We start from the raw sequence: 57,671 nt of genomic DNA on the forward strand, positions 1-57,671 counted from the left end.
GAGCGGAATCTTTCTGGCCGGCATCTTCTCGATCACCTTGATGATGTGATAGCCGTATTTCGATGTCACCACATCGCTGATCTGTCCGGGCAGCAATGCAAACGCCACCGCCTCGAACTCCGGCTCCATCTTGCCGCGCGGGAAGGTATACTCGCCGCCGTTATCCTTTGAACCACGGTCTTCCGAAAACTCCTTCGCCAGTTTGGCGAAATCTTCACCCGCCTTGGCTTTCATCAGCACCTGATCTGCTTTCGCCCGTTTCTCTTTCTTTTGATCCTCGGGTAAATCCGTGCGCGTTGTCGAATCCAGCGTCACCAGGAGAACATGTGCGGCCTTTACCATCTCCGGCTGGTCAAACGCCTTCTCGTTCTCGGAGTAGAACTTCTTGATCGCATCTTCGCTGATCACCACCGTATTGGCCAATTCACGTTCCACCACTTTGCGGACGATCATCTCTTCTTCCGCCCGTTGGAGGAACGTCTCATACTTCATCCCCACCGCCTCCAGGCGGCGCTTAAACGCTTCCTCATTTGGGGCGCGCTTCTTCGCCTCTTCCACCACTTTCTCAGCCGCTTTTTTCGCCTCGCTCTTCTCGTCTGCGGTCGCTCGGTTAACAATCAGGCGTGACAGCACGATACGATCCACCAAGTTCGTGCGGAGACGGACGCGGTCAGCTTCCGAGAGTGTCTGCCCTTGTGCCGCCATGGTCGCGCGCAACCCCAAGATCGCGTCATCCAGCTCACTTTGCTTGAGCTCCACGCCCTTGCCTTTGACGAGCACCTTGTCCGCGAATAACGGCTCAGCCGCTTGCGCGTTTTGCATCAAGCTCGCTGCTCCAATGATCGCTACCAACCATTTACCAAAAGACTTCATATTTCTATCCTTACAGATTCACGACCTTCACATTGGTGATGTCCGTATCCTTCTCCAGTTCTGCCAGGAGTTCCTTCGGCGGCAAACTGTCGAGGCTCAACACCGTTAACGCCTGACCACCTGCGGTATCGCGGCTCAGGCTCATGTTCGCGATGTTCACCTTATGCTTGCCCAGCAGCGTACCTACATGGCCCACGATGCCCGGACGATCGTTGTTGTTCAGCAACATCAACACCCCGTTCGGCACGATCTCCACCGGCTGGCTGAAGAGGCGCACGATACGCGGATTGTTCGGCGAACCGAAGAACGTGCCGCCGGCCGACACCACCTTGTTCTCGCCTTGGAACGCCTGCACGTGCAACCACTCGTTGAACGTCACCGGCTCCGTCGAGCGTTTCTCTTCCACCGTCAATCCCAACGTAGATGCGACGCTCCGCACGTTGATATTGTTCAAATCCTTCACCGACGCCTTGCTCAAGAAACCTTGGATAACAGCGCGCGTCACTGGATCGATGTTCGGCAACTCTTGCGCCTTGCCGCCATATGTGATGTGGATGCGATCCACTTGGCTCGGTGCGAGCTGCGTGATCAACTTGCCGAGCTTCTCGCCGAGAGTCAGATACGGCTTCACCTGCTCGTACGTCTTCGCATCGAGGTAAGGCATGTTCACTGCATTACGGACTTCGCCCGTGAGCAAGTAACCCGCGATGACCTCCGCCACTTCGATACCGCACTTCTCCTGTGCCTCATTCGTGCTCGCGCCAAGATGAGGCGTGAGGATGAGCGAAGGATGTTTGCGGAATGGATGATCTGCCGCCAACGGCTCTTCTGCGAAGACGTCCAGACCTGCGCCTGCGATTTTGCCCGATTCTAAAGCCGCCAGCAGATCCGCCTCCACGATGATCTCACCACGTGCGCAATTCACGATCCGAACATTCGGCTTCATCTTCGCGAACGCCGAGGCGTTCAACATGCCTTTCGTCTGTTCCGTCACAGGCATATGCACCGTGATGAAATCAGCCGCACCATAGATCTCGTCCAAATCACCGCTGAGCGTCACGCCCATCGCTTTTGCCCGCGCTTCCGTCAGGAACGGATCATAAGCCAGCACCTTCATGCCGAAGGCCAGCGCCCGCTTCGCCACTTCACTGCCGATACGGCCCATGCCCAGCACGCCGAGAGTCTTGTTCAGCAGTTCCACCCCTTGGAACGCCTTGCGATCCCACTTGCCCGCCACCATTGTGCCGTGCGCTTGGGGAACTTTGCGCGCAAGGTTCAGGATCATCGAGAAGGTCAACTCCGCCGTGGTCACAGTATTACCGCCCGGCGTGTTCATCACGATCACACCCTTCGTCGTGGCATACTCCACGTCCACGTTATCCACACCCACACCAGCGCGACCGACCACCTTCAACTTCTTCGCCGCATCCAGCACGTTCTTGGAAATCTTCGTCTCCGACCTCACCACGATCGCATCCACATCGGCCACCACCGGCAGCAACTCCGCTTCCGGCAGACGCTTGTCCAAGACTACGACATTGAACTCCGGGCGCTGCTTAAAGAGCGCGATACCCTTCGGCGAAATCGGATCACAAATCAAAATCTTCATAAAACAGAAAGCGGACTGTAGGCAGCACCACGGGTCAGGTCAAATCACAACCTGCACCGATTTTTCATCTACTTTTCACCCTCCCGCTTTCGATGTTTGGTGTCGGATGCTTTCCCATCTTTAACTTTTGCCTTCCTTGCTTCTGATTTATTTTTCATACCTCATCCTAAACCGGTCACTAGGACAATGGCTGTCCTACCCTCTCTTTTTATCAAGCGCACAAAACAAACCTAACCGACTATCCATTAACACGTTACGAAAAATTATTTTTGCGGCCGAAAATTTCAAAAAAAAAGACAAACGCCTTTTCGATGCTTGCTGAAGCAAAAAGCCCCAGAGAGATCTCCGGGGCTTTTGAATTTTATCCCTTCAGAACTTAACCACCAACGTGGGCGAGTTCCTCGTTATTGATGCCGTTGAGGATCTTGAACTCCTCGGCGTGGAAGGCTGGTTCCGCACGGAACGCCAGCTTGCCGAAGTAGCGCTTCTCCATCTCGATGAGGAGCTTCTCATCTTCCGTGCGCAGACGTTGCAGCACGGACGGATGCACCACGATCTTGAGCTGGAAGTCCGATTCATCGCGACCGCGCTTCTTCAGGATTTCGCCCAGCTTGCGCTGGATCTCGACGCTCATCGTCTCAGAGCTCTTCACCTTGCCCTTGCCCTTGCAGTACGGGCAATCGTCGTACACGGCAGAGCGCACGCTCTCGCTGTGGCGTTGGCGCGTCATCTCCATCAGACCGAGCTGGGAGATGGGCAGGATGTGCGTCTTGGCCTTGTCGCGGCGCAAACCATCGCGCATGCGGTTGTAAACCATCTGCTGATCACGGCGGCCCTTCATATCGATGAAGTCCAGCACGATCAAACCGCCCATATTGCGCAGACGCAACTGGCGGCAGATCTCTTCCGCCGCTTCCAGGTTCACTTTGAGGATGGTCGTCTCCTGGTCCTTGCTGCCCTTATGGCTGCCGGTGTTCACGTCGATAGCTACCAAGGCCTCAGTTTCATCGATCACGATGTAACCGCCGCTCTTCAAATGGACCTGACGTGAGAACGCGTTCTCCAACTGGCGGGCGATGCCGAACCGGTCGAAGATGGATTGCGATTCGCTGTAGAGCTTCACCTTGCCCATCGAGCGCTTGGAGATACGGCCGATCAGCTCGCGCATGCGGTCGTATTCCTTAGGGCTATCGATGACGATGCGCTCCACATCTTCCGTGAGGAAGTCGCGGACGGTGCGTTCGACGAGGTCGGGTTCTTGGAATACACAAGTGGCCATGGGCTGCTTGTTGATGCGTTCCTGTATCTCTTTCCATTCGTCCAGTAACATGGCGAGATCGCGCACGAAGTAACGCTTCTGCTGGCCTTCACCCACCGTACGGATGATCACACCCATGCCCTCCGGGATGGAAAGCTCGCGCAGAATCTTTTTCAAACGCTGGCGCTCTTCCGGGTCTTCAATCTTGCGGGAGATACCGCTCTGATCGGAGTTCGGCAACAGCACGAGGTAACGTCCCGGCAAAGCCAAGTGCGTGGTCACACGCGGGCCCTTGGTGCCGATCGGCCCCTTGGTCACTTGGATGATGATCTCGCTGCCCACAGGATAGAGGCGCGGGATGTCCTTCTGCGTGATACGCGGCTTCTCGCGGCGTTTGTTACCGCGATCCACCAGCTCTACGCCGGAGTCGAGGTTGCTCGGGACGATGTCCCAGTAATGCAAGAAGGCATTCTTCTCGAAACCGATGTCCACGAACGCGGCTTTCAGGCCGTCTTCGAGGTTCTTGATCTTGCCCTTGAAGATACTGCCCACGAGGCGCTCTTCCGAGGTACGCTCAATGGTGAACTCTTCCAGCTTGCCCTCTTCGAGCACGGCCACGCGAGTCTCGAGAGACTCGGCGTTGATCACCACTTCCTTGTGGATGCGTTTCTCTGGCGGCTTGATGAGGCGCTGCACCTTGCGGATGACCTTCTCGGCCGTCTGCTTGATGGACTCGAGCAAGTTACGCGGTTTCGCGTCCGGCACAGGCACGGGCACGAAGGATTTTTCCTCTTCAGGAGGCAGGACGGTGGCTGGCGCGTCAGCATCGGAGACTTCGCCTTCGACCGGTCCCCCGGGAGGCAGTCCAGCTGCGATGTTCTCTGAGCGTTCGATCTCACCTTCACTGCGATGCCGTTGGAATACCGGCTCATCTGAGATGGTTTCCCCCACGACCGCGGCACGGGCGTCCTGAGCCTGTTTGTCAGGCTTGGGCGCCTGTGGACCACCCGGTGGGCGGAAGCGCATGCCGGGCCGGCGGCGTCGTGAAAAATTACGGTCACTCATATCAATACGATTTGCGGTGTATATAGATGTTCTGCAACAGGCCTGCTGCGATCAGCGAACATAACACTGAAGACCCGCCGTAACTTAACAGCGGCAGTGGTATGCCCGTGACAGGCATGATGCGGATGTTCATGCCGATATTGATGAACACATGGCTGAACAGCAGGGCTACCACCCCGCTGGCCATGATTTTACCCAGGCGATCGCGTGCCTGGCTGGCAATCCTTATGCCAGTAAACAACATCACAGTGTACAGGGCCAGGACCGTCGCGCTGCCCACGAATCCGCTCTCCTCGGCAATGACAGAGAATATGAAGTCGTTATGGGCGACGGCGCGCGGCAGGTAACCCAGGGCATTCTGCGTGCCTTCACGCCAGCCCTTGCCAGTCAACCCGCCTGATCCGACCGAGATCAGTGCCTGTCTGATGTTGTACGATTTTGTATCCTGGACAGCCTTGGCCGCCGCACGTTCCCTTTCGGTCGCACCGGGCGGGGCAAAATCCAGGCCAAAGTAAACGAGGAGCCTTTGTTTCTGGTAATCCTCGAGCTTGATGAACTGCAAATTCTTGGGGGCGAAAAGCACATCAACCATCACCAACGCTACGACGATCGTCACCCCGCCTATCAACCGTCGCAGAAACTGCACCGGAACGCCCGCCACAAACATCATGACGAAGCCCACCGGAATGAATACGAGCGCCGATCCCAGGTCTGGCTCCTTCAAAATCAACACAAACGGCAAAATCATCAATCCAAGCGATTTCAAAAATATCTTGGGCTGGCGCAATTCATCCACTGGCCGGCTGAGGAAATGCGCCATGAACAGGATGAACGCCATTTTGGCGAATTCCGATGGCTGTATCTGGAAGAATGGGAATTTGATCCATCGCTTGGCACCCCAGCCGTTGTCCACTCCCACGCCCGGGATATAAAGCGCCAGCAGAAACAGGATGGATGCCCAATAAGCGATCAATGACCAACGCGTGAGAATCGGATAATCCACCAGACACACCACGGTTGCACAGAATGTGCCTGCGGCATACCAGATCATCTGCCGGAAATAGGGCTGATCCCAGAGGGCGAGCTGGGCGGCACCTTCACGATTCATCGTGGCACTGAAGATGAACAGCACTCCGAACACCATCAGGCCAAAGAGGCTCGCCACCATCAGCCAGTCCAGCCGTGGTTCGCGCGTGTTCAATGATGCTTTTCCAATCATCCGTTATTTGGCGTCCAGTTTGCACCGGTCACCCGGTTGCTCTGTTCCAGCTTTTGCAGTGCTTCGTAAACCCATTTGGTCATCGGCGCACAGGTTCTGCCGCCAGAAGCGCCGCTTTCCACCATCGCCACAACGGCATAACGCGGGGCGTCAAAGGGGGCGTAAGAGACAAACCAAGTCGTGCGCATGGTTTTTGCATCGGCAGTGCCCGTCTTGCCGCACACTTGCCAGCCGCTGATCGCGGCACCCTTGCCCGTCCCTTCGGGATCGGCGACATCGTCGCGCATCGCTTCTTGCACCAGTTTCAGATGGGCAGGGTTGAACTTGATCTCATTGCGCACATGGCCTTTGGGAAATATTTCCGCCACTTTGCGAAACCCGTTTACCTCTGACTCCAGACGGTCGACCAGGCGCGGCCAAAACACCTTGCCGCCATTGGCCACGGCGGCGGTCATCACGGCCATTTGCACGGGCGTCACCGCTATGTCACCCTGCCCGATGCTCAAATTCGCCGTGTCACCGGCAGTCCACTGCCCGCCCATGTTCTTTCGGCGCGTCCCGACCTCAGGAAAATATCCGCCCACATCCTGCCGCGTGGGCAGTTCAGTCTTCTCACCCAGGCAGAATTGATGGCCCATCCGTAAAATATTATCCAGTCCCGCATCCAGTCCGTGATCAATGAAATAGCAGTTGCAAGATTTGATGAAGGCCCGGCGGAAATCGAAACTGCCTGCTCCAGCGGTGCAATTCTTCTTTTCCTTTCCAACAAAGTACAAGCCCCGGCTCTCAAACTGCGCATGGGGGTTCAATTTCCCCGCCTCCAAGGCGGCGAGCGCGACTACGATCTTGAACGCTGAACCGGGCTGGTAGATCGCAAAGGAGGCGCGATTAAGCATCGGCTTGAGCTCGGGATCATTTATTTTTGCATATTCTGCATGGGTGATGCTGGGCACGAAAGAATTTGGATCAAATGTCGGCGCCGAGGCCATCGCCAGGATATCGCCATTTCTCACATCCATGGCGACCAAGGCAGCACGGGCACCGAAACCCTGTGCTTTGAGCGCATCTTCCGCCGCCTTTTGCACCTGTGTATCAATCGTCAGAATCACATCATCCCCTGGTATCGGCGGTTGCCACAAGTTCTCTGCCTGCCGATACTGCAGGTTGTTTACGAGCAGTGATTTCACGCCCGCCATACCGCGCAATTCCTCATCAAACGCTCCTTCGATACCTACCATCCCTTTGAAATCCGGCAGACGGTAGTCAAATTTGACATCCTCGATCTCTCCGGGCGCCTTCTCGGTTTTGCCCATGTAACCCAGCAGATGCGCCGCGCGGCTTTCATGCGGATAATAGCGCAAAGATTGCACCTGCAAGTCGACGCCCGGCAAAGTCGAAAGGCTCTCCGCAAACCGCGCGACTTGCTCCGGAGTCAGATTCTCCACCACCGGCAACGGCATGAATATCTTCGTCTCATAATGCCTCCGAAACTCTTTTTCAGTCAGGGTCAATGGCACGCCCAACACCTGCGATATCCGGCTCACCAGATTGTTGACCACGGCGAATCTCGCTTCGCGGCCCATGGCATCGATCTGCGTTTGAGTCAGGCGCAACCGTTTTTTCTTACCCTCAGGCAACACCCTGTTCTCCTGCTCGATCCGGGCAAGCTCATTACTCCGCACGAGCCTGTACTGGCTGCGAAAGTACGGGCTTAACTCTTCCAGATACAGATTCACGTTGTACGAAGGACGGCTCTCGGCGAGTATTTCCCCATTGCGATCCAGTATCCGTCCGCGCACCGCTGGCACACGCACTGTGCGATACGATTGCGTCACCAGACTCTGCTCATACTTCTTATAGTTGACCACTTGCAGGAACCACAGCCCGGTCGCGAGCGTAAGCATGCCCGCCAGCACGCCTATGGCTAGCCAGCGCAACTTCGCGTCACCCCGTTTCAATTGGTCCACGATCAGCATCTTTAGTGGCGTCCTCTCTTCATCTCGCGATTATGATTGAACGTCGTCTCCGGCAACGGCTGGTAGCTCAACCAATGATCCACCAGGTCGAACACGCGAAAGATCAGCGGCGTCGCCAAGCCGCATCCCACACTCATCACCAACCATTGCCAGAGTGAACCCCACCCGAGCAACGGCTGCTTGCCGAGCGTTATCGAGAGCAATACCACCAGCAGCGGCACTGCCGCTCCGGCCACCATTCCGATGATGATTTGCGCCGACAACTGCTCCCGTAGAACCAGTTCCCGGAAATGCATCAGCACCATGCCTGCGATCATCAACGGACCGATGGTGATGCCCAGCGGATTGAGCGACAGTGAATCCAGCCAAAGCCCGCCAAACACCGCGATCAAACTCGTCAGCAGCGGATTCCCCGTCAGGGCTGCATACACGATCAACGCCGGCAACAGATCGATCTGCGCCCCCAGCCACACCCGGATGAAATCCACCGTGGATTGCGCGAAGACGATCCCGAAGGTCGCCGCCATGATGACTGTGAGTGTGAGCGCGTTCATGGCATTTGCTGAGGGGGCAGGAGCACCCACACTTCCTCCAGTTGGTTCACGTTCACTGCCAGCTTCACCCGTGCATCCACATACAACCCATGTTCGACCGTCTGGGTATCGACGATACTGCCGATCAATATGCCGGGAGGAAAAATACCGCCGTGACCGCTCGTATACACCGCCTGTCCCGGTTCCAGCTTGCTGTTACGCGTCAGATAAGTCATTTCCACCAGATTCGGGTCCAGCACCGCCGCAGAACTTGACGGGCCCACCACACCCTTCTCACGCGACTTGTCCACCACCGCTGCCACTTTACAATCCTGGCTGCCGATAAGGACTACGAGCGCCCGGTGTTGCCCCACCGTGTGGACCCTACCTACCAATCCCTGTGAGGTCATCACGGGCAAGTTCGCCCTCACACCTTCTGCGCTGCCGATATCGATCTGGATCGTTCGCCACCAATTTGACGGATCGCGTCCGATCACCTTGGCCATTCTCGGCTTCCAGATTGTCTGCGGCTTCATCTGGATCATCTGGCGCAAACGGTCGTTCTCCATCTTGATGGAGTCCGCCTGCATCTTCACGATGCGCAACTCCTCGTTCTCCCGCCGTATCTGTTCCATCTGGTTGATGAGAACTCCCTTGGGTAACGTCATGTCCGCAACTTTGCCCGTAGCGGTTTGTGTGGATTGCCCAATGCTGAAGAGCGGGAGGAACAGCGCCGAGACGGCCAGCTTCACCCGCGCGGCTGTCTGGTCCGGCAGGCTGAGCAGCAGCAGCACTAAAAGCAGTACTGCTGACATGGCCACATAGTGCGCCCGTTTAAACATCTGTTCTACCCGTCACAAAAACTGTTCGGGGCAAACGCAGAACTGAGTGGGATTTGTCTCCTTAACTATCGTGGTATCAACTGCGGCTTGAGGCCACGCGCTTGAGGAACGAGAGTTCCTGCAAGACACGGCCAGTGCCTTCTGCGACAGCCGTTAGCGGGCTTTCGCCGATATGCACCGGCAGGCCGGTTTCCTGCGCCACCATGCGGTCAATGCCGCGCAGCAACGCCCCACCACCAGCCATCACGATACCCCGGTCCACCAGGTCGGCGGACAATTCTGGCGGGCAGCGTTCCAGCGTGATGCGGATTGATTCCAAAATACTGTTGAGAGGTTCCTTCAGTGCCTCGCGTATCTCCTCGGAGCGGATGGTCAGCGTTTTGGGCAGACCTGCGGCCAGATCACGGCCTTTGACTTCCAGCGTCAATTCCTGCTCCAGAGGAAAGGCCGATCCGATCCGGATCTTGATCTCCTCCGCGGTGCGTTCACCGATCATCAAGTTATAGGCACGCTTCATGTGGGCGATGATGGTCTCGTCAAACTCATCTCCCCCTACGCGCAAGCTGCGGCTGAACACGATACCTGCCAGCGAGATGATCGCTATCTCGCAAGTACCGCCGCCGATATCCACAATCATGTTGCCCGCCGGTTCGTGAACCGGCAGACCTACGCCAATGGCCGAAGCCATCGGTTGTTCGATCAGATAGACCTCTCGCGCTCCGGCATGCGTGGCGGAATCTTTCACCGCCCGCTTTTCCACTTCAGTAATACCTGAAGGCACCGCCACCACCACCCGGGGGGCGATCAATTTCCTATGGTGAACCTTTTGGATGAAGTGCCGCAACATCGCCTCCGTGATCTCGAAATCCGCGATCACGCCGTCCTTCATTGGACGAATGGCGACAATATTACCCGGGGTGCGCCCAAGCATCCGCTTGGCTTCCTCACCCACGGCGAGCACATTGGTGGTCCCCGCCTCAATGGCGACGACCGAAGGCTCACGCAAGACTATGCCTTGGTCGCGAACATAAACGAGTGAGTTCGCTGTCCCAAGGTCAATGCCGATGTCGTTGGAGAACAGGCCTTTAATCTGCGCAAACATGAACTATGCCTAATTGGAATTTATCGTAAGTCGGCTAATTCCTTGGGGTCAAGCTATTTAAGGCAAACCGTGTATTATTTTGCCCAACCGTCACCAATAACACTAACAATTCAGCATCCAATATATCGGGCAGATCCTCCTAATCGCGTTACACCAAGTGCTCGAATCATATTTAACCCAACTCACACCTTTTACGAACTGCTGGTAATCAGCGATGAACAGCGAAGATTTCCTCCCTAACGCCGACGATAGCGGATAAGGCTATGCATAGGATGGATGAAACGGAACTGGTCACGACGGTATTCCAAGGACGGATAAACAGGATTGTAGCTGGTGAGACGCACCATCTCGTTATTCGGGCCGTAGGTGTGGTAGAGCTTGAAGAGGACATCGCCAGACTCTTCCAGACGCGCGACGACGACATCACCGTTACGCGGTTGTTCATTCGGGAGGAAGATGACGCGGTCACCAGACTTGAACTCAGGCGTCATGGAGTCGCCCTCCAAGATGAGCGCGTATGCGTTGGGGTCTTGGCAATCGCTGTTCAGGTATTCATCGATCTGGGCGGACAAATCGGCAAAATCACCCCCCTGCCCCGCTGAGGCCCAACTGACTACGGGAACGCTATGGCTTTTACCTTCGGCCTGCCATTGCGCAGCCAAGGCGCGAGGTGCCGTGGAGTCATCACCATAAAACCATGGGATAGGACGATTGTAGGTTTCGGAAATCTTCTGGATCTTGGCGGGATGCGGCAAGGTCTGGGCCATCTCCCATGACTGCACGGAACGCAATGCAACATCCATGGCATCAGCAGCTTGACGTTGAGACCAACCTTTAGCGATGCGGCAATCCAAGAGGCGTTTTGCCAGCATCTGCTTCTTTTCTGCATTTTTCATTTGACGAAATCCCTTGATTACGACACTTTATATGCAGCAAGGAGGCCGATATGGCAACAGAAAAAGAAGTAAAAGCAGTATCAGATGATTTTACCAACTCAAAATGGATAATTGCAGGTTATTTGTGCCATCGTCACGAAGAGTGTTCATATCTACATATCAAGATACGTTGATTTTTAATTTGATGAAGAATCATTTCGTGTTTAGATTCAGCAGACAAATGGGTGCCAGATAAGTGGTTCCCTTTTACATAAACGTGGCTACGTCATCTAAATATACGGTTGGTTCGGGCGAGGTGCTGGAGAAGCTTCTGCGGGAGCGCATTGTCATCATCGATGGTGCGATGGGTACAACCATCCGCACGTACGGGATGAAGGAAGCGGATATCCGTGGGCAACGCTTTGCCGACTCGAAGAAGGATCTGCTGAATAACGGCGATCTCTTTTCGCTGACGCAGCCGAAGATGATCTGTGATATTCACCGCCGCTTCCTCGAGGCGGGTGCGAATATCATTGAGACGAATACCTTCTCTGCGACGAGCATCGGGCAGAGTGAATTCTTCGTGGATGATCCGCGTGAGCATGGTGGGCGGAAAGATCCGGAGTTTTACCAGAAAATCATCGACGATAAGTTCCTCAATGAACTGGCTTGGGAGATAAACGAGCAATCCGCCCGGCAATGTCGCGAGTGGGCAGATCGGATTGCGAACAAGGATGGCAAGCCGCGTTTTGTTGCTGGTGCAGTAGGACCGCTGACCGTCTCGCTCTCGAACTCACCGGATGCGGATGATGCAGGTTTCCGCGTGGTGACTTTTGACCAGGTGAAGGCGGCGTATCGCAACCAGATCCGGGCGCTCATTGCGGGTGGTTCGGATATCTTGATGGTGGAGACGATTTTTGATTCGTTGAATGCGAAAGCGGCGCTGGTCGCCATTCAGGAAATCTTTGACGAGGACAAGGTCAAGTTGCCCGTCATCATCTCTGCAGCCGTCGGGCGGGGCGGCGAAACAATGATCTCGGCGCAGACGGTGGAGGCGTACTGGAATGCGATGAAGCATATTCAGCCACTGGCGATCGGACTGAACTGCTCGCTCGGGCCGGACTTGATGAGGCCGTTCCTAGAGGAACTCGCCACGAAGTCCGATGCCTTCATCTCATGCTATCCGAATGCCGGCCTGCCAAATCCGCTCTCCCCTACTGGCTTTGACCTGAAGCCGGAGGACATGGGGAACTATCTCACGGATTTCGCGCAGGGTGGTTTGATCAACATCGCGGGCGGGTGCTGTGGTAATACGCCGGAGCATATCGCGGCGATCGCGAAGGCGCTGGAAGGGAAGCATCCACGAGAAGTGGCGGCGAAGACCGGGCGTAAAATTTTCAACGCACCCGCTTCCCCTGCTCCTTCAACGCAAGTGAATGAACCGACCAAGCCTTTACGCTTAAGCGGATCGCAGCCTTTTACGCAACAGATCGGCACGTATCTCATGATTGGCGAGCGGACGAATGTGGCGGGGTCGCCGAAGTTCGCGAAGTTAATCAAGGAAGGGAAATACGAGGAGGCAGTCAGTATCGCACGTCAGCAGGTGGAAAATGGCGCGAACGTCATCGATATCTGCATGGATGAGGGCATGATCGATGGTGTAGCCGCGATGACGCGATTCCTGCAATTGCTCGCTTCGGAGCCGGAAGTAGCGAAGGTGCCGTTCATGGTGGATTCCTCGAAGTGGGAAGTCATCGAAGCTGGCCTGAAATGCCTACAAGGCAAAGGCATCGTGAACTCCATCTCGCTGAAGGAAGGTGAGGAGAAGTTCCGCGAGAACGGGCACAAGATTTTGAAGTATGGCGCGGCGGTGGTCGTGATGGCTTTTGATGAAAACGGCCAGGCGGCGACATATAACGACAAGATCCGCATCTGCGAGCGGGCTTATAAGATATTGGTGAACGAGGTGGGCTTCCCGCCGGAAGACATTATTTTTGACCCGAACATCCTCACTGTCGCGACTGGTATCGAGGAGCATAACAACTACGGCGTGGACTTCATCGAGGCGACGCGTTGGATCAAGAACAACTTGCCGCACGCGAAGGTCAGCGGTGGTGTGTCCAACATCTCTTTCAGCTTCCGCGGTAACAATGCGGTGCGTGAGGCAATGCACAGCGCATTCCTCTATCACGCGATTGCGGCGGGCATGGACATGGGCATCGTGAATGCCGGCATGCTCGAAGTTTACGAAGAGATCGAACCGGAATTGAAAGAGCTCGTGGAGGATGTGTTGCTGAATCGTCGTCCAGATGCGACGGAGCGGCTCGTGACTCACGGTGAGAAGCTCAAGGCCGCGAGTAGCGGTGTCACTGCCAGTGCCGAGAAGAAGGAAGAAGAGTGGCGCAAGGGCACAGTGGAAGAGCGCCTCTCGCATGCCTTGGTAAAAGGCATCGATACTTACATCGATACAGACACGGAAGAAGCACGGGCGAAGCTGGGCAAGCCGCTCTCGGTGATCGAAGGGCCACTCATGGATGGCATGAGCGTGGTGGGTGACCTCTTCGGTGCGGGCAAGATGTTTCTGCCGCAAGTAGTGAAGTCCGCACGCGTGATGAAGAAAGCGGTGGCTTATCTCACGCCGTTCATGGAGGCAGAAAAAGCGGCGATGGCGGCGGCTGGTCAAACAGTCAAGGCACAAGGCAAAATCGTGCTCGCTACAGTGAAAGGCGATGTGCATGACATCGGCAAGAACATCGTGGGCGTGGTGCTGGCGTGCAATAATTTCGAAGTAATCGACATGGGCGTGATGGTGCCGTGCGAGAAGATTCTCGAACGGGCCAAACAGGAGAACGCAGACATCATAGGCCTCAGCGGATTGATCACACCATCGCTCGATGAGATGACGCATGTGGCGCGTGAGATGGAGCGTCTCGGACTCAAGACTCCCCTGCTCATCGGTGGTGCGACTACGAGTCGTGCCCATACAGCGGTGAAGATCGCTCCGCACTACAGCCAGCCGGTGGTGCATGTGCTGGATGCGAGTCGCGCGGTGCCGGTGACCACCACCCTGCTCAATCCAAATGACAAGAAGGGCTTCGTGCAGAAGCTTAACGACGATTACGAGAAGCTGCGCCAACAACATGCTGGACCACAGCAGAAGCTGATCAGCATCGAGCAAGCGCGAACGAACGCACCGAAGCTGAGCTACGAGGGATTGACGAAGCCGGAGTTCACGGGCGCACGAGTCATCGAGGACATGGACTTGGCGACGTTGCGCGGGTTCATCGATTGGTCGCCGTTCTTCCATACGTGGGAATTGCGCGGGCGTTATCCCTCCATCCTCACACACGAGAAGTATGGCGTGGAGGCGACGAAGCTGTTCAATGACGCGAACAAGTTGATGGATGAGATCATCGCGAAGAAGCTCATCCGAGCGAAGGCGGTTTACGGGTTCTTCCCGGCGAATCGCAAAGGCGCGGATGACGTGGAACTCTTCACGGATGATTCGCGCACGCAGACGCGCACGACGCTGCACTTCTTGCGTCAGCAGCATGATAAGGAAGCGGGTGTGGCGAACTGGTCGCTCGCGGATTTTGTGGCACCAGCAGGCACGGCGGATTATTTCGGTGCATTTGCAGTCACCACGGGCATCGGGCTCGATGATCTGGTGAAGAAATACAAGACAGAGCTGGATGATTACAACGCGATCATGGCGGAGGCGATCGCCGATCGTTTGGCGGAAGCATTCGCGGAGTACTTGCACAAGAAGGCGCGCGAAGAATGGGGCTACGGCAAGACAGAGAACTTGAGCAGCGAAGATTTGATCGAGGAGAAGTATCGCGGTATCCGCCCTGCCCCGGGCTATCCGGCATGCCCAGATCACACGGAGAAGCGGTTACTGTGGGAGCTGCTGGACGTGGAGAAGAAGACGGGCATCAAACTCACGGAATCGTGCGCCATGTGGCCAGGCAGTAGCGTGAGCGGATTCTACTTTGGTCACCCAGATTCAAAATTCTTCGCCGTGGGCAAATTGGAACGCGATCAGGTGCTGGACTACAGCCAGCGCAAAGGAATGACACTTGGGGAGGCTGAGAGATGGTTGGGACCGTGGTTAAACTACGATCCGGCAAAGGTGTAAATGAAAACGCCCGCCGCTGCGATTTGTGCAAACGGCGGGCACTTGAAAAATCACACCACCGTGCCGCTTTCCGTGATGATGCTGCGAACTTTCGCCAGCAACATTTCCGGAGTGTAGGGCTTTTGGATAAAGGCCGCCGGTGTTTTGCTCGTGAAACGGCTGATGACTTCGCTTTCACTGAAGCCACTCATCAACAGCACTTTTACGCCGGGCATGATCATGCGCATGGCATTGAAAGTTTGCTGACCATCCATCTTCGGCATGGTGAGATCGAGAATCACCGCCACAATCAAAGGCCGGTGTTCACGGAACACTTCGAGTCCTTCGGCACCGTCACTGGCGGTCAACACTTGGTAGCCCGCCTCCTGCAAAGCGCGGCGGCAGACGTCACGCACTGTTTCCTCGTCATCTACGACAAGCACTGTGCCGGTCGGTTTTTTAGTCGTAGTGGAATCCGCGTCCTTGCTGCGACGCGATATGGTCGTATCGTAACGTTCCTTGGCTGGCTTGAAGAAGACACGGAAAGTGCTGCCGACATCCTTGGTGCTTGAGACCGTGAGTATGCCACCCTGGCTGCGAACGATTCCCATAACTGCAGGGAGACCGAGTCCGCGACCGACGAATTTCGTGGTGAAGAAAGGATCAAACATCCGTGATTTCGTCGCCTCATCCATCCCGCAACCATCATCCTTTACTTCGAACATCACATACTCATCCTGCAATTTATCAGGTTGAAGGATGACACCGGCAAGCGCTGCTGGATCCGGCAAAACCTTGCGTGTAACAACTTTCACGATACCGGTCTTGCCGTCTAATGCTTCGATGGCATTCATCATGAGATTCATGATCAACTGGCGCATCTGCATAGGATCCCCGAGGATCGGAGGCACGCCAGGTTCACATTCAAAGATTATCTCAGCGCGGCTGGAGTAAGTGGTGCGCAACAGCGTGATGGTGTCACGCGCTATCTCATTCATGTAAACCGGTCCAAGAATGAAACGGCCGCCACCGGCATAGGCAAGCAACTGGCGGCAAAGATCGGCAGCACGTTGAGCATCCTTCTCGATGTCAGTGAGGCAAACTGTCATCTCCGCACCAGCCGCGGAATCCTCCCGCACCATGGCCGCATTGCAGATGATGCCGGTGAGCAGGTTGTTGAAATCGTGCGCGATGCCGCCAGCGAGCACGCCGAGGCTTTCCAGGCGCTGCGTTTCCTGCAAGCGATTGCGCACAAGTTCACGGTCTCTCTCGGCACGCTTGCGTTCCGTGATGTCAACAAATGCGCCGACAGCACCGCGGACACGTCCATCGCGATCGTGCAATGGCGCTGCGAAAGCAATGATGTGGCGGCGCTCGCCGTCTTGAAAAACAATGTCTTCTTCAAACTCCTCTATGTTCACGTCCTTGCTGGCAGCCACCTGAAGCGGGAGATCTTCCGGCTTCAGCCTTACCCCTTGATGCTCTATGTAAAAGTGATGCGGGGCCTCGCCAGCCGGTGCGCTGAGAGATGCGTTTTGCCCCTCCTCCACGCGCAACATCCTGGAAAGAGCGGCGTTGGATTTGATCGTTTTGCAGGCCGGGTCCTGGGCTATGCCGATGCCCACAGGCATCACTTTGAGCAAAGTCTCTAGTTCTTGTATACGTTCTTGAAGGGCCTGATTCAGGCGGCGAACTTCACTTTCTGCTGTTTTCCGCTGCTCTATCTCCTGTTGCAATTCCGCATTCATCTTTGCCATGCCCGGCAACGCCATGGCTTCAGGAAGATGCCTCATCAGGAATAGAACTGTGGCCCAGGAGGCGACAGCGGTAACTACTTTCATCAAACCGGAGATATGATAGATGGGTTTCCAGAAAATGATCGTCTCAATCAGATGCGTAAGTCCGCACGAAAGAATGAACGCCGCAAAGAGCCAGTACAGCTTCGGGTGAGTGATCTCGCTCTTTTTCTGCCGCACATAATAAGCGATCGAGAGTGGAATGGCCGCATAAGCGCCGAAAATAGCAGCGTCTGCCAAAATATGGATCCAACCATGCATCGACGTCCAGGCTCCGCACTCCCACCGTGGTGGAAAGCCCGTTGTGTCGAACAGATTGGCTATGGAAAGAAACATAAAAATAAATTTTATCACCACACACTCTCATCCTCTTGGCTGCGCATGCAGACAATACACCTCCCCCATGAAAACCACCAATCCCGGAAGGAATTTTCTATTCGTAATCCTCTCAAATGCAAGACATAGCGCACCTTTCGATATGCGCAGGAAAATACATGCTTTCGCTTAAATTCCTCCATTGTTTGTCATCTCTGATATAGTAGTCTTGGAGAAACACAAAATGCGTACTTTGATGACCGTGCTCCGGAGTCATAGGGCTTTTAACAGCTGCCATGCCTTGCTGTTAAGCTGGCCGCTGTTGTTCGTTCATTTCAACTTGCAAGCGGCTGACTCCAAGCTCGAATTCAACCGCGATATACGGCCAATTTTATCGGACAAATGTTTTTACTGCCACGGGCCGGACAAGAATCACCGCAAGGCCGACCTGCGTCTGGATGTCCGCGCTGATGCCATCGCGGCTAAAGCCATCATCCCGGGCAAACCGGACGAGAGCGAATTGATCGTCCGTGTCTTCACCACGAATGCAGACGATCTCATGCCTCCGCCGGAGGCGCATAAGACTCTGACTGCCACCCAAAAGGAGATGCTGAAAAAATGGGTGGCACAAGGTGCAGAGTATCAGGAGCACTGGGCATATCTTCCGCCCCAGCGCACGACTCCTCCAACTGTTGCCGATACCAAATGGACGCGCACGCCGGTGGATAATTTCATCGCGGCCAGATTGACCGAGAGCAAGCTAACGCCATCCGCCGAAGCTGATCGTCGCACCCTGCTCCGCCGTCTCAGTCTCGATCTCACCGGCTTGCCGCCCACAGTGGCGGAAGTGGAAGCGTTCCTGAGGGATAAAGACCCGAAGGCTTATGAGAAACAGGTGGAACGTCTCCTGCGCTCTCCACACTACGGCGAGCGCATGGCGGTGCCGTGGCTGGACGCCGTGCGTTTCACGGACACCGTCGGCTATCACGGTGACCAGAACCAGAACATCTTCCCCTATCGCGAATACGTCATCAATGCGTTCAATAACAACAAGCGCTTCGACCAGTTCACAATCGAGCAGCTTGCCGGGGACCTGCTGCCGAATCCGACCACGGAGCAGATCATCGCCACCGGTTTTAACCGCCTGAACATGATGACGCGCGAAGGCGGTGCCCAGGCCAAAGAGTATCTGGCCAAGTATGCGGCTGACCGTGTGCGCACCGTTGGCACGGCTTGGCTTGGTTCCACGCTGGGTTGCGCCGAATGCCATGACCACAAGTTTGACCCGTTCACGGCCAAAGATTTTTACGCCATGGCGGCTTACTTCTCGGATGTGAAACAATGGGGCGTTTACAGCGATTACAAATACACGCCTGAGCCGGAGCTTAAAGGCTTCAACAACGAGTTCCCCTTCCCGCCGGAGATGCAAGTGAGCAGCCCTTATCTGAAGGAACGCTCACAGGAACTGCGCTTCAAGCTGCAAGCCATCGCCGATGTCTCCGCTCGCGAAGTGGACAAGGATGCTTACAAGCAATGGCGCGAGCAAAGCCTGATCTGGTTGAAGAAAAATCCGAGCGGCTGGAACTCGCCCGCCGACATCGCCATCAGCACGGAAAACCTGACCAAGAAAAACGCCAAAGATAAGAAAGCCGTAGCCAAACAGGCGGATTTCTTGAGCGTGACAAATGCAAGGACGGAAGCGGATGGCAGCATTCTTTTTGCCGCGAAACGCAACGGCAGCGACCGTTACGAGATCACCCTGCCGGACATGGACCTGGCTGCTCTGCGGCTGGAATTGCTCCCTGCCTCTGCCGATAAGCCGGGCATCCTCCTTAAGGATGCCACTGCGGCCAACATCAAGTTCAAGGCCGCCTTGAAACGTGCGGGTGAAACCAAGACGGAGCCATTGACCATCGACCACGGCATGGCCAGCCAGTGGGATGAACGCTATAAAGATGGAGCCGCCATCATCGGTGTGCGCGACATGTGGAAGGTATCCAGCAAACATCTGCAAGAGCCACAGACCGCTGTTTGGCAGTTCCAAGCGATCAAGCAGGTGAAAGCGGGCGATGTGCTCGAACTCACCTTGGATGAGAACCCGGCCGCTCGCGTGCGTTGGTCGGTAGCTCCTTTTGCCAATTTGAATCCGCTGGCACCTTTGACGGATGCAGCCGCATTGCTGAACAAGCACAAATCACTGGCGAAATCTGCGGATCTGGCAGAACTCTTCCTGCTGAGTACACAGTCAGACACGAATGCCTTAAAGGAATTCCGGCAAACGCGAACGGATTGGCTGGAATGCCGCGATGGTCAGGCGCAAACGCTTATCACCGTCGCCTGGCAGCCCAGAGATGTCCGCGTTCTACCACGTGGCAACTGGCAGGACGACAGCGGCAAGGTCGTCTCCCCTTACCCGCCGGAGTTTTTGATCCAGAAGAAATCGGATGATTCCCGCCGCCTTAACCGGCTGGATCTCGCCCGCTGGATCGTTTCTCCAGAAAACCCTCTGACCGCCCGTGTCATCATGAACCGGTTGTGGAAACAGTTCTTCGGCAATGGCCTGTGCAACAGCATCGAAGACTTGGGCGCGCAAGGTGAATGGCCCTCGCATCCTGAGCTGTTGGACTGGCTGGCGGTCGAGTTCCGCGAGAGCGGCTGGGACTACCGGCACATGGTGCGCCTCATGGTCAATTCAGCAGCCTACCGCCAGAGCTCCAATCTGAAGAAGGAAGTGATCGAAGCTGATCCGGAGAACCGCTTGTTGGCGTCACAGAATCCGCGCCGTCTGGATGCGGAGTTCGTGCGGGATAACGCCCTCTTTGTCGCCGGTCTTCTGAATCTCGATATCGGTGGGCCCAGTGCCAAGCCCTATCAACCGCCGGGATACTACGAGAGCCTGCAATTTCCGGACCGCGATTACATCGCCCACTTGGATGATCGCCAGTATCGCCGCGGTCTCTACATGCACTGGCAGCGCACTTTCCTGCATCCCATGCTGGCAAATTTTGATGCGCCCTCTCGCGAGGAATGCACCGGTGTGCGCGTTGCCTCCAACACGCCACAACAGGCGTTGACCTTGCTGAACGATCCCTCCTTCGTGGAAGCCGCCCGGGTGCTCGCGCAGGAAGTGATGGAATCTTCCAAGAATGACTCACGCCGTCTTGAAACAACTTTCAAGCGTACACTGGCTCGCGAACCGAAGGAGGCCGAGAAGAAATCGCTCCTCGCATTGCTGAAGCAACAGGAGTCCTTTTACCAAGGGGCCGCAGCCGAGGCGGAAAAGTTGCTGGAGGTCGGCAATTCACCCCGGAACACCGCGCTGCCCGCTCATGAACACGCGGCGTGGACCTCGGTCTGCCGTGTCATCCTGAACTTGCACGAAACCATCACCCGCTATTGACGTATGAACTGGCCCAACTTTTTCAGTTCCGAGTATCACGCCAGCTTGAACCGCCGCACGTTCCTGACACGCAGCGGTCTTGGCCTTGGCTCGCTCGCCTTTGGTTCCCTGCTCTTTCGCAATGGTCAGCCGGTGATGGCGGCCGATGTCCCCCGCAGCTCAGGCAGCGGCGGCATCATCCATCCACCGCACTATCCGGTGAAAGCGAAGCGCGTCATCCACCTTTGCATGGCGGGCGGTCCTTCCCAGGTGGAGACGTTTGATCCCAAGCCCGAGCTGAAGAAGCTCGATGGCCAGCCATTTCCAGAATCGCTGACGAAAGGGCAGCAACTGGCGCAGTTGCAAGGCACCACGCTGAAAGCGCGCGGTTCCTTCGTGGACTTCAAGAAACACGGCAAATCCGGCCAGGAAATCTCCGATCTGTTCCCGCACATCGCGGGGATCGCTGATGACATCTGCATCGTGCGCTCCATGGTCACAGAGCAGATCAACCATGATCCGGCGCACGCGTTCATGAATTCCGGCTCAATCCTCAAGGGCCGTCCCAGCATGGGTTCCTGGCTGCTCTATGGTCTGGGCGCGGAAACGGACAGCCTGCCGGGTTTTGTAGTGCTCGTTTCCCAAGGCAAGGGCGGCGGTGCGCAACCGGTCTCGGCCCGTCAATGGTCCAGCGGCTTTTTGCCCAGCCGCTTTCAAGGCATCCAATTTCAATCGAAGGGCGATGCGGTGCATTATGTCGGTAATCCCGATGGAGTTTGCCAGAGCACACAACGGCAGTTGGTCGAAGAGATCAACCGCCTGAACGGCCAGCTTGCGCAGGATCGCCTGGACCCGGAAATCCAGACGCGCATGAGCCAGTATGAGATGGCCTTCCGCATGCAAACATCCGTGCCTGAATTGACGGACTTCAAGCAGGAGCCCAAGCACATCCTCGATCTCTACGGCGTGAAGGAACCGGGCGATGGCAGCTTTGCTTCAAACTGTCTCCTGGCGCGTCGTCTCGCAGAACGCGGTGTGCGCTTCATCCAGCTTTATCATCGGGCATGGGACCACCATGGTGACATCGAGAAGAACATGCCCAAGGCGGCTTTGGAGACCGATCAAGCCAGCGCGGCGTTGGTGAACGATCTGAAGCAACGCGGCCTGCTGGATAACACGTTCATCATCTGGGGCGGCGAATTCGGCCGTACGCCGATGGGCCAGGGTACGGGTCGCGATCATCACATCCTCTCCTTCTCACTGTGGATGGCCGGTGGCGGCATCAAGCCGGGCACTACTTACGGAGCCACCGATGAGTTCGGATATCGTGCGGTTGAGAATATCGTGCATGTGCGCGACCTGCACGCGACCATGCTTCACCTTTGCGGCATTGATCACAACCGTTTCAGTGTGAAGTTCCAGGGGCTCGACGCCAAGCTCACAGGTGTGGAACAGGCCAAGGTTATCAAAGCGATCTTGGCCTGAGAAACAAAGAGCGGCACGATGCTGCCGGGTAAGCGCAAGCGGTCGTATGAAGCAGAAACCGTTTCGCCACAGCACCATGCCGCCAATTGTTCGCCGTTGCTTTTACTTCAAAGCGGCAGCGACTGACTTCACGTTGTAATCCAACAGCTTGATATAGTCTCCGGCTTGATCGTTTCCACCAACGAGTATCGGAAGATAAAGCACCTTCGCGCCTACATTAGTCGCGACATACTCGGAGGTTTTCTTAGACCGGTTCGGCTCCACGATCACCAATCGTACACCCGCTTCCTTCATCTTGGGAATGAGTGTGCTGATATACGTCGGTGAAGGCTCAATGCCGGGTTTAGGCTCAATTTGACCAGCAACCACCAATCCAAATCGCTTGGCGAAGTACTCGAATGATTTGTGATAGGTGACAACTTTGATGCCTTGGAATGATTGAAGCGATCCGCTCCATTCTTTTGTTTTGGCATCAAGCGCTGTTTCGAAATCGCTCAAGTTCTTGGAATAAACTCCCGCATTTGCTGGATCTACCTTGGAAAAATGCGCGGCCAGATGCTTGGCTACAATCTTTCCATTGTCCGGGTTCAGAAGGTAATGGGGATTGCCGGCAGCATGGACATCCCCTTGAGAACGATCCACCTTGCCTTCCGGCATTTCCAACATAGCCACACCTTCCGAGGCATCCACCCTGCCCTCTCCGCCGCGGATGATCTTTCGATTGCGCGCTCCATCAACCAAGGGAGGCAGCCAGCCGATCTCAAGATCCGCTCCTCCTTCGATCAACACGTCTGCCTTGTTCAGGATGCGCGCGAAGCTCGGCTTTGCATCCACGAAATGCGGATCTTCAGTGCCGCGTGCCAGATTTGTCACATGCACTTTGTCTCCACCAACGGCAATTGCGATGGAGCCGAGGTCTGGGGTGGTGGCCACGACTTCCAGCGCAGCCTGTGCATTCAGTGCGATAAGCAAGCAAAGAAACACGAACAATTTTTTCATACGAGTTCAGGTTTTAGAATTTATGCGCTGCATGAGCACCAAGCACGAACTCGAATTGCAACCAGACGGAGTGATCGATGCCGATGTCCGTGCGGTCGTCGTAATTATACTGCAACCGGACCTTGGAGAACTCGGTCGGGAACCAGGTCAGATTCGGTGAGACACGATAACGCGTCGCACGGAACTTGTCGAAGACACCGTTGAAACCGCCGGTGCCGTCCGGTTCCAGCAAGCCCATCGTCTGATACGAGGCCACATCGCCGGTCACATAGTCGAAGCGCAACCCCGCCACCCAGCCTTTGCGGAAGCCATAGGTCAACTGGCTGTAGAGACCGTAATCCGTCAATTTTTCCGCCGGCAAGATGGCCGGCAAACCGGTGACCGGATCAAACAACTGGCCCACATCAGGATTGCCATCGCCATCCTCATCCGCGAGCAGGCCGTCCGCGTCTTCATCCCAATCGAACGAGCCGGTGCCGTACTTGCGCATCATGGCCTCGGTCTGGAATTGCACGAACGGGAAACCGCCGGAGTGATTCTCCGGTTTCCATTTCCAGGTGAGATCCACTCCATAGATCTCCGTGCGCGTGTTCTCACCGCCGCCGCCATTGGCATTGGGACCGAAGGCGCCGGACACACCAAGCAACAATGTCTGGTTGTCCGTCAGGTTGAACGAAGTCGCCAGACGCGGCGTAATGAGCAAGTCATCGAAACGTTTCATGCCTCGATTGTTGTCCGCATGGCGGAAAGTGAAGGGAATGCCCTCAGCCTCTTCACCGCCATGGGAATGCCCGCCATCACTGCGGAAGCCCGTGGCTGTGGCTCCCTGGCTGTTCTGCAAGCCAAGGAAGAATTCCGTGTACCAAGGTGTCGGCGCGAGCCAGGAAAGACGCGCACCGGGATTGCGCAAGCCATCCGCCCCGAGGAAACGGGCATTCACCAGCGGCGCATCCACAAAGGACCACGAATGCGGGTGCTGCGTATTGATGCGACCGAACTCCGACAGATATTGACCCGCACGAATCTGAAAATTGCCCGGCAGAGCGATGGATTCCAGCCAGGCTTCCTCCAGCTCCACAAAGGTTTCCCCTTCCCCGTCGATGGCGAAGAGCACATTCGCATTCCCCCGAAAGTATGGGTCCACGGCACCGGTGAAATTCGCTTCCAACCCCTGGAACGTGAAGCCGCGCTGGTTCGGGTCGTGACCGCCGATCTGCAAATCATCCAGGTCATTGGCGGTGGAACTGCCCGCGGCAAAAGTGCCGACCAGACCGATGTCCATAAAGGCAGCGCCCTTACGAAGACGGATGGGATCCGTGATACGCCAGGGCTGATCCATCACGGCATCCCCGGTCTTGGCAGTGCCTTCAGCAGGCATGGTGGCGACCTGCTGCTTGATGGTCTGTTGTTCCTGGGTGATGACCGTCTGGTTCTGCTTCAACATCTGAAGCTGCTGTTCCAGCGATTGGATCTGCTGACGTTGCAATTCCTGCTGCTTGCGGAACTCCTCCTGCATCTGCTGGAGCTGCTTTTGCAGTTGCTCCACGGACGGCGCGTTGTTCTGGGCATGGGTCTGGCCACACAGGACCGAGAGCATCAAAGCGGACGATACGGCTACGAGAGATTTCTTGTTCATATTTCCTGACTGCGCGGGCAGCGAACACTGCCAGCGTCTGGGTTCATCATTCGGTTTTTTGCTGACGTGAAGAGGACATCTCCCGGCGTCAGCAAGCCGAGGGATGCTCAGGAAACAGAAGCGATGGGCGGGGCCCGGCCGGACCAGAGGGTCATGATGACCACGGCATAGTCCACACTGTGCGGGCAGTCGATCTCGGCCACCGGCACGAACTCAGGCGGCGGCAAAGGTGCAAAAAAGAAATCGAACGCTACGGAAGCCGAACGGTAGAAGCAGATCGCGCAATGCTCGCTGCTCTGGGACTCATCACTGTCATGGTGGTGATGCGCATCCCCCGCGTGATAATGATGGTCGTGATGGTGATGAGCATCATGATGCTCATGCGCCCCATGCACGCCGTTCAAGCTGAGCACACCGGCCACCAGCAGCCAAAACGCCAGCAGGGCTCCGAAGCCCGGACGACGCAGCAGCCAGTTGATACGGCGTAAACTCATTTGCAATTCGTTTGCAATTAAACCACAAAACCCCGGACACGCAAGTTCTTTGTGTCCGGATGAAATAGGAACGGCTTAGCCGTTCTTGCCGCAGCAATGCTTGAACTTCTTGCCGCTGCCGCAAGGGCATGGATCGTTGCGGCCCACTTTGGGACCGGTGCGCACGGGCTTGACCTTGGACATCGCCTCCGTCGCCTCATTGACCATCTCACTGCCCTCGCCCGCCTGCTGTTTCGATTCCGCAAAGGCACTGGAGGGCTGTTGGTGCAGCGTCTGCTTCGGCAGGTTCAGCATGAACTGCTCAAACGCCATGAAGCTGGACGCACTGCGGAAGATGTTGTGGCAGGCTTCCGTCTTGATGCTGTCCATCAACTCCTCGAACAGCTTGAATGCCTCCGCCTTGTACTCGATCAACGGATCGCGCTGGCCGAATTGACGCAGGCCGATCGCGGTGCGCAAGCCATCCATCGTGTAGAGATGCTCCTGCCACAGCTTGTCGATGGCGCTCAGAATCGTGTAACGCTCGATCGCCTTCAGCGCATTCTTGTCCTGCTCGTACTGGACTTTGATCATGTAGGCGTCACGGACGGCCTTGATGATGAAAGTGCAGACGGAAAGCTGCTCGGCGCTCAAACCATCAAAGACCGAGCCCGCCACGGGTTGCTGATCCCCGGCATTAGCCGCTTTGAGGATCTCTTCTTCGGGGATGCCGACCGGGAAATTCAGGTTCGCCCATTCGGCCAGCGCGCGGATGTTCCACATGTCCGGCCCTTCCTCATGCGAGGTGTTTTGCTGCACCTTGGAGATGACCACTTCCTCCATGATGTCCAGCAAACGGTCCTGCACATCGTCCGACTGGATGATCTCATTGCGGAAGCCGTAGAGGACTTCACGCTGCTTGTTCATCACGTCGTCATACTCCAGCGTGCGTTTGCGCTGCTGGAAGTTGTGCTGTTCGACGCGTTTCTGGGCCGTCTCGATGGAGCGGTTCAGCAATGGATGTTCCAACTCCTGCCCTTCTTCCAGGCCCACCCGTTCCATCAGCTTGCTGATGCGGTCAGAACCGAAGAGACGCATGAGATCGTCTTCCAACGAGATGAAAAAGTGCGAGGAACCCGGATCGCCCTGGCGCGCACAACGGCCGCGCAACTGGCGGTCGATACGGCGGGACTCATGACGCTCCGTGGCGATGACGTGCAAACCGCCCAATTCGGAAACACCCGGCCCCAATTTGATGTCCGTACCACGACCGGCCATGTTCGTGGCGATGGTCACAGCGCCGCGCTGCCCGGCACGGGAAACGATCTCAGCCTCCTGCTCGTGATACTTGGCGTTCAACACCGCGTGCACGATGCCTTCCTTCTTGAGGATACGAGAAAGGAACTCGCTGACCTCGACGGAGATCGTACCGACCAGAATCGGGCGACCAATCTTGTGGATTTCCTGGATCTCCTTTAGGACGGCGGCGAATTTCTCGCGACGTGTCTTATACACCGTGTCGTGCTTGTCATTGCGCAGGCACGGACGGTTGGTCGGAATGACCAGCACACCCAGCTTGTAGATGTCGAAAAATTCCTGCGCTTCCGTCTCCGCCGTACCGGTCATGCCGGCCAGCTTGTGATACAGGCGGAAGTAATTCTGGATCGTGATGGTCGCGTAGGTCTGCGTCTCTTCCTCGATGGTGACGCCTTCCTTCGCTTCCACGGCCTGATGCAAGCCCTCGCTCCAACGGCGGCCCGTCATCTTGCGGCCCGTGTTCTCATCCACGATAACCACCTTGTTGTCCTCCACGACGTACTGAACATCCTTCTCGTAGAGGCAGTAGGCTTTCAGCAACTGGGCGATGCTGTGGATGCGTTCGGCCTTGGCCTCGAACTCGCCCTGAATCTTCGTCTTCAGTTCAGCCCGCTTGCGGACATCCTGCTCGGGGCCGTTGTCGATCTCATGATACGCGCTCACGATGTCAGGCATCATGAACGCATCCGGATCTTGCGGACTCAGGAATTCACGGCCTTTTTCCGTCAAATCTGCTTCATGGCTCTTCTCCTCGATGGCAAAGAACAACTCTTCCTTCTGCGCGTAGAGCTCTTTCTTCGTCTGGTCGGAGTGCAGTTCCAAGTCTACCTTGTTCAGCATCCGCAGATTTTCGGCATCCTCCAGTAGACGCGCCAGACCTTCAGCCTTGGGCTGGCCTAAGCGCACGCGATACAGCAAGACGCCGATCTCTCTTTCTAAATTCCCTTTATCGCCTTCGATGCCTCCGCCCTTGAGCTTTTTGACGAGTTGTTCGGCCTCATCGATATAGCGGCTGCACAAACGGCGTTGCGATTGCACCAGTGCTTCGATCCCCGGTTTAAGCACCTCGTAAATCTTATTGTCGCGGGCCACGACCGCAGGACCGCTGATGATGAGCGGCACGCGCGCTTCATCGATCAAGATGGAGTCCACTTCATCCACGATGGCGAAGTAATGTCCGCGCTGCACCTGGTCTTCCTTGCGCGTGGCCATGCCATTATCGCGCAAATAATCGAAACCGAACTCAGCATTGGTGCCGTAAGTGATGTCGCAATTGTATTGCTCGCGACGCACGCCAGGCGGCTGGTCATGGAGGATGCAACCGACAGTCAAACCGAGAAAGCGATACACCGCCCCCATCCAGTCACTGTCACGGGCCGCGAGATAATCATTCACCGTCACTACGTGCACACCACGACCGGACAAAGCATTCAGATACGTCGGCAACGTACCGACGAGCGTCTTACCTTCGCCCGTGGCCATTTCCGCGATCATCCCGTTGTGCAGGCCCATACCACCGATCAACTGTACATCGAACGGCACCATCTCCCAGCGCAAGGCATGGTCACGCACCATGATGTCCTTGCCGCAAAGACGGCGGCAGGCATTCTTCACCACGGCAAAAGCCTCAGGCAGAATGGCTTCAAGCTCGCGCTTGAGCTGGCCGTTATCCTGTATCTGGGATAACTTTTGCTTCCAGAAAGCGGTCTTTTCGCGCAGAACTTCGTCCGGCTTGGACTGCAACTCCTTCTCCAGCTCGTTAATCTTGGCGACTATCGGCTGCATGCGCTTGATCTCGCGCTCGTTTTTGGAGCCAAAAATTTTCTTAAGTACTAACCCTATCATGTGTCTTACGTCCGGTTATATCGGAAGGCAAACGCTACGGGAACGCACCCACAGCGTCAAAGCATTAAAGGCCACTCAAATTAGCACTGCTCTCAGGCAGTCGCCAATCGGTCTTCTTGCTTCTTGCCCGCTTTACCGCCTTTCCCGTCTGGTTTGACAGGAGGCTCTCCATCTCCTTTGTGCAAATTCTTCGCACTGCCCCAAAACTTGATGGGCAACAGTCCTAATCCGATCAACGCCAACTGGCTGACCATGAACACCATAAGCCATTTGAAGGCCGAATCCATAAAGCCGTAGCTGTGCAGGCCGATGCCTAGCATGTTCGTGCCGAACCATGACCAGGCGGTCACAATATTGCCGAAGATGGCCATGTTCATGATTCCCCGCTCTTTCACCATGCCACCCCAGCGGGCATGGAGGATAAGCGCATTCCACAGCACGATAATCAGGGCACCGTTTTCTTTCGGATCCCAGCCCCAGAAACGGCCCCAGGATTGGTCTGCCCAGATGCCACCCAATACCGTTCCCACGAAACTGAACAACGTGGCGAAACAAACGATGCCATACACCATGCGGGATAGCGCCTTGCTGATCTGGTCAGTCAATCCCGGCGTGAACACACCGCGAGCCAGATATACGATCGCTAAGAAACCAGCCACAAAGGTGGACGCGTATCCCAAGGTGATGATCACGACATGTGTCGCCAGCCAGAAATTTGTGTCCAGCACAGCTTGCAACATCTGCAAAGTATCGCCCCCCAAGGAGAGATTGTGCGCCACCACGAGCGTGATAAAGCCGATCATGGAGCCTACGACAGATCCGATGCCATCCCTGTAAAACCGTTCCAAAATCAGCCCTAAAATGACAGAACCCCAACCGATGAAAATGGCGGATGAATAAAGGTTCGTCACCGGCGGACGTCCCTCCAGCCACATGCGGAAAATCAAACCCGTAGTGTGGATGATTAAACCCACCACGATCAGCCAGAAGGCTGAAACTCGCAGCCATTTGCTCATGTTGAACCATGAGAAGCACGCCAGCAGGAAAGCGATCACATAAAGAGTCATCGCGCGGTAGAATGCTTGCATACTATTGTAGAGATGCTCTGCATTCGCTTTTTTGAGCTGTTTGGTGAACTCGGGCTGCAAACTGGCCACATACTCGTTGATCTTGCTGTTGAACGTTGCCACATTGCCGCTCTTGTAGGCGGATACGATGGCACCGTAATACTCCACCGAATTGTGCAATTTCTCACCACGGGCCGCTTCCAGCAACGCATCGCCTATCCGCATCCATTCATCTTTTGGAATCTCAGGATGGTGTGGAGGCACGATCAAGGGGGCTTCGAAACGGCTCATCGCATCAAATCTCTGCGCGTAATCTACAAACTTGTCGAAAACGGCTTCGTCATATTGCTGGCCTGCTTGCTGAGCCCGCACGGCGGCCACGCCCGGACTGATCAATGACTTATATTCCGCTATCTCTGCCGCCCAATCCTTGGCGTTGGGCGGTTGCAACGTGCTCTTGAGACGCATATACAGCACCAGCCGTTCATGCAGTTTCATCACGGCCTGCTCGAAGGGATTGCGATGCTCCGCTTTGATTTTTGCCACGCGGCCCTGCTCGTTGGTGAACGTGCTCATCGCGTTTTGGTCAGGCAGGATCTCATTCCATGAATAATGCTTTCCATCCTGCCCGGCCGCCTCGTTCTTCTCAGGCAGCTTGAGCATTGAAACCAGATCCGGATGGTCAATCCGGAACACTTTGCGGGCATCCGCGATTTCCGGCTTGATCATCACCTCGGCCAGCCACTCGATGGCAGGCATGGTGCGTTTCTCCTCTTTCAGATAAAGGCTCTGTTTTTCACGTATTTGCAGCAGTGAATTGCGCGCCAGAGAATCCATGGGCTGGAAACGGCCATTGAATGACGCCGGCAGCTTGCCGAACGCGTTATAATCAAAGCCGTCGGCAGAGATGGCTTTGCCCGTTAGCAAAACCATGAATGCGGCGAGATACAGAGTTAAAAAACTTCTCATGCGGTCCTCCGTTTCGAGACAAATGCGACGAGGTGGATCATGAATTGAACGGTCAGTCCAAGCCCCACGACCAAGCACCCGACATAAGGTGTAAGCCAGCTTGGATTGCGTACCACCTGCAGCACGCTGGTCCCGCGGTTGCGGTCCAGCTCGTCCTTGCCCATCTGGCTCTGAAAAAACGTCAGCCCGGAATAACGCAACGGGTTGTTCATAAAGATATCCACCTCCCGTTTCTCCTGGGTGGCTGGATTCTCGATGAGCACACGGCTGCGGAAATCCTTCGGTATTTCCGTGCCGGGATAAACTGCATGTGTTGTCTTCAGCAAAGTCATGCCGAACGGCTCGTAGTTTCGGACGGGACGCAATGCCAGGGAATACTTTTTGTCCCCGAACTCCAAAATTTGCGGCGGACTTAACGCCCTGACTACGGAATCAGCGATCTGAGGGCCAAATTTCTTTGTGTAAGAGAAATGCACACCGCCGATCAATCCCCCATCCGAAGACCATCCGGGCAACACCCACAGGCCGTGATTCACATTATCCGAGACGACCTCCACCAATGCCGTGGGCACATTTTTCTCATCCATTTTTTTCGTCAGTGGCTCGCTCACGAAATCAAATCGCTGCGCTACACCATTCGTGGTCAACGGCGCATTGGTCGCCATCATCGGAGCACGGAATTCAAAATTTGAATTGTTCCACAATTCTTTGATTCTCAGTGTGAACGGCAACTTCTCATGCTTGATCTCTCCGCCTGATTTTAGCAGTGACAAAGGAACCACCACGGCCTCTTCATTGTCTGCATCCACATCGGAAACCACAGCAAGTTCATAAGCCATCGAGCTTTCGGAATAGAATTTCTTCTCCCCTTCAGCGAAACGCAGTTGCGTCTCCCGAGAAAACAGATCCGTGGCCAATTGCCCCACCAATAACATGATGATGCCGACGTGCGTCAAAAAGATGCCGGACTTCTTCCAACCCCATTTGAAACGCGTGAAATGGGCAGCCAGCAGGTTGATGAGCAAGGCCGTTCCCAGCAGATAACCACCCGGCAACGGAATCGGCACCTTGCTGCCAAAGAAACTGAACCACGGCACGAACCAGTGTTTGAAGTAACGCTCCTGCGCGTTGTAGAGACCTTCATCCGCCTGCGCCACTGTCCCCACAAACACGAGCACCACGCTGAACGCGAGCAAGATCACCGTCAGCTTGAGCGATGAGATTGTTTTCCAAATTTTTTCCATGCGAGCTAACTGCTAAAATTGAGGCTCTGTTTTGGCGAAAGCTATGAACGAAGCTTTATGTGTTTCCACTAATGCCGTGTTGCCACGCAACTTGTAAAAGAACCATTGGCCACCGCGTGGCACGATCGCACCCAGCATCCGATCACCTTTGTTATCCATGTCCACTAACACTGCTTTAGGATTCGTCGGATCAAGCGGTTGCAACATCTTCGCCAATCCCGCTTCATCCACTGGAGGCAGCTTCACCTGGCCCAGCCAACGGTTCACATTCGCCAGGTTGCCGCCGGTATCACTAGGAAAGACGCTCACAGTCACCTCTCCGGTTGCATCTTTTTCTCCAGTCACCTGATATTTGGCGACCTGCATGGCACCAGGCGCCACCACTTTCCAACCCGTTGGTAATTTCAAATCGCCATCCGCCGACGCTGGCGAAGAAACTGCTGAGGTTGTGGTCGGCATGGCAGAAGGCGTGCCGAACTTCACCGATTTGATGAACGCCAAAAAGTTGTCCTTCTCTTTCGCGACCAACTCATCATCACCGGATATTTTGTAAAACCAGCTGGTATCCGCGGTGTGTTGCATGGCGGTGACGATGCGTGTCTTCTCCTCACCAGTGCCCACCAGATCAAAAAGTTTGCCTTTGGTGCCCGCCACTTCCACCTCTGACAAAACACCCACCGTCTCCTCCCGGGAAATCTCAGCGAGCCCGAGTTGCTGACGCCACATATTCACCACTTCGGTTTCGCGATTGGCCAAAGGCGGCAAAGGCGCGATGGAGACATTGGCTTTCTGACCATTGCCGCCATCAATATTGAAATTCGCCACGCTGACTTGGTTAGCCGGAATCTCCGTCCAACCGGCGGGAACCTGATAAGTCAATGAAGGACGGGCTGGGCGTTCTGATGCCACAGCGGGAGTTTCGCCATGGTCATGCCCATCACCGGGAAAGTGTTCAGGCCCGGCTACTTCCACCGTCTTTTCCTTGGGCACTTGATAAACCCGGATTGTTTCCGGCTCACTGCATCCGGCCAAAAACAAGCTGCCGGACGCGATCGCCGAAGACCAAACTTTATGTGTTAAACGTTTTGCCACAGAACTTTCTAAACTAGCTTTTGCCCTTATCAGGAGGCAACAAAATACCCATTCCAAAACCGGTTACCTGCCCTAAAACGGTTTAATTCGCCGTATTCGACAAACGAAGTTGAAAAACTATTCAAACACCGTTGAAGAAATAAGCCCGGCTTACGGATGGCATTGACGCCACCCTTTGCAACGGTTCGTTTGACGGTCCTTATTACGATCATCTTCATGAATGAAATTTACCACTTTTGGGTGATACGATAAGCCCTCGGTGCGGCCGGTGAGTTCCATGAAACAAAATCACAGAAAATATCTCTCAAAAGCTTCCAGTTGGATTTCCTCTGCTCCTGCGTTAGAATGCAGATGTCATGGCTGAGCCACTTTCGAAACCACAATCTCCTGCTCCCGATGATTTACCATCTCTAGCCAGTGCCGTTGCGACCACCATTCCTGCAGCAGAAGCCAATGCAGTTGAGCCTTCTCCGGTAAAACAGCTTTCTAAAGAAGAACAGATGGCTGCTTTTGAAGAAGATCTGAAATATAACGACTGGGGCCACCAACCCTGCTAGCCTGTGAACCATGGCTGTGTTCCTCGGAGGAACCAGCCGCAGCGAACGGTCTTGTATTCGAGCGTTCGAACTAAAACAGCTTTCTCCCGTTTCCCACGCTGCGACTGATCCCTAAGCGGGATACAGTCGCGATCCAAAAAAGAAAAAGCCTCCGGTGATGACCCGGAGGCTTTTGCATTTCTTAGATCCTTGAAACCGATCAGTTGATCGCCATCGTCAGCAGGAATTCGATGTTGCTGCGCGTCTTCTTCAGCTTGTTCAGCATCAATTCCATCGCCTCGACCGGCGGCACGCCCGTGAGCGCACGACGCAGCATGACCACGCGGCCGTATTCGTCCGGATGATACAGCAGCTCTTCTTTGCGAGTGCCGGACAATTCGATGTTGATCGAAGGGAATATGCGCCGGTCCACCAAATGGCGGTCCAAGTGAACTTCCATGTTACCTGTGCCCTTGAACTCTTCGAAGATCACTTCATCCATGCGGGAGCCGGTATCCACCAGCGCCGTGGCGATGATCGTCAACGAGCCGCCCTCTTCGATGTTACGGGCTGCACCGAAGAAGCGCTTCGGCTTGTGCAACGCGTTCGCATCCACACCGCCGGACAGGATCTTGCCGGAGTGCGGTTGCACCGTGTTGTAAGCGCGTGCGAGACGCGTGATGGAGTCGAGCAGGATGACGACATCCTTCTTGTGCTCGATCATGCGCTTGGCCTTCTCGATCACCATCTCAGCCACTTGCACGTGACGCTCAGGCGGTTCGTCGAACGTAGAAGCGATCACTTCCGCCTCACGGCAGGTGCGCTCCATGTCCGTCACTTCCTCAGGACGTTCGTCGATGAGGAGAATGAAGAGGTAGCACTCAGGATTGTTCTTGATGATGGCGTTCGCCAGCTTCTGCATCAGCACCGTTTTACCCGTGCGAGGCGGAGCGACGATCAGACCGCGGCTGCCTTTACCGATCGGACAGACCAAGTCCAGCACGCGTGTGGAGTATTCTTCCGAACCGGTTTCCAAGAGGAAACGCTTGTTCGGGAACAACGGCGTGAGGTTGTCGAAATGCGTCTTGTCCTTCGCCTTGTCCGGCTCTTCGTGGCCGACAGATTCCACTTTCAACAGAGCGAAGAAACGTTCCTTTTCTTTCGGCGGACGGATCTGACCGGCGATGATATCACCGGTCTGCAAATCAAAACGGCGGATCTGCGAGGGCGACACGTAGATGTCTTCCGGGCAAGGCAGGTAATTGAAGCTCTGCGAGCGCAGGAAGCCGAAGCCTTCCGGCAAGATTTCCAGCACACCTTCGCCGAAGAGGATGCCGTTACGTTCGGCATTCTTCTGCAGGATCTGGAAGATCACTTCGTGCTTCTTCATCGTGCCGAAGTTCTCGATCCCCATCTCCTTAGCCATCTTGTTCAGCTCACCGATGGCCATCGCCTGGAGCTGACTGATGTTGATGCGGATCTGCGGCTGTCCCGGGTTGGTATTACGCGGAGCCTCTTCTTCGTAATGCTCTTCCACCGCATGCTTCGGCGGTTCCAATTCATCAGAAGAAGAAATCTTCCGCGAAACTGGTGCAGGAGCAGGTGCGACTGCTCTGGGAGCCGGAGCCGGCGCTGCGGGCTTCACCGGAGCGGGTGCGGGCGGAGCTGTGGGGACAACTTTGACGGGTTCTGGCTCCGGAGCAGGTGCTGGGGTTTCCACTGCTTCCGGTGCTTCAATCAATGACGGCTGTTCCGCTTCAGGTGCGGACGCTTTCTTTGCTGCTTTCTTAGCAGCCTTTTTGGGTACTCGTGCCATATGTCTAAATGCAAAAAATGCGCCAGTGCTTAACCGCGGCTGGCGCATATATTGACCCTAATGCCGAGAATCTGTTCGAGATCCGCGTATTCGGGGATTTGTTGGTGACTGAACGGTATTGCTACCGGGGGTTCAGTGCGGGGTTCCTTAATACCACACGTTTAGTATGGCAGTGGGAACTTGGCGGTTAAGCGCTTCACACGTTCGCGCACAGAGTGTGCTGCGTCAATGTTTTTTATGTCTTTAAGCACTTCGCTGATCATGTCGGCGATCTCCGCCATTTCAGCCTCTTTCATGCCGCGAGTAGTCACGGCCGGTGTGCCCAAACGGACGCCGCTGGCCTGGAACGGCGAGCGTGTCTCAAAAGGAATCGTGTTCTTGTTCGTCGTGATGCCCGCTTCATCGAGCGCGATCTGGGAGTCCTTGCCCGTGATGCCCTTGGCACCCACGTCCACCAGCATGAGGTGGTTTTCCGTGCCACCGCTCACGAGGCGGTAGCCGTTCTTGATCATGCCCTGTGCGAGCGCAGCGGCATTCTGCACGATCTGCTGCTGGTAAGATTTGAACGTCGGCTGCAGAGCTTCCTGGAAGCAAACTGCTTTCGCGGCGATGACGTGCATGAGCGGCCCGCCTTGAATGCCCGGAAACGCCTGCGAATCAATCTCTTTCTGATACTTCGCCTTGCACATGATCAGGCCGCCGCGAGGTCCGCGAAGGGTCTTGTGCGTGGTCGTCGTCACGAAATCCGCATACGGAACCGGACTCGGGTGAATGCCTGCAGCGACGAGACCCGCAATGTGTGCGATGTCTGCCAGCATGAGCGCGCCCACCTCTTGCGCGATCTCGCTCATGCGCTTGAAATCAATGATGCGCGGGTAAGCGCTCGCACCCACCGTGATCATCTTCGGCTTGTGCTCACGGGCCATCTGCGCAAGTTGATCGTAATCGATGCGCTCGTCTTCCTTGCGCACACCGTAGTGCACGATCTCGAAGAACTTGCCGGAGAAATTCGCCTTGTTGCCATGGGTCAAGTGACCGCCGTGGCTCAAGTCCATGGTCAGCATCTTGTCACCGGGCTTCAGCATGGCGAAGTAAACGGCCATGTTTGCACCGGAGCCGGAGTGCGGTTGCACGTTCGCGTGTTCAGCCCCGAAGAGTTGTTTGGCGCGATCGATGGCCAACTGCTCCACCAAGTCCACATTCTCGCAACCACCGTACCAGCGCTTCGCCGGATAACCCTCGGCGTACTTGTTCGTCAACACCGAGCCTTGCGCTTCCATCACGGCGGGGCTGGTGAAGTTTTCGCTCGCGATGAGCTCGATGTTTTCCTGTTGGCGTTGGCGTTCCTGACCGATCAATTTGGCGATCTCAGGGTCCACTTGGGCGAGGGTCTGGGCCGTAGGGCCGCAGCACGTAGAAGCAGTTTTCTCCATCTTATTTACTCGTCTTTCATGCCGTCCGCCTTCAAAGCGGGCGTTCAAAAATGTATCCACGATGCGCTTGGCCAGCTCGGTGGTCACCAGCTTCTCACCGAGACAAAGCACGTTCGCGTTATTATGCTGGCGGCTGAGCGCAGCCATCTCTTCATTGAAAACCAAAGCGGCACGGATACCGGGCACCTTATTCGCTGTGATGCTCATGCCCACACCGGTTGTGCAGACCAGAATGCCTTCATCCGCCTGATTCCTCACGACGCATTGTGCGACTGCATGCGCGAAGTCCGGATAATCCGTGGATTCAGTGGACAGTGTACCTAAATCTTCCACCGTCATCCCCTGCTCTTGCAGATGATTCTTGAGCGCTTCCTTCAACTTGAAACCACCGTGATCAGAACCGATTGCTACTGTCTTCTTCATGGATGCGTGAACCGGAGCCGCTGCGGCTTCCGTCTGTTCAATAAATTTTACTGCGGACTTCACGCCCGCTTCGATCTCGTCACGGCACATCGCGTAGACGTGATAGGGCGAGCCGATGGGGTCGGAGATTTCTTTATCGTAACCTTCCACTGAATCATCAAACTCGCGGAGCAGGAACGCCTTCTCTGCCGCATGTGGATACATGTAGATCAGGCTATCCAGATGGCTCTGGGTCATGCCGAAGATGTAATCCGCCTGATCTACCAACTGGCCCGTCACCATGCGGCTTGTCTGCCGGGAGATATCGATGCCCTTCTCGCGCATCGCGGTCACGGAATGCGTGCTGGGTACCTGGCCGTTCATCGCCCCGACACCCGCGGAGATGATGCGAAAACCCTTCCGGTTTTTCACCGCGTCACGGAAGAAACCTTCCGCCATGGGACTGCGGCAAATGTTCCCGGTGCAAATCACCAAAATTGTAATCTCGCCAGCCATCAAAGTCGTTAAAAGTGGGATGCTAACGCCGAATCGTCAACGGCGAAATCCCGTTGTCGTGAGAATGTTTAAATTGACTCTACCGCCCCGGGGCAACCCTATTTCTTGCTTTTATAATCCCGCACCATCGAGAGACCTTTTACCAAGTCCAAAGCCCGCGCCAAAGCGGGATCGCGAACCACCTTGCCCGGCGCTTCACCTGGCTTGACTGGAACCACTTCCACATCAGGATTCAACCCCTCTTTATGACGGCGCACCAGTTCGGCCTCATTAATAAGACGGGTCGGCGTACTGGCAACGGGCGGCTTGTTTGTGGAGGATTCGCCAATGACTTTGTAAGCGTCCGCCAGATACATCTGTTCATCCAGCAGACTGACGTCCACCTTGATATCCGGCTTTACGCCATCAAATGGCATCGCAGAACCATCATCAAATTTGATTTCTCCCGTCGCCACCCGCAATGTCTGTCCGGTAGACAAAGGGATATCGCGATACAAGCTCAACTGTCCGGCTGTTTGCGAGCCTAGCAACAATCCAACTTTTGCCGCCCGCAAAGAAGCCGCTAATACTTCCACCGCATCTTGTGATTTACGATTCACCAAGATGACTACGGGAATTTGATTCAATGCACTGCGCCCCGTGGATTGCTCCGCCTTGCCGCCGACTGTCGCGATCGTTTTGCCCTCCGGAAAGAAACAATCGGCGACTTTATAGATATTCTGGTAATCACTGCCCTTGGCAAAACGCAGATCCAACACGAAACCTTTTAGCTTATTCGTGCTGGCGAGCTGATGCATCGCTTCACCGACAGGCTTGTCCGCAGCGGCATCCAGATCGCCAAGCCGCACATAACCATACGCCGCATCAAAGACTGAGGACACCGCCACCGCTGGTCTTGGCTTGGTATCGACATCATCCGCTTTCGCGACATTGGTTACCAACACGGCACGGTTGCCCAACTTGCTTAACAAGCCTTCCACGGCTGCCCCTTGCAAATCCTTCTCGCTTAGTCCCGTCAGGTTAGTCTTCAGGATGGAATAGACTTCCTCAAAACTCGGCGAGGCGGCGTGACTGGTGAGCGTCACCAGCGACAAAGCCACAGATAGAATCAACCGTTTCATGCTCATACTATCTCAGCGAAGTGCCTTGGATGCAATGTCCCGTCTGAAATGAGCGCCTTCGAAATGGATCAAGGCCACGGCCTTGTACGCCGTCTCCCGCGCCTCCTTAAGTGTTGGCGCCCAAGAAGTCACACCAAGAACACGTCCGCCATTCGTCACTACCTGACCGTCTTTCAAGGCTGTTCCCGCATGGAATACTTTCGTGTTCGGCAGTGCATTCGCCTTGTCCAACCCGGTGATGATTTTCCCTTTCGGATAACTGCCCGGATAACCGCCCGAGGCCATCACCACACAGACGGAAGCCATCGCACTCCAATACATCGCCGTTTTATCCAAGGTGCCATCCACGCTGGCATTCAGGATTTTCACCAGATCGCTCTCCAAACGCGTCAGATACACCTGCGTTTCTGGATCGCCAAAACGCGCATTGAACTCGATCACCTTCGGACCGCTCTTCGTCAGCATGACGCCGGGATAAATGATGCCGTGATAATCAATCCCCTCCGCCTGGCAGCCCTTCAACCACGGGTCCAAAATCGCTTTACCAACTGCTTGCAACTCGGCATCGGTCAGAAATGGCGCCGGCGAATACGTGCCCATGCCGCCTGTATTCAGACCTTGGTCGTTATCGCCAATACGTTTGTGATCCTGCGAAGTTGGAAAAAGTTTCGCCGTCTTGCCATCAACGATCGCGTGCAAAGAAAGCTCCATGCCTTCTAGCAATTCCTGAATGACGACATTATTTCCAGCCGCACCAAACGCCTTGCCCACCATGATCTCATCGATGGCTGCATCCGCCTCCGCAACGGAAGTCGTCAGCAACACACCTTTGCCCAACGCAAGACCATCGGCCTTCACCGCGCAACGCCCATCCAGGCTGCGCGCGAATTCTTTCGCCTTCGCCGCATCCGAGAAGGTCGCGGCTTTCATCGTTGGGATGCCGTGACGTTCCATAAAGTGCTGCGTAAAAACCTTGGAAGCCTCAAATTCCGCGCCCTTCTTATTCGGCCCCCAGATGCGCAAGCCTTTGCTCTGGAACAGATCCACAATGCCCATGCCGAGCGGATTGTCCGGCCCCACGACCGTCAGATCTGGCTTATGCTCCAACGCAAACGACAACAGCTTGGGCAAATCCTCCGCACTGATGGCCACCAACTCCACGAGGCTGCCATTGCTAGCCAAGCGTTCCTCCGCGATACCCGCATTGCCCGGCGCGCACCACATCTTCGTCGGTTGGGGCGACTGCGCCAGCTTCCACACCAACGTGTGTTCCCGACCACCCGAACCGATGACCAATAACTTCATGCGCCCCGATTCAATCGCTTAAGCCACATCTGGGAAAGCACATTTAACAACATCTATACCGCTTCCTATTTTTCCTCACCCTTCAAATGCCGGTTGAAGAATGCCGTGATCTGCTGGTGAGCTTCCCGAGGCGCACCGATGGCGTGTCCTTTGTTCGGCACAATGTAGAGGGTCGATTCCACACCGGCCTTTAGCAACGCTTCATGCAACCACTTGCTGTGCTCCACGGGCACCATGTCGTCTTTATCGCCGTGAAGAATATAGAAAGGTGCATCATCGGGCGTGATGTATCGCATGGGACTCGCCTTGGCCGCCTTGTCCAAATTCTTTTCCAACGATCCTCCGAGCAATCGACCGATATCACTGGTAGGCGAACGTCGCTCGTCCTTATTTGTGATCAAGCGATCCAAATCGGTTGGCGGATAAAACGCACAGACTGCCTGCACGCGGCTGGACTGATCAAGGTTGCCGCCTACATCCCCTTCCAATTCCTTCACCTCCGGCGTGGTCCCGATCAGCGCGGCCAGGTGCCCACCTGCCGAGGCCCCAAACACTGCCACGTGCTCAGGATCAAGATTGAACCGGTTGGCATTCGCACGCAGCCAACGGATGGCACCTTTGCAATCATATAACTGGGCGGGAAACGGAGCGTCATCCATGAGCCGGTATTCAATACTGACGACGGCCATCCCATCTTTCGCCAGAAACGCCAGCGGACAAGGATAGCGGCTCCCTGATTTCCAGGAGCCACCATGAATCCAGATTATGACTGGCAACCGATTCGTCGCGTGCTTTGGCAAATAAATATCCAGATCCAAAACCTTCCCCTCTGGACGTCCATACTCTAAATCCCGCTGCACAGCGACATAGCGCGCAGGATAGCTTTGGCACCCTGCACCAATCAGGATCAATAGTAAAAGCAGCCAACAAGCTTTTGGTTTTCTCACAAGATCAATATTCTCTCAAAAGACCGATCGCACAATTCCTCTCCTGCCATGTTCTACACTTCTATTGAACCAATGAGGACATTCCAGTGAATCGTGACAAAAAACAAAAAGGGCGGAACTGGATGGCCCAGGCCCGCCCGTTTTTAAAAGAATAAAAACTATCAGACCACTTGCGAGATGCCGGTGCCCTTGGCGATATCACCGATGATCCACGCCTTGTGGTTCGCGGCTTTGATCGTCTTCAAGGCCGCATCCGCTTTATCCGCGGAAACGATGGTCACCATGCCGATGCCCATGTTGAAGACCTGATACAGTTCGGCCTCGTCCACGCCGCCCTTTTCCTTGATCATCTTGAAGATCGGCAGCATGTCCCATGTGCCCTTGCGGATGATGACATCGCAATTCTTCGGCAGCACGCGCGGGATGTTGTCGATGAAACCGCCGCCCGTAATGTGCGCGAACGCTTTCACTGCATTCGGTTTGCCGTCCTTGTTGAACTTCTTCAACAGAGTTTGCACCGCCACATTGTAGCTCACGTGAACTTTCAGCAATTCATCACCGATCGTATTGCCCAGTTCCGCGACCTTGCTCTTCGGCTTCAACTTCAGCGTCTCGAAGAAAATCTTGCGGGCCAGTGAGTAACCATTCGTGTGCAGGCCGCTCGATTCGATGCCGATGACAACGTCGCCTTTCTTGATGGATTTTTGCCCATCCAGCATGCGGGACTTCTCGACCACGCCGACAATAGTGCCGCTGACATCATACTCGCCGGGTTGATAAAAGCCCGGCATCTGCGCCGTTTCACCACCGATGAGCGAGCAGTTATTGTAAGCGCAAGCACGTGCGAAGCCTTTGATGACATCTGTGAAAACGTGAGGTTCCAGTTTGCCAGTACCGAGGTAATCGAGGAAGAACAGCGGCTCCGCACCGAGCACCGCGATGTCATCCACGCAGTGATTCACGAGGTCCTCACCGATGGTGTCGTGCTTGTCCATCGCGAAGGCCAGCTTGAGCTTCGTGCCCACGCCGTCCACTGAGGACACGAGAATCGGCTGCTTATATTTCTTCACGTCGAGCGCGAAGAGACCACCGAAGCCACCCACTTTACCGAGAACTTCCTTACGGTGCGTGGAGGCGAGTAATTGCGGCAAGGTCGCTTTCACGCGATTGCCCAGATCGATATCTACACCAGCGGCGGCGTATGCTTTCTTCTTCATTTCAAATCAGATCAAAATTTCTCTTACAGCAATTTCGGCTGCTGCTCATCCTTGAACAACGAATCTCCCAGACTTTCGGCGCGTTGACGACGTATCTCAATGATGTGCTTGTCCACATTCGCATCATACGGCACGGGATAATCCCCATCGTAGCAAGCCATGCAGAAGCTGCTCTTCGGCAACTTCGTAGCGGCCACCATGCCATCTTGCGACAGATAGCCGAGCGAATCCGCATTTAGATAATCGCGGATCTCATCGATCGTATAATTCGCTGCCATCAGCTTCTTGCGATCCGGGAAGTCGATGCCATACACGCACGGATTCTTGTGCGGCGGGCAAGAGACGAGCACGTGCACTTCTGTAGCACCTGCTTCCTTCAAACTATTCACACGCGTGCGGCAGGTCGTGCCGCGAACGATGGAATCATCCACGATCACCACGCGTTTGCCCTTCACGAGTTCGCCTACGAGGTTCAGCTTCACGCGTACGTTGAAGTCGCGGATCAATTGCGACGGCTGGAGAAAGCTTCGTCCGACGTAGTGATTACGCACGAAGGCCATCTCATACGGGATGCCGGATTCGAGCGAGTAACCGAGCGCAGCGCAGTTACCGCTATCCGGTACCGGCACAATCACATCAGCCTGGATCGGAAATTCACGCGCCAGTTGGCGACCCATCTCCACACGAGTGCGATAGACATTGCGCCCGTTGATATTGCTGTCCGGGCGCGCGAAGTAAACATACTCGAACACGCAGAACGCGCGCCGTTGATGATCCGGGAACGCCTGGATGCTCTTCAGCCCGTTCTTGTTGATGATAACGATCTCGCCCGGCTCCACATCGCGAACGAACTTCGCCTGGATCAGATCGAACGCGCAAGTCTCGCTGGCGAGCACATAGGCATCCCCTACCCGACCGATAGACAGCGGACGGAAACCATGCGGATCGCGCACGCCAATGAGCTCCTGCTCAGTCATGATGACGAGCGAGTAGGAACCCTCGATGCGACGCAAGGTCTGCACGAGATTGTTATCCACGCCGCCCAAAGTCGGCTGGGCCATCAGGTGCAGGATGATCTCGCTATCAACCGTCGTCTGGAAAATCTGGCCCTTCGCTTCCAGTTCATCACGCAAGACACTGGCGTTCGTCAGATTGCCGTTGTGCGCGATCGCGATACGTCCGCGCCAGCAATCGATCGTGAGCGGCTGGGCGTTCCGCAGATGCGAAGAACCCGTGGTGGAATACCGCGTGTGCCCGACCGCCATGGAACCCGAGAGGTTCTTCAGCGCATCGTTTTGGAAGATCTGCGGCACTAATCCCATGCCCTTGTGTTCGCGAAACTGCTCGCCGTCACAAGTGACGATGCCCGCGCTTTCTTGTCCGCGGTGCTGGAGGGCATAGAGGCCGTAGTACGTCAGTTCGGCTGCATTAGGATGCCCGTAAATGCCGAATACGCCGCAATAATGTTTCGGGTAGTGCTGCATCAGTTACCTCCCCTTGAATCTCAGGACGTTGCGCCTGAGTCAAGGTGGAGAAAAATTCTCAGTGAAAACACTTATGTGCCGTCACCAGTTAGCTCCGAACCGTTATTTCATAGCCCGCGCGATGCTGTTCCACCAGCCATCGTGCAGGTCGCTCAACGCCCACTTCAGATCCTGCCCGCCCGCCTTGATGGCCAGGTCCGAACCGCCCACACTGCCGATGACCGTCGCGGACACACCCAGCAATTTAGCACGTTCCACGACTTTCACCGCATTGATCTTCGCCACGCTGATCACGATACGACCTTGCGCTTCGCCGAAGAGAATCGCATCAAGACGCGCTTTGTCAAAGGCGCTCAAATCAACCGTCGCACCACGGAAGCGCGGTGTATTGCGCGCTTCATAGCCCGAGATGCAGGACTCCGCGATCGCCACGGCCAAGCCGCCTTCGCTGCAATCATGCGCGCTCTTCACATCGCCCGTGTAGATCAGCGCCCGGATCGTATCGTGCAACACCTTCTCCTTCTGGAGATCGCACTTCGGCGGCGTGCCGGTCTTCTGACCATGCACGACCTTCAAGTATGCTGAACCACCCAAGCCTTGCAGCGGGTCCGTGCCGTCCACGAGGTCGCCGAGCAGGATGATCGCATCGCCCTCGTCCTTGAACCACTGCGTCGTGATATGTTCCGCCTTCTCGATGATGCCCACCATCGCCACCGTCGGCGTCGGATCGATCGCACCTTGCGGATTCTGGTTGTAGAGACTGACGTTGCCGCCCGTCACCGGTGCATTGAACACCGTGCAACCTTCCGCGATACCGCGCACTGATTCCTTCAACTGATAGAACAGTTCCGGATTGTGCGGGTTGCCGAAATTCAGATTGTCCGTGGAACCCAGCGGGATCGCACCCGAGCAAGCGAGGTTACGCGCCGCTTCCGCCGTGGCGATCTTGCCGCCTTCATACGGATCGAGATAAACGTAAGTGGCGTTGCAATCCACCGTCATCGCGATGAATTTATCCGGCACGTTATCGTTGTTCTTTGTGGAAGACGCCGGCAACACCGGGAGCGAATCACCCTTGATGCGGATCACCGCTGCATCAGATCCCGGGCAAACCACGGAACCATCGCGCACCATGTGATCGTATTGACGATACACCCAGTTCTTCGATGCGATCGAAGGCCAGGAGAGCAGTGACTTCAGATTCTCCGTCGGATTAGAGATCGTCGGGATCTTGTCGAGCGTGAACGCTCGCACCGCTTGCAGGTAAGCCGGCTCACGCGATTCGCGCTGATACACTGGCGCGTCATCCGCCAATTTCTTAGCCGGAATGTCCGCCACGATCTTGCCCCCGTGACGCACCACCATGCGGCCCGTGTCCGTCACCACACCGACTTCCGCCCACGGCAAATCCCACTTGTCGAAAATACGCTGCACTTCGGACTCGCGACCCTTCTTCACGATCACGAGCATGCGCTCTTGCGATTCCGAAAGCATGATCTCGTAGGAGCTCATGTTCGGTCCACGCTGCGGCACCTTGTTGAGTTCGATCTCGATACCCGTTCCCGCACGAGCCGCCGTCTCACACGTCGAGCAGGTCAAGCCCGCTGCGCCCATGTCTTGGATACCCGTCACCGCATCCGTCGCGAGCAATTCCAGCACGGCTTCCAGCACGAGCTTCTCCATGAACGGATCGCCCACCTGCACCGCACCGCGCTGTTGCTCAGCGGATTCATCCGTTAAATCTTGTGAAGCGAACGCCGCACCCGCCAGACCATCACGGCCCGTCGCCGGTCCCACGTAGAACACCGGATTACCGATACCCTTCGCCGCACCACGCGCGATCTGCTCGTGACGCAACACGCCGAGGCAGAATGCGTTCACCAGCGGATTGCCCGCGTAGCAATCATCGAAATAAACTTCGCCACCGATGGTCGGGATGCCGAAGCAGTTGCCGTAATGCGCGATGCCTTCCACCACACCGCTGAACAGATGCCTCACTTCCGGCGATTCCAGATTACCGAAGCGCAACGAGTTCAGTCCGCACACCGGACGCGCACCCATTGTGAAAATATCGCGAATGATGCCGCCCACACCCGTCGCCGCGCCTTGGAAAGGCTCCACCGCACTCGGATGGTTGTGTGATTCGATCTTGAACGCGATCGCCAGCCCGTCACCGATGTCGATGATGCCTGCGTTCTCCTCACCGGCACCCACGAGGATCTTCGGCGACTTCGTCGGAAAACCTTTCAGCACCGGACGTGTGTTCTTGTAAGAGCAGTGCTCGCTCCACATCACCGAGAAGATGCCCAGCTCGGTATAGCTCGGTTCACGCCCGAGGATTTCGACGGCGCGGGCGTACTCGTCCGGCGTCAGGTTATGCTTCTTGACCAACTCTGGAGTGATGGCGGGTTCCGTCATTTGAAAACTATTTTCTAATCGGCACTCGAAACAACTGCACCCTCGAATGCCCAAACACTTGTCATCAATTCATTCCACATCCGTCTCACACTTTCCACAGCGGTATCGGCTTTCTTCGCCTTTTCCCATCTGTGTCTATCTGTGTCCATCTGTGGTTAAAAATTCCTCACGCTGCCTTCGCAGCACCCTTGTTCTGCAACGCTTGGATCAGGCTCTCAAAGATCGCCTTGCCGTCCTCGCAACCCAAAATCGACTCGCTCGCGCGTTCTGGATGCGGCATCAGTCCGGCCACATTCTTCGCCTCGTTGCACACACCCGCGATGTTTTGCAGGGACCCATTCGGATTCGAATCATCCGTCAGATTCCCGTTCACGTCGCAATACTGCCAGAGCACCTGCCCGTTCGCATTCATCTTCACTAACGTCTCTTCGTCCGCGAAGTAGCACCCCTCACCGTGGGCGATCGGCACACGCATGATCTTGCCGTCCGCGATCTTGTTCGTGAACGCCGAGTTCTTCGTCACCGTCTTCAGATAGACTGGCTCACAACGGAACTGCAATGAACGGTTACGCACCAGCGCGCCCGGCAACATCCCGGCTTCGCACAAGATCTGGAAACCATTGCAGATACCCAGCACATGACCGCCGTTCGCGGCGAATTGTTGCACGGCCTGCATCACCGGGCTGAAACGCGCGATGGCGCCCGTGCGCAGATAATCGCCGTAGCTGAAACCGCCCGGCACCAGCACCGCATCCACGTCGCCGAGTGTGGTGTCCTTGTGCCAGACCAGCTTGGCCGAGTGGCCCAGCACGTTCTTCAAGACGTGCACGCAGTCTTGATCACAGTTCGAACCCGGAAATTGTAGGACCGCAAAATTCATGTCTATTTGAGATAAGCCAGCGTTGGCCTTCGTTCAATTAGTCAACGATCTCCAGCTTGTAATCCTCGATGACCGGATTGCTCAGAAACTTGTGGCACGCCTCGTCGAGCTGGCGACGGATCGTCTCCTTGTCGCCCGTTACCTCGATCTCGAGATACTTGCCCACGTGAACCCGTCCTACGCCCGTGTAACCCATATGGGCCAACGCACGCTCAACGGTTTGACCTTGAGGGTCGAGAACTGCCTTCTTCGGAGTGATGATGATCTTAGCTTTCATTGTCAGCACGGCCGCAACCGCGGAATCGAAGGGCGCATGTTGCGTAAACCCCCTCTTTCACGCGAGAACTTTTTTTGCATCTATTTTCGCCCCTTTTTTCCCTTCAATCGATGTTCGATGTTGGGCGTTCGATGTTCGATGTTTTCCCCGCAATTTTCCGCTTCTTTAATCCTCATATTTCCTCCTTTTCACCATCTCCGCACACGGCACTCCTTCATTTAGTCTTTTCAGGGACTTTTGAGGTGCCTTGGTCCTCATTAGGTCAAGCTTTTGACCTGCCAAGAGTATCCTCCTGCAGCCGTCATTCGTCAAATTACTTTTATCAATTATTTCTCCTGATCGGAACCCCTTGAGCATCAACATCAAGCAACTGTCCATTTGCCCCTTCACCGGAAAAACCCCCTCTTTCCTCCAGCCTCAATCCCATCCTAAAGCGAATCGCTGACACCCTTTCCGGTTCCTTCTAAAACTTGAATCCTCCCGTCTCCCCACCTTTTCCTCACCTCGGCACTTGTACATAAGTGCCGAGGAATTCGACCGTCTGCCTCTCCATCTACGTTCCAACCTTGATGTCACATAATCCACCCTCCACCACGACCTGCCTCCATTCCCTCCCCTTATAACCCCGCCGTCACCTCCCGCGCAAAGCTCCCCGCCCGCTCGATCCACCCGATCGCCCCGCCGCCATGAAACAAACTCGCCAGCACGATCCGGTAGCGGAACGCATGCTCCACCCCATCCGCCACTTCCAACCCTGGCACATGCAAGGGCAGCAAAACCTCCGCCGTTGTCTGTTTGCTTCCCGGCAACACCTTGAGCATCTCCAGCACAAACACCCGCACCCGCACCGAGTCCGACTGCCGGGCATACGCCGCCATATCCCGGCGCAACTCCTCGCCGCGGGCGCGACTCATCCGTTGCCATTGCTTGATCATAAATCCCCGCCCTAGATCCCCTCGGGTCACCAGCCCGCTGGAAACCCGACACCAAAACGCCACCGCAGTCGAATGTTGATACCGGTCCACCGGCCGCCCTTTCACCCGCTCCAGTTCCTCCTGTTGCAGCACGTCCTCAGCTTCGGCGATAAGCCGTTCCATATCCGCCTTCAACAACCCGTTTTCCGCCTCTGTATCATTCATATGCTGACAAGGTAGGGATCCGTCCTTTCCTATCACACCTTTCCATTTAGTGGAACAACAATGAAGAGCACCAACGACCTCGGCTGCTTAGATTCTTAGCATCCACATATTCTACAGTTCCCCCATCCCCGTGCTTTTGCTATAACACCATCAGCCCATGAACACGCCCCTCACCCGACGTCGTTTTCTCCAACTCTCCACCGCCAGCACCCTTGCTCTTTCCCATTCGCTGCAATCAGCCGAGCCTGCGAAATCCTTCGCCTTCGTCCTCCTAGGCGACCTCCACTTCGACCGCCTGGAACACCATGACATGGCCTGGCTGGAGAAACACAAAGGCGGCGACCTCGGTCAGATCAAGAACTACTCCCGCATCACTGCGGACCTCATGCCCCGCCTCTTCGCCACCGTGCGTGAAAGCATCAAGGAGCTGAACACCACATCCTCGCCTGTTCCTTTCGTCCTGCAAGTCGGTGATCTCGTCGAAGGCCTGTGCGGCACCGAAGAACTCGCCGCGCGCCAAAATCGCGAAGCCCTCGACTTCATCAAAGAATCCAAACTCGGCGCACCCTTCCTCTTCACCAAAGGCAATCACGATGTCACCGGCGATGGTGCCCTGCCCGCTTTCCAACAAATCTTCCATCCCTACCTCGCCGAACAAGCCAGGCCGTTTCAAGGCCCGGCGAAACTGGATTCCGGCAACTACACGTTCGCCCATCAAAACGCGCAATTCTTCTGCTTCGATGCTTACGATAAACTAAGCCTCGATTGGTTGGAAGCCGCCCTTGCCAAACGCCACTCACAACACTGCTTCATCGCCATCCATCCCCCTGTCGTTCCTTACGGTGCCCGCTCCACCTGGAATCTCTATTCCAGTGCCAAAGATCAGTCGCGCCGGGAAAAACTCCTCGAACTACTCGGCAAACAAAACGCCTATGTCCTCGGCGGTCACATCCACAAATTCAACACCCTCACCCGCACCACCCGCGGCGGCGGCAAGTTCGTCCAGCTCGCCGTCAGCAGCGTCGTCGGTTCTGCCGAAACCAAACCCAAGGACATCCTCTCTGGATTGAAGGAATACACCGGCGACCAGATCCGCGTGGAACCCAAGCACGCCCCTGAAACAGAGCAGACCCGCCGCGCCGTCTATGATACGGAACGCGAATTCGTGAAATCCTTCGAGTATGCCGACCTCCCCGGCCACACCGTCATCAGCATCAACGGCCCGCAAGTCACCGCCAAGATCCACACCGGCCTCACCCGCGAAGTCTGGCGCACCGTGGATTTGACAGAGTTGCTAAAAGCCTGATGTCTTGAAAACCATTTATGGCCTCCAGCCCACAGCCTGAATCACCACCGCATCGCTCCCGTCGAAAACGGCTTCTTGGATTCATGCTCGTATCCTTGGCTGTTACTTTCCTGTTGTTGGGCCTCCGCTACCGTGATCTCTCTGCGATGCCTATACAACCCACGCTTTGCCAGTCGAACCTCTTTCTCCTGGATGAGGCCATCTCGAACTGGGCCGCTACCACTCAGCCAGTCATTCTTACCAACTCCACCGATATCGCCGGCAGCCCACCAGATCGGCTCATCAAGCGATACTTCCCAGATGGCATCATCCCCACGTGTCCGGCTGGAGCCACTTACCAGCGCGGTTCCTTCGCCATGGCCTCCACTTGCCCCTTGCATGGCGTAGCCCAACGCCATCCCTCCGGCAGCAAACTCCTCTCTGCTTTCCACAGGCGCGAGGCGCGTGCGCGCTACCTGTTAAACGCTTCTAAAATCGGCACCAACGCTACCATCCAATGCCGCAACAACTTGTTTAAGCTTTGGGGTGGACTCGAACAATGGGCTTTGGAATTCAACCAAGCCGGAGGTGATCCCGTTTCAATCCCTCTGGTTTTGGAGCGTGCCCATAACGGTGGGCGAGCTCCCATCTGCCCCTCCGGCGGCAAATACTATTTCACCGTCGCCTCCAACTTCCCCTGCTGCACCATCACCGGCCACACCATCCAATAAATACCGGACACCAGCTTGCCTAAATACTCCAGTGCTGTTCTCATGCCTTGGTTCAACCAAGGCATGAAACCCATCCTCCATCACCGCCAGAAAACCATACTGCTCGCCGTTCTTGTTTTGTTAGTGTTCATCTTCAATCTCTATCGTAGCCATGCACGCATCTCAGCCCTGCGAGCCATACCTACACCGCCACAACCATCCGCTTGCCAGAGCAACCTCTTCATCATCGATACGGCCACCACTTTCTGGGCACAGGCGAACCACGAAAGCACCACCAATTACCCTGCTGAAAAAGATCTGAAAGCATGGTTTTCTCGTGGAGCATTCCCGCGCTGTCCGGATGGAGGCACTTACTCTTACGGCACTCTTTCCCTGGCTACCTCTTGCTCACGACACGGCCACACAGTTTTACCATCGGGCTACACCAAGCCTCCCGCAAAACCTTCCTTCATGGAAAGAATCCGGATTGCGTTGGGAACCAATTCTCGTGCATCAGTCAACGCCTGCATCGCCGAAATGAAACAGCTTGATGGAGCTGCTCAGCAATGGGCTGTTGAAAACAACCGTCCTGATGATGCGCCGCTGAATCCGATGGATTTTGTTCACTTGTTGAAAGGAGCACAGTTCCCTCTTTGCCCTGCTGGCGGCAAATACTCCTTCACCATCGTCTCCAATCCTCCTTGCTGCACCTTTACGGCTCATAGCTTGCCTTAACTGGGGCACATTGCTTTATTACCACAAGAAACCAAGGCATGAAGTCCACCTTCCAACGCCGCGAGAAAATCATCCTGATCTCCGTTTTGCTTCTTTCTACCCTCACTTGGGCAACACTCGATTTCTACCGTGACTATCGGGATCGGAAAGAAGTCGCCGCCAGACATGCCGCTGCGATGGCATTTCAACCCTCCAATTGCCAGCGCCTGCTCTACTTCCTTGATGTCGCCACCACTAAATGGGCTACCAACACTCATCAATTCACCACCAATTATCCTACCGCGGAGAACCTTCAAGCCTACTTGGAACCGGCTGCAATAGATCTTGCGATAGCCTTGCCCATTCGAAACTTTCCAAGTTGCCCGGATGGCGGAAACTACACCTACGGTACACTCGCCCTCGCCACCATCTGCTCAAAACACGGCCATGCCATTTTACCTCATGCAGGCCCTTTCAAGGGGCCTCCTTATTCAATCATTGATAGGATTTGTGACAAGCTCGGCCTGCGTCGTCATCGCCAATACGATTGCTACAGTAACCTGCGAATCATGGATGGAGCTGCTCAGCAATGGGGCTTGGAAAATAAGAAGATAGATAGTGATCTGGTATCTCCAGTTGATGCTGCGCAGTATATGCGGGCGGGCCAATTCGGTCTTTGTCCTCAAGGGGGAAAATACATTTACACGACACTCTACAACGCACCCTGCTGCACCATCACCGGGCACACGCTCCCCTAGATCCCCTCGCTGGAAAACCATGAAATCTCCCCAGCACTTTGATACGTCATCCAGTTCGCCAACATGATTACGAACCCTTACGACGAGGCCATCACGCTCCTCAACGTCCGCGGCTTCTACGCCAAAAGAAAAGATAGCGATACGGAATCCATGATCACCGTCTCACGCGGCACTCTTAAAGTTGGTTTTCTCGAAGCAATGGATGGCGTGGTGTACTTGCATTGGCAAGATGGCACATGGGATGTCGAAGCTCCTTTTGTTTCACCCGAAGGCGGTGTCACGACTCCAGGTGGATGCGTCATAGAACACGGTTATCCGACCACAGCCGCCTGCGAACGCGCCATCAAATACCTGCAATCCCCGGTTCAGTTCAGTCAAGCCATCAAACATCAACATGGCAGATGTTTGGAGTATATGTATCCCGACTGCCTGCCACTTGAAACTGAACGCTGAAAACTTGAAACTCTCTCAAAGATAAGAAGAAAGTGGTGCCAGAGGCGGGAATTGAACCTGCGACCAAGGGCTTATGAGTCCCCTGCTCTACCTCTGAGCTACTCTGGCACAATCACTTGTTTGCCTCACTCGCTGGGAGTGAAGCGGGTCGATACTATGCAAACCGTCTTTTCCCCTCGCAAGCAGTTTTCTAACTTTTTTCATCTCGTCCAAAACCACCCTTTTTGAACAGATTTGCCCCGAATTCTTCTTTACGTTACTATCAAAACAACATGAAAGCCACATTGCACCTTTTCCTAGCCAGCCTTTGCCTCAGCCTGTTTCTCTCTGCAGTCCACGCCGCCGACACCACCGCTCCGAAACCCAAACACGTGGATGTCACCGGCGCCACCCAGCTCCTTGAGACCAATAAATCCGTCATCATCCTCGACATCCGCACCGAAGAAGAATTCAAAGACGGCCACATCCCCAAGGCTGTAAACATTGATTACCTCGACAGAACCTTCGGTGAAAAACTCGACAAGCTCGACAAGTCCAAACCCTACCTCGTTCACTGCGCTGCTGGCGGCCGCAGCACCAAATCTCTCGAACAATTCAAAGCCAAAGGCTTCACTAATATATATCACCTCGATGGCGGCCTAAACGCATGGCAATCCTCCCAAAAGCCCGTCACCAAGTAAATGGAGCGTGATGTACCTGTCACTTCAACCCCTCATTGAGTCCTTCCTTCGTCATTCGAGCTTGGTCATTGGACATTCTTCTTCTGCTTCGCCAAAATCTCTAAATTCTTTCGCGCTACCTCATTCTGCGGATCATATTTCAACACCGCCTCCCAATGCCCCTGCGCCTTGGAGAGCTGTCCTGTCGTTGCTGCCAGCACACCCGCTGAAAGTCTTGCCTCCACATAAGCCGGCCGCACCGTCGCGATACGGTCGTACAACTCCATCGCTTCTACATTCCTCTTTTGCCGCTCCAGCAGATCCGCCAGCAAAAACAACCATCGTGCCTCCTCAGGCGAACTCACCAGCGCCTTCCTATACTCCGCCTCAGCCTCAGCCACTTTGCCTAACATCGACAAGCTGTATCCCTTGATCACCCACCCTTCTGGATACTCCGGCTTGATCGCCAGCGATTGCTCGATCAACTGCAAACCGTTCTGCGGCCGCCCCGCATTATTCTCGATGGCCGCCAGATTTGCGAATCCACGATAAGAATTCTCATTCACCGCGATCACCTGCTCCCACAACACCCGATCATTCAGAAACGTCTTGGAATAATCCCATGACCGCCAACCAAACCACCCCAGCGTCATCACCATAAACGTAAGGGCAACCATCCGTAACCTCCGCTGCTTCACCGCCCAATCCCATACCCACGCCACGCAAAACGCCGCCGCCACACTCGGCAGATACAGAAACCGATCCGCCCGCGGTTGATTGATCGGTATGATCCCCATCACCGGCACCAGCGTGATGAAGAAAAACCCGATCGCGAATTGCCACTGCGCCCACGCTTTCCGCCTCATCATCAGCACCCCCGCCAAAATCACCAGCACAGCCACCGAGAGCCAAAATGCAAAACCAAAACCCTCATCATAATCCACCGGCTGATCGATGCACATCGGATCCGGCCAGACCAGTTGCTGCAGATAAGTCGTCAAGATCACCGGCAAAGTCGCGAGCCAGCCGGAGAAACCGGCCTCCCACCCTCCCTGCTTCAACCCCGTGAGCATCGACTGCCGCAACCCCACATAAACCACCGCCACCATCCCCAACAAAATTACCGGCACCAAAAACGCCCGTTGCTTCAGCAACTCCAGCAAGGTGAAAATGACATTGCGCTCTCCACCCTCGTCCCTTGCAGCGGAGAAGGCCGGGCTTAGGGGAGCCCCCTTAGTGCTTAAATCTCTCCGATAAATAAAAAACTCCACCAACACTAAAACCGGAAATACCATCAACGCATCCTCCTTGCTAAAAAAACCGATAAACCCCGCCAACAATAACCCCGCCAAATCCCCCTTTTTCTCCCCCTGCCGCCACCGGTCATAAAAGAACAACATCAACAACACGCCCAACGTCGATTGCAGCGACGCCCGCGAACTGATCCACACCACCGCCTCCGCATGCACCGGATGCAGCGCAAACCACAACCCACCCAACATCGCCGCGATCACCGAAGCCCCCCAACGCTTCGCCAACGCAAACACCAGCACCCCATTCAGCGCATGCCAGATAAAACTCTGCCAATGCCACCCCTCCGGCTTCCACCCGAACAACACATTATCCAAGTAGTAAGAAAGATACTTCACCGGCCGATACAACTGCGCCGACGCCGTCTTGAAAAGATCCACCCAAGCCCCCGGCGTGAACACATTATCTACGTTCCGGATATCCACGTGATCGTCGTAGATAAACTCCCCCTTCACCCCCGGCCAGAAGATCAACAACCCCGCCAAGAACACGACTACCCCCAGCAACCATGGCTTAGCGTTGCTCTTTGTCGCTGAATTTTCCGGCGCGTTGTCCATCACGACTTCGGCCTCCTCGCCACCGCAAAGACCGATACCCCGCACGGAAACGCGAATCTCTCCAGCCACCCCGCCTCCGCCTTGAAGATGTGATACAACACCTCATTCAACCCACCCGTGCTATACTCAAAATCCGACTTCGCCGGTTTATCTTTTGAACTGAACAACCTCGCCAGCAAACGCACCGCCGCAATCGGTGGAAACAAAAGTGAATTGAAATACGTCGCCCGCTGAATCTCGAAACCCGCCTCGCGCAAACGCACCACCAATTGCCCCTCCGTGTAACGCCGGAAATGCAGATTCACCATATCCTGCTGGCCCCACATCCATTGATACGCCGGCACCGTCATCACCAGATACCCGCCCGGCACCAACCGCTCCATCACGATCTTCAATGCACCCGCATCATCCTGGATGTGCTCCAGCACATCGAACATCGTGATGACCTCAAACCGCTTCTCCCTCAGCTCCCCTGCAATCGACTCCACGGTCCCCACTGATACCGGCACCTTGCCGCGTTTGCCAGCAATGCCTGCATTATCCGCATCCGGCTCCATGCCATACAATTCACAATCCTTCGGATACAGTGAGTAAAGATTCAGCCCCGGTCCGCATCCGATCTCCAAAACCTTCATACGTGGACGCCACACCACTTCCTTTGCCAACAACCGCTGCAAGATCACGCGCCGGGCACGAAACCACCAGTGGTGCTCCTCGTAGTTCGAATACTGCTCGGCGTAGGCGCGTTCCATGATGCTAGAGCTTCACATCCGGTTTCACCACCCAGCCCACGGAGGAATCGATGATGAAATGCGGCCGGTTCTTCACCTCATCGAAGATGCGCCCCACATACTCGCCGATGATCCCCATCACCAGCAGTTGCACCCCGCCGAAGAACAGCACCATCACCGCCAGCGAGGCCCACCCTGGCGGCACCTTGTCCAGCACCAGCGCACTCACCAGCGCCCATATCATCAGACAGAAACCCACTGCCGAGGCGAACAAGCCAAACCACGTCGCCAAGCGCAACGGCACTGAGGAAAATGAGACCAGCCCCTGCACCGCCAGATTCAATAGCTTGGAAAAACCATACTTTGATTCCCCTCCCGCCCTCGCCGCCCGGTCATACGGAAAACCCGTTTGCTTGAATCCCACCCACCCACGCAATCCCCTTATGAACGCCGCATGCTCCGGCATCCGCTTCAGGCAATCCACCACCCGCCGGTCCATCACACAGAAGTCGCCCGCATCCAACGGCAGCTCCACATTCGCCACTCTTTTCAACAAACGATAAAACAGCGCATACGCCCCGCGCAGCATCACACCTTCTTTCCGGTTCTGCCGCACCCCGTAAACCACATCGAAACCCTCCGCCCATTTATCCACCATCTTGAGCATCACTTCTGGCGGATCTTGCAGGTCTGCATCCAGCACGCCGATCACATCTCCCTCCACATAACGCAACCCCGCGGCCACTGCCACTTGATGTCCGAAATTCCGCGAGAACCGCAGACACGCTATCGACCGGTTCTTCAACGCCGCTTCAGAGATCAACTCAAACGTCCGATCCTTGCTCCCGTCATCAATGAAAAGTATGTTGAGGTGCATATCCGTCCCCTCCTGCATCTTCTCCAGGCCAGCCAAAAGTTTTGGCAAGACCTCCTCCTCGTTGTAACAAGGAATGATCAACCCCAGCTTGGCTTGCTTTTCACACTGCATGTCGCGCACATCATTAGCCAATCAGCCTCATAAGACAACCATTCAAGAGGCTTGAAAAAATGTCGCTATTAGATAAGCGAAAGAGTCTGTATCGGTTAAGATTACACCTCGCTTTAATGTTTTTTTACAGTTTTCACAGGCACGCCTTCGTCGTGAACTTTTTTTGGCAATCGCTTTGCCACTTTCGCTGCGACCTTGCCAAAAGCCCGGCCAAAGCGTAAAAAAACAAGCATGAGTCAACGCCTCCTTGTAGTAGATGACGAAGCCCCCATCCGTGAATTGCTTTCCAGCTATTTCCAAAAACGCGGCTACGCCGTCACCGCGGCCTCCAGTGCCGCCGAAGCCATCCGCGCCCTCGATGAGATTTCAGTGGATGTGATGATTCTCGACATCGCTCTCGCAGATGCCGACGGCCTGGAACTCCTCGAAAGTGTAAAAAAAGACCATCCCAAACTTCCCGTCATCATCCTTACCGGCATGGGTTTCGATGACGAACTTCTAAAAGAGGCCCTCGCCAAGAAGGCCTCCGGCTATGTGAGCAAGACGTTGCCGCTCGACCAGTTGCTGATGGAAGTCCGCCGTGTTAGCGCACAGCCCGCCTGAACCCTCGCACTGAATTTTCATCACCTCATGTCTTCTATTGCCAGACCTCATCGGGTCCCGCTCCGAAGCGATCTCTGCGCGCGCGATGAAAGGCTCGTTTCCCTCGGTCTGCTCGCTGGACATCTGGCACATGATTTCAACAACCTCCTGGCTCCCATCCTCGGCTACTCCACTCTGATCAAAGAGGAGTTTCCTGCGGACTCCAGCGGCCAACAATTTACCATCTCCCTCGAGAACTCCGCCCGTCGCGCAGAAAAGATACTTGATCAGACCTTGCTCGCCACCCGTCCGCAGCGCCGTTTTTCCCCGCAGGACATCGTATTTG

At 55.4% G+C, this 57,671-nt stretch carries 43 protein-coding genes and 1 tRNA gene (2 of these 44 cut by a window edge); 12 read left to right on the plus strand and 32 right to left on the minus strand.

All coding sequences use genetic code 11. The features are described from left to right. From VGH19_16255 to VGH19_16295, 9 genes are all read right to left on the minus strand, one after another. A protein-coding gene (locus VGH19_16255; GenBank protein ID HEY1172922.1) for a peptidylprolyl isomerase crosses the window boundary here: on the minus strand, window positions 1-873 show its 5' portion. Its footprint begins 126 nt before the window's first position; the window shows 873 of its 999 coding nt (coding positions 1-873); its start codon is at window positions 871-873; its stop codon lies beyond the left edge, outside the window. Window positions 874-883: 10 nt separating this feature from the next. Then, window positions 884-2,482, minus strand: a complete 1,599-nt coding sequence (serA, locus tag VGH19_16260; GenBank protein ID HEY1172923.1) for a phosphoglycerate dehydrogenase — start codon at window positions 2,480-2,482, stop codon at window positions 884-886. A gap of 376 nt (window positions 2,483-2,858) precedes the next feature. Then, the gene (locus tag VGH19_16265; GenBank protein HEY1172924.1) at window positions 2,859-4,805 is read right to left on the minus strand and encodes an Rne/Rng family ribonuclease; all 1,947 of its coding nucleotides are present in this window, start codon (window positions 4,803-4,805) and stop codon (window positions 2,859-2,861) included. Between the two features lies 1 nt (window position 4,806). Continuing rightward, window positions 4,807-6,006 carry a rod shape-determining protein RodA gene (gene rodA, locus VGH19_16270; protein HEY1172925.1) on the minus strand — a complete coding sequence of 400 codons (1,200 nt, stop codon included), beginning with the start codon at window positions 6,004-6,006 and terminating at the stop codon, window positions 4,807-4,809. Between the two features lie 14 nt (window positions 6,007-6,020). Then, complete coding sequence (locus tag VGH19_16275) at window positions 6,021-7,991, minus strand: penicillin-binding transpeptidase domain-containing protein (protein ID HEY1172926.1); 1,971 nt, start codon at window positions 7,989-7,991, stop codon at window positions 6,021-6,023. Between the two features lie 11 nt (window positions 7,992-8,002). Further along, window positions 8,003-8,554 (minus strand): hypothetical protein, encoded by a 552-nt coding sequence (locus VGH19_16280; protein ID HEY1172927.1) that lies wholly within the window; start codon window positions 8,552-8,554, stop codon window positions 8,003-8,005. Next, on the minus strand, window positions 8,551-9,348 hold the full coding sequence (mreC, locus tag VGH19_16285) for a rod shape-determining protein MreC (protein HEY1172928.1): 798 nt from the start codon (window positions 9,346-9,348) through the stop codon (window positions 8,551-8,553). Before mreC ends, VGH19_16280 begins: the two co-directional genes overlap by 4 nt. 103 nt (window positions 9,349-9,451) lie before the next feature. After that, window positions 9,452-10,477 (minus strand): rod shape-determining protein, encoded by a 1,026-nt coding sequence (locus VGH19_16290; GenBank protein HEY1172929.1) that lies wholly within the window; start codon window positions 10,475-10,477, stop codon window positions 9,452-9,454. A 236-nt stretch (window positions 10,478-10,713) separates the two neighbouring features. Next, entirely contained in the window at window positions 10,714-11,373 is a 660-nt protein-coding gene (locus VGH19_16295) for a S24 family peptidase (protein ID HEY1172930.1), read from the minus strand. Window positions 11,374-11,629: 256 nt separating this feature from the next. Between VGH19_16295 and metH the strand changes: the two genes are divergently transcribed. Continuing rightward, complete coding sequence (gene metH / locus VGH19_16300) at window positions 11,630-15,490, plus strand: methionine synthase (protein HEY1172931.1); 3,861 nt, start codon at window positions 11,630-11,632, stop codon at window positions 15,488-15,490. 50 nt (window positions 15,491-15,540) lie between these two features. On the opposite strand, the gene VGH19_16305 is transcribed toward metH, so the two are convergent. Next, window positions 15,541-17,505: a response regulator gene (locus VGH19_16305; GenBank protein ID HEY1172932.1), complete on the minus strand. Its 1,965-nt coding sequence runs from the start codon at window positions 17,503-17,505 to the stop codon at window positions 15,541-15,543. A gap of 376 nt (window positions 17,506-17,881) precedes the next feature. Here VGH19_16305 and VGH19_16310 point away from each other — a divergent pair, with 376 nt between their 5' ends. Continuing rightward, window positions 17,882-20,980 carry a PSD1 and planctomycete cytochrome C domain-containing protein gene (locus VGH19_16310; GenBank protein HEY1172933.1) on the plus strand — a complete coding sequence of 1,033 codons (3,099 nt, stop codon included), beginning with the start codon at window positions 17,882-17,884 and terminating at the stop codon, window positions 20,978-20,980. Window positions 20,981-20,983: 3 nt separating this feature from the next. Beyond that, window positions 20,984-22,444, plus strand: coding sequence for a DUF1501 domain-containing protein (locus VGH19_16315; protein HEY1172934.1), 1,461 nt, complete (start codon window positions 20,984-20,986; stop codon window positions 22,442-22,444). A gap of 102 nt (window positions 22,445-22,546) precedes the next feature. Here the strand turns inward: VGH19_16315 and VGH19_16320 are convergent, their stop codons facing one another. The 7 genes from VGH19_16320 to VGH19_16350 all read right to left on the minus strand — a co-directional run bounded on the left by VGH19_16320 (window position 22,547) and on the right by VGH19_16350 (window position 33,086). Further along, a complete protein-coding gene (locus VGH19_16320; protein HEY1172935.1) occupies window positions 22,547-23,443 on the minus strand; it encodes a metal ABC transporter substrate-binding protein in 897 nt (298 codons plus the stop codon). A gap of 13 nt (window positions 23,444-23,456) precedes the next feature. Further along, window positions 23,457-25,079: a TonB-dependent receptor gene (locus VGH19_16325; GenBank protein ID HEY1172936.1), complete on the minus strand. Its 1,623-nt coding sequence runs from the start codon at window positions 25,077-25,079 to the stop codon at window positions 23,457-23,459. Between the two features lie 107 nt (window positions 25,080-25,186). Then, the gene (locus tag VGH19_16330) at window positions 25,187-25,573 is read right to left on the minus strand and encodes a hypothetical protein (GenBank protein HEY1172937.1); all 387 of its coding nucleotides are present in this window, start codon (window positions 25,571-25,573) and stop codon (window positions 25,187-25,189) included. Window positions 25,574-25,648: 75 nt separating this feature from the next. Beyond that, entirely contained in the window at window positions 25,649-28,714 is a 3,066-nt protein-coding gene (gene secA / locus VGH19_16335; protein ID HEY1172938.1) for a preprotein translocase subunit SecA, read from the minus strand. Between the two features lie 92 nt (window positions 28,715-28,806). Then, the gene (gene ccsA / locus VGH19_16340) at window positions 28,807-30,750 is read right to left on the minus strand and encodes a cytochrome c biogenesis protein CcsA (GenBank protein HEY1172939.1); all 1,944 of its coding nucleotides are present in this window, start codon (window positions 30,748-30,750) and stop codon (window positions 28,807-28,809) included. Then, window positions 30,747-31,994, minus strand: a complete 1,248-nt coding sequence (locus VGH19_16345) for a cytochrome c biogenesis protein ResB (protein ID HEY1172940.1) — start codon at window positions 31,992-31,994, stop codon at window positions 30,747-30,749. The genes ccsA and VGH19_16345 overlap by 4 nt, the downstream gene beginning before the upstream one ends. Before the next feature lie 12 nt (window positions 31,995-32,006). Beyond that, the gene (locus VGH19_16350) at window positions 32,007-33,086 is read right to left on the minus strand and encodes a hypothetical protein (protein ID HEY1172941.1); all 1,080 of its coding nucleotides are present in this window, start codon (window positions 33,084-33,086) and stop codon (window positions 32,007-32,009) included. Between the two features lie 356 nt (window positions 33,087-33,442). Between VGH19_16350 and VGH19_16355 the strand changes: the two genes are divergently transcribed. Continuing rightward, on the plus strand, window positions 33,443-33,643 hold the full coding sequence (locus VGH19_16355) for a hypothetical protein (GenBank protein HEY1172942.1): 201 nt from the start codon (window positions 33,443-33,445) through the stop codon (window positions 33,641-33,643). Between the two features lie 199 nt (window positions 33,644-33,842). Here the strand turns inward: VGH19_16355 and rho are convergent, their stop codons facing one another. From rho to VGH19_16410, 11 genes are all read right to left on the minus strand, one after another. Next, window positions 33,843-35,438 (minus strand): transcription termination factor Rho, encoded by a 1,596-nt coding sequence (gene rho, locus VGH19_16360; protein HEY1172943.1) that lies wholly within the window; start codon window positions 35,436-35,438, stop codon window positions 33,843-33,845. Between the two features lie 161 nt (window positions 35,439-35,599). Beyond that, window positions 35,600-37,789, minus strand: a complete 2,190-nt coding sequence (gene rpiB / locus VGH19_16365) for a ribose 5-phosphate isomerase B (protein ID HEY1172944.1) — start codon at window positions 37,787-37,789, stop codon at window positions 35,600-35,602. Window positions 37,790-37,887: 98 nt separating this feature from the next. Next, window positions 37,888-38,910 (minus strand): S41 family peptidase, encoded by a 1,023-nt coding sequence (locus VGH19_16370; GenBank protein HEY1172945.1) that lies wholly within the window; start codon window positions 38,908-38,910, stop codon window positions 37,888-37,890. A gap of 12 nt (window positions 38,911-38,922) precedes the next feature. Then, the gene (purD, locus tag VGH19_16375; protein ID HEY1172946.1) at window positions 38,923-40,215 is read right to left on the minus strand and encodes a phosphoribosylamine--glycine ligase; all 1,293 of its coding nucleotides are present in this window, start codon (window positions 40,213-40,215) and stop codon (window positions 38,923-38,925) included. A 65-nt stretch (window positions 40,216-40,280) separates the two neighbouring features. Next, window positions 40,281-41,075, minus strand: coding sequence for an alpha/beta hydrolase (locus VGH19_16380; GenBank protein ID HEY1172947.1), 795 nt, complete (start codon window positions 41,073-41,075; stop codon window positions 40,281-40,283). 248 nt (window positions 41,076-41,323) lie between these two features. Beyond that, window positions 41,324-42,379 carry a phosphoribosylformylglycinamidine cyclo-ligase gene (purM, locus tag VGH19_16385; protein ID HEY1172948.1) on the minus strand — a complete coding sequence of 352 codons (1,056 nt, stop codon included), beginning with the start codon at window positions 42,377-42,379 and terminating at the stop codon, window positions 41,324-41,326. 23 nt (window positions 42,380-42,402) lie between these two features. Further along, a complete protein-coding gene (gene purF / locus VGH19_16390) occupies window positions 42,403-43,863 on the minus strand; it encodes an amidophosphoribosyltransferase (protein ID HEY1172949.1) in 1,461 nt (486 codons plus the stop codon). Between the two features lie 102 nt (window positions 43,864-43,965). Next, window positions 43,966-46,281, minus strand: coding sequence for a phosphoribosylformylglycinamidine synthase subunit PurL (gene purL / locus VGH19_16395; GenBank protein HEY1172950.1), 2,316 nt, complete (start codon window positions 46,279-46,281; stop codon window positions 43,966-43,968). Between the two features lie 166 nt (window positions 46,282-46,447). Then, on the minus strand, window positions 46,448-47,161 hold the full coding sequence (gene purQ / locus VGH19_16400) for a phosphoribosylformylglycinamidine synthase subunit PurQ (GenBank protein ID HEY1172951.1): 714 nt from the start codon (window positions 47,159-47,161) through the stop codon (window positions 46,448-46,450). A 37-nt stretch (window positions 47,162-47,198) separates the two neighbouring features. Next, on the minus strand, window positions 47,199-47,438 hold the full coding sequence (gene purS / locus VGH19_16405; GenBank protein ID HEY1172952.1) for a phosphoribosylformylglycinamidine synthase subunit PurS: 240 nt from the start codon (window positions 47,436-47,438) through the stop codon (window positions 47,199-47,201). A gap of 617 nt (window positions 47,439-48,055) precedes the next feature. Beyond that, the gene (locus VGH19_16410) at window positions 48,056-48,577 is read right to left on the minus strand and encodes a hypothetical protein (protein HEY1172953.1); all 522 of its coding nucleotides are present in this window, start codon (window positions 48,575-48,577) and stop codon (window positions 48,056-48,058) included. Window positions 48,578-48,734: 157 nt separating this feature from the next. Here VGH19_16410 and VGH19_16415 point away from each other — a divergent pair, with 157 nt between their 5' ends. The 5 genes from VGH19_16415 (at window position 48,735) to VGH19_16435 (ending at window position 52,497) form a co-directional block, all read left to right on the plus strand. Continuing rightward, on the plus strand, window positions 48,735-49,883 hold the full coding sequence (locus VGH19_16415; protein HEY1172954.1) for a metallophosphoesterase: 1,149 nt from the start codon (window positions 48,735-48,737) through the stop codon (window positions 49,881-49,883). 83 nt (window positions 49,884-49,966) lie between these two features. After that, window positions 49,967-50,593 (plus strand): hypothetical protein, encoded by a 627-nt coding sequence (locus VGH19_16420; protein HEY1172955.1) that lies wholly within the window; start codon window positions 49,967-49,969, stop codon window positions 50,591-50,593. A gap of 63 nt (window positions 50,594-50,656) precedes the next feature. Continuing rightward, entirely contained in the window at window positions 50,657-51,307 is a 651-nt protein-coding gene (locus VGH19_16425; protein ID HEY1172956.1) for a hypothetical protein, read from the plus strand. Between the two features lie 38 nt (window positions 51,308-51,345). Further along, window positions 51,346-52,044 carry a hypothetical protein gene (locus tag VGH19_16430; GenBank protein HEY1172957.1) on the plus strand — a complete coding sequence of 233 codons (699 nt, stop codon included), beginning with the start codon at window positions 51,346-51,348 and terminating at the stop codon, window positions 52,042-52,044. Window positions 52,045-52,107: 63 nt separating this feature from the next. Next, window positions 52,108-52,497 carry a hypothetical protein gene (locus VGH19_16435; GenBank protein ID HEY1172958.1) on the plus strand — a complete coding sequence of 130 codons (390 nt, stop codon included), beginning with the start codon at window positions 52,108-52,110 and terminating at the stop codon, window positions 52,495-52,497. A 33-nt stretch (window positions 52,498-52,530) separates the two neighbouring features. Here the strand turns inward: VGH19_16435 and VGH19_16440 are convergent. After that, window positions 52,531-52,605: transfer RNA gene (locus tag VGH19_16440), tRNA-Met, on the minus strand. 164 nt (window positions 52,606-52,769) lie between these two features. Here VGH19_16440 and VGH19_16445 point away from each other — a divergent pair. Continuing rightward, the gene (locus tag VGH19_16445) at window positions 52,770-53,177 is read left to right on the plus strand and encodes a rhodanese-like domain-containing protein (GenBank protein HEY1172959.1); all 408 of its coding nucleotides are present in this window, start codon (window positions 52,770-52,772) and stop codon (window positions 53,175-53,177) included. A 65-nt stretch (window positions 53,178-53,242) separates the two neighbouring features. Here VGH19_16445 and VGH19_16450 read toward each other — a convergent pair whose 3' ends face one another. Genes VGH19_16450 through VGH19_16460 form a run of 3 tightly spaced genes read right to left on the minus strand, consistent with a single transcriptional unit; the run spans window position 53,243 to window position 56,743 of the window. Continuing rightward, window positions 53,243-55,093 (minus strand): tetratricopeptide repeat protein, encoded by a 1,851-nt coding sequence (locus tag VGH19_16450; GenBank protein ID HEY1172960.1) that lies wholly within the window; start codon window positions 55,091-55,093, stop codon window positions 53,243-53,245. Then, window positions 55,024-55,776, minus strand: a complete 753-nt coding sequence (locus tag VGH19_16455) for a class I SAM-dependent methyltransferase (protein ID HEY1172961.1) — start codon at window positions 55,774-55,776, stop codon at window positions 55,024-55,026. Before VGH19_16455 ends, VGH19_16450 begins: the two co-directional genes overlap by 70 nt. Window positions 55,777-55,780: 4 nt before the next feature. Then, on the minus strand, window positions 55,781-56,743 hold the full coding sequence (locus VGH19_16460; protein ID HEY1172962.1) for a glycosyltransferase family 2 protein: 963 nt from the start codon (window positions 56,741-56,743) through the stop codon (window positions 55,781-55,783). Window positions 56,744-56,974: 231 nt separating this feature from the next. Between VGH19_16460 and VGH19_16465 the strand changes: the two genes are divergently transcribed. Both VGH19_16465 and VGH19_16470 read left to right on the plus strand, forming a co-directional pair. After that, complete coding sequence (locus VGH19_16465) at window positions 56,975-57,346, plus strand: response regulator (GenBank protein ID HEY1172963.1); 372 nt, start codon at window positions 56,975-56,977, stop codon at window positions 57,344-57,346. Window positions 57,347-57,373: 27 nt separating this feature from the next. Then, window positions 57,374-57,671, plus strand: the start of a protein-coding gene (locus VGH19_16470; protein HEY1172964.1) for a response regulator. Its footprint extends 890 nt past the window's final position; only the first 298 of its 1,188 coding nucleotides appear in the window; its start codon is at window positions 57,374-57,376; its stop codon lies beyond the right edge, outside the window.

Source organism: Verrucomicrobiia bacterium (assembly GCA_036405135.1).
GTDB lineage: Bacteria > Verrucomicrobiota > Verrucomicrobiia > Limisphaerales > JAEYXS01 > JAEYXS01.

Excerpts from the sequence above, each read along its gene's own strand:
- serA (HEY1172923.1), bottom strand. The coding sequence starts at position 2,482 with ATGAAGATTTTGATTTGTGATCCGATTTCGCCGAAGGGTATCGCGCTC.
- VGH19_16265 (HEY1172924.1), bottom strand. The coding sequence starts at position 4,805 with ATGAGTGACCGTAATTTTTCACGACGCCGCCGGCCCGGCATGCGCTTC.
- VGH19_16280 (HEY1172927.1), bottom strand. The coding sequence starts at position 8,554 with ATGAACGCGCTCACACTCACAGTCATCATGGCGGCGACCTTCGGGATC.
- mreC (HEY1172928.1), bottom strand. The coding sequence starts at position 9,348 with ATGTCAGCAGTACTGCTTTTAGTGCTGCTGCTGCTCAGCCTGCCGGAC.
- VGH19_16290 (HEY1172929.1), bottom strand. The coding sequence starts at position 10,477 with ATGTTTGCGCAGATTAAAGGCCTGTTCTCCAACGACATCGGCATTGAC.
- VGH19_16295 (HEY1172930.1), bottom strand. The coding sequence starts at position 11,373 with ATGAAAAATGCAGAAAAGAAGCAGATGCTGGCAAAACGCCTCTTGGAT.
- VGH19_16315 (HEY1172934.1), top strand. The coding sequence starts at position 20,984 with ATGAACTGGCCCAACTTTTTCAGTTCCGAGTATCACGCCAGCTTGAAC.
- VGH19_16320 (HEY1172935.1), bottom strand. The coding sequence starts at position 23,443 with ATGAAAAAATTGTTCGTGTTTCTTTGCTTGCTTATCGCACTGAATGCA.
- VGH19_16325 (HEY1172936.1), bottom strand. The coding sequence starts at position 25,079 with ATGAACAAGAAATCTCTCGTAGCCGTATCGTCCGCTTTGATGCTCTCG.
- VGH19_16330 (HEY1172937.1), bottom strand. The coding sequence starts at position 25,573 with ATGAGTTTACGCCGTATCAACTGGCTGCTGCGTCGTCCGGGCTTCGGA.
- secA (HEY1172938.1), bottom strand. The coding sequence starts at position 28,714 with ATGATAGGGTTAGTACTTAAGAAAATTTTTGGCTCCAAAAACGAGCGC.
- ccsA (HEY1172939.1), bottom strand. The coding sequence starts at position 30,750 with ATGAGAAGTTTTTTAACTCTGTATCTCGCCGCATTCATGGTTTTGCTA.
- VGH19_16345 (HEY1172940.1), bottom strand. The coding sequence starts at position 31,994 with ATGGAAAAAATTTGGAAAACAATCTCATCGCTCAAGCTGACGGTGATC.
- VGH19_16355 (HEY1172942.1), top strand. The coding sequence starts at position 33,443 with ATGGCTGAGCCACTTTCGAAACCACAATCTCCTGCTCCCGATGATTTA.
- rho (HEY1172943.1), bottom strand. The coding sequence starts at position 35,438 with ATGGCACGAGTACCCAAAAAGGCTGCTAAGAAAGCAGCAAAGAAAGCG.
- rpiB (HEY1172944.1), bottom strand. The coding sequence starts at position 37,789 with ATGGCTGGCGAGATTACAATTTTGGTGATTTGCACCGGGAACATTTGC.
- VGH19_16370 (HEY1172945.1), bottom strand. The coding sequence starts at position 38,910 with ATGAAACGGTTGATTCTATCTGTGGCTTTGTCGCTGGTGACGCTCACC.
- purD (HEY1172946.1), bottom strand. The coding sequence starts at position 40,215 with ATGAAGTTATTGGTCATCGGTTCGGGTGGTCGGGAACACACGTTGGTG.
- purM (HEY1172948.1), bottom strand. The coding sequence starts at position 42,379 with ATGAAGAAGAAAGCATACGCCGCCGCTGGTGTAGATATCGATCTGGGC.
- purF (HEY1172949.1), bottom strand. The coding sequence starts at position 43,863 with ATGCAGCACTACCCGAAACATTATTGCGGCGTATTCGGCATTTACGGG.
- purL (HEY1172950.1), bottom strand. The coding sequence starts at position 46,281 with ATGACGGAACCCGCCATCACTCCAGAGTTGGTCAAGAAGCATAACCTG.
- purQ (HEY1172951.1), bottom strand. The coding sequence starts at position 47,161 with ATGAATTTTGCGGTCCTACAATTTCCGGGTTCGAACTGTGATCAAGAC.
- purS (HEY1172952.1), bottom strand. The coding sequence starts at position 47,438 with ATGAAAGCTAAGATCATCATCACTCCGAAGAAGGCAGTTCTCGACCCT.
- VGH19_16410 (HEY1172953.1), bottom strand. The coding sequence starts at position 48,577 with ATGAATGATACAGAGGCGGAAAACGGGTTGTTGAAGGCGGATATGGAA.
- VGH19_16415 (HEY1172954.1), top strand. The coding sequence starts at position 48,735 with ATGAACACGCCCCTCACCCGACGTCGTTTTCTCCAACTCTCCACCGCC.
- VGH19_16420 (HEY1172955.1), top strand. The coding sequence starts at position 49,967 with ATGCTCGTATCCTTGGCTGTTACTTTCCTGTTGTTGGGCCTCCGCTAC.
- VGH19_16425 (HEY1172956.1), top strand. The coding sequence starts at position 50,657 with ATGAAACCCATCCTCCATCACCGCCAGAAAACCATACTGCTCGCCGTT.
- VGH19_16430 (HEY1172957.1), top strand. The coding sequence starts at position 51,346 with ATGAAGTCCACCTTCCAACGCCGCGAGAAAATCATCCTGATCTCCGTT.
- VGH19_16435 (HEY1172958.1), top strand. The coding sequence starts at position 52,108 with ATGATTACGAACCCTTACGACGAGGCCATCACGCTCCTCAACGTCCGC.
- VGH19_16445 (HEY1172959.1), top strand. The coding sequence starts at position 52,770 with ATGAAAGCCACATTGCACCTTTTCCTAGCCAGCCTTTGCCTCAGCCTG.
- VGH19_16455 (HEY1172961.1), bottom strand. The coding sequence starts at position 55,776 with ATGGAACGCGCCTACGCCGAGCAGTATTCGAACTACGAGGAGCACCAC.
- VGH19_16460 (HEY1172962.1), bottom strand. The coding sequence starts at position 56,743 with ATGCAGTGTGAAAAGCAAGCCAAGCTGGGGTTGATCATTCCTTGTTAC.
- VGH19_16465 (HEY1172963.1), top strand. The coding sequence starts at position 56,975 with ATGAGTCAACGCCTCCTTGTAGTAGATGACGAAGCCCCCATCCGTGAA.